At 39.1% G+C, this 57,671-nt stretch carries 49 protein-coding genes and 1 tRNA gene (1 of these 50 running past the window's edge); 26 read left to right on the top strand and 24 right to left on the bottom strand.

All coding sequences use genetic code 11. The features are described 5' to 3' along the window. Positions 1-768, bottom strand: partial view of a glycine-rich domain-containing protein gene (locus FL972_RS19700; RefSeq protein ID WP_144607237.1) — the start only. Its footprint begins 1,491 nt before the window's first position; only the first 768 of its 2,259 coding nucleotides appear in the window; the start codon lies at positions 766-768; its stop codon lies beyond the left edge, outside the window. A gap of 340 nt (positions 769-1,108) precedes the next feature. Between FL972_RS19700 and FL972_RS17220 the strand changes: the two genes are divergently transcribed. Further along, positions 1,109-2,341, top strand: a complete 1,233-nt coding sequence (locus FL972_RS17220; protein WP_144607236.1) for a hypothetical protein — start codon at positions 1,109-1,111, stop codon at positions 2,339-2,341. A 75-nt stretch (positions 2,342-2,416) separates the two neighbouring features. Here FL972_RS17220 and FL972_RS17215 read toward each other — a convergent pair whose 3' ends face one another. Both FL972_RS17215 and FL972_RS17210 read right to left on the bottom strand, forming a co-directional pair. Beyond that, on the bottom strand, positions 2,417-3,490 hold the full coding sequence (locus tag FL972_RS17215) for an agmatine deiminase family protein (RefSeq protein WP_144607235.1): 1,074 nt from the start codon (positions 3,488-3,490) through the stop codon (positions 2,417-2,419). 2 nt (positions 3,491-3,492) lie between these two features. Continuing rightward, positions 3,493-4,368, bottom strand: coding sequence for a carbon-nitrogen hydrolase (locus FL972_RS17210; RefSeq protein ID WP_144607234.1), 876 nt, complete (start codon positions 4,366-4,368; stop codon positions 3,493-3,495). Positions 4,369-4,553: 185 nt separating this feature from the next. Between FL972_RS17210 and FL972_RS17205 the strand changes: the two genes are divergently transcribed. The 7 genes from FL972_RS17205 to FL972_RS17175 all read left to right on the top strand — a co-directional run bounded on the left by FL972_RS17205 (position 4,554) and on the right by FL972_RS17175 (position 9,904). Continuing rightward, positions 4,554-5,237 carry a hypothetical protein gene (locus FL972_RS17205; protein WP_144607233.1) on the top strand — a complete coding sequence of 228 codons (684 nt, stop codon included), beginning with the start codon at positions 4,554-4,556 and terminating at the stop codon, positions 5,235-5,237. A 64-nt stretch (positions 5,238-5,301) separates the two neighbouring features. Beyond that, on the top strand, positions 5,302-6,240 hold the full coding sequence (locus FL972_RS17200; protein WP_144607232.1) for a nucleoside hydrolase: 939 nt from the start codon (positions 5,302-5,304) through the stop codon (positions 6,238-6,240). An 83-nt stretch (positions 6,241-6,323) separates the two neighbouring features. After that, positions 6,324-6,938 (top strand): hypothetical protein, encoded by a 615-nt coding sequence (locus FL972_RS17195; protein WP_144607231.1) that lies wholly within the window; start codon positions 6,324-6,326, stop codon positions 6,936-6,938. Position 6,939: 1 nt separating this feature from the next. Continuing rightward, the gene (locus FL972_RS17190) at positions 6,940-7,233 is read left to right on the top strand and encodes a winged helix-turn-helix domain-containing protein (RefSeq protein ID WP_186300143.1); all 294 of its coding nucleotides are present in this window, start codon (positions 6,940-6,942) and stop codon (positions 7,231-7,233) included. A 51-nt stretch (positions 7,234-7,284) separates the two neighbouring features. Continuing rightward, on the top strand, positions 7,285-7,599 hold the full coding sequence (locus FL972_RS17185) for a hypothetical protein (protein WP_144607230.1): 315 nt from the start codon (positions 7,285-7,287) through the stop codon (positions 7,597-7,599). Between the two features lie 32 nt (positions 7,600-7,631). Next, positions 7,632-8,876, top strand: a complete 1,245-nt coding sequence (locus FL972_RS17180; protein WP_144607229.1) for a DUF4153 domain-containing protein — start codon at positions 7,632-7,634, stop codon at positions 8,874-8,876. 119 nt (positions 8,877-8,995) lie between these two features. Further along, positions 8,996-9,904 (top strand): sugar phosphate isomerase/epimerase family protein, encoded by a 909-nt coding sequence (locus FL972_RS17175; RefSeq protein WP_144607228.1) that lies wholly within the window; start codon positions 8,996-8,998, stop codon positions 9,902-9,904. Between the two features lie 68 nt (positions 9,905-9,972). Here FL972_RS17175 and FL972_RS17170 read toward each other — a convergent pair whose 3' ends face one another. Then, a complete protein-coding gene (locus tag FL972_RS17170) occupies positions 9,973-10,638 on the bottom strand; it encodes an FAD-binding oxidoreductase (RefSeq protein WP_144607227.1) in 666 nt (221 codons plus the stop codon). Between the two features lie 224 nt (positions 10,639-10,862). On the opposite strand from FL972_RS17170, the gene FL972_RS17165 reads away from it, so the two are divergent. Together FL972_RS17165 and FL972_RS17160 are read left to right on the top strand one after the other, a co-directional pair. Continuing rightward, positions 10,863-11,111 (top strand): hypothetical protein, encoded by a 249-nt coding sequence (locus tag FL972_RS17165; RefSeq protein ID WP_144607226.1) that lies wholly within the window; start codon positions 10,863-10,865, stop codon positions 11,109-11,111. Positions 11,112-11,137: 26 nt separating this feature from the next. Continuing rightward, positions 11,138-12,553, top strand: coding sequence for an alanine/glycine:cation symporter family protein (locus FL972_RS17160; protein ID WP_144607225.1), 1,416 nt, complete (start codon positions 11,138-11,140; stop codon positions 12,551-12,553). Between the two features lie 58 nt (positions 12,554-12,611). Here FL972_RS17160 and fahA read toward each other — a convergent pair whose 3' ends face one another. Then, entirely contained in the window at positions 12,612-13,883 is a 1,272-nt protein-coding gene (gene fahA / locus FL972_RS17155) for a fumarylacetoacetase (RefSeq protein ID WP_144607224.1), read from the bottom strand. Positions 13,884-14,092: 209 nt separating this feature from the next. On the opposite strand from fahA, the gene FL972_RS17150 reads away from it, so the two are divergent. The 4 genes from FL972_RS17150 (at position 14,093) to FL972_RS17135 (ending at position 23,319) form a co-directional block, all read left to right on the top strand. Then, positions 14,093-15,976: a CocE/NonD family hydrolase gene (locus FL972_RS17150; RefSeq protein ID WP_144607223.1), complete on the top strand. Its 1,884-nt coding sequence runs from the start codon at positions 14,093-14,095 to the stop codon at positions 15,974-15,976. A 194-nt stretch (positions 15,977-16,170) separates the two neighbouring features. Beyond that, positions 16,171-19,149, top strand: coding sequence for a SusC/RagA family TonB-linked outer membrane protein (locus tag FL972_RS17145; RefSeq protein ID WP_144607222.1), 2,979 nt, complete (start codon positions 16,171-16,173; stop codon positions 19,147-19,149). 12 nt (positions 19,150-19,161) lie between these two features. Further along, entirely contained in the window at positions 19,162-20,541 is a 1,380-nt protein-coding gene (locus tag FL972_RS17140; RefSeq protein WP_144607221.1) for a RagB/SusD family nutrient uptake outer membrane protein, read from the top strand. A gap of 141 nt (positions 20,542-20,682) precedes the next feature. Further along, the gene (locus FL972_RS17135) at positions 20,683-23,319 is read left to right on the top strand and encodes a valine--tRNA ligase (protein WP_144607220.1); all 2,637 of its coding nucleotides are present in this window, start codon (positions 20,683-20,685) and stop codon (positions 23,317-23,319) included. Positions 23,320-23,410: 91 nt separating this feature from the next. On the opposite strand, the gene FL972_RS17130 is transcribed toward FL972_RS17135, so the two are convergent. From FL972_RS17130 to FL972_RS17115, 4 genes are all read right to left on the bottom strand, one after another. Then, positions 23,411-24,280 carry a diacylglycerol/lipid kinase family protein gene (locus FL972_RS17130; RefSeq protein WP_144607219.1) on the bottom strand — a complete coding sequence of 290 codons (870 nt, stop codon included), beginning with the start codon at positions 24,278-24,280 and terminating at the stop codon, positions 23,411-23,413. Between the two features lie 2 nt (positions 24,281-24,282). Beyond that, entirely contained in the window at positions 24,283-25,254 is a 972-nt protein-coding gene (locus FL972_RS17125; RefSeq protein ID WP_144607218.1) for an App1 family protein, read from the bottom strand. 61 nt (positions 25,255-25,315) lie between these two features. After that, positions 25,316-26,368 carry a M42 family metallopeptidase gene (locus FL972_RS17120; RefSeq protein ID WP_144607217.1) on the bottom strand — a complete coding sequence of 351 codons (1,053 nt, stop codon included), beginning with the start codon at positions 26,366-26,368 and terminating at the stop codon, positions 25,316-25,318. Positions 26,369-26,461: 93 nt separating this feature from the next. Further along, positions 26,462-28,345: an amidophosphoribosyltransferase gene (locus FL972_RS17115; protein ID WP_144607216.1), complete on the bottom strand. Its 1,884-nt coding sequence runs from the start codon at positions 28,343-28,345 to the stop codon at positions 26,462-26,464. Positions 28,346-28,754: 409 nt separating this feature from the next. Between FL972_RS17115 and FL972_RS17110 the strand changes: the two genes are divergently transcribed. Then, entirely contained in the window at positions 28,755-29,069 is a 315-nt protein-coding gene (locus FL972_RS17110) for a hypothetical protein (RefSeq protein WP_144607215.1), read from the top strand. A gap of 167 nt (positions 29,070-29,236) precedes the next feature. After that, positions 29,237-30,649, top strand: coding sequence for a sigma-54-dependent transcriptional regulator (locus tag FL972_RS17105; RefSeq protein WP_144607214.1), 1,413 nt, complete (start codon positions 29,237-29,239; stop codon positions 30,647-30,649). Here FL972_RS17105 and FL972_RS17100 read toward each other — a convergent pair. From FL972_RS17100 to lepA, 6 genes are all read right to left on the bottom strand, one after another. Further along, positions 30,646-33,183: a hybrid sensor histidine kinase/response regulator gene (locus FL972_RS17100; protein WP_144607213.1), complete on the bottom strand. Its 2,538-nt coding sequence runs from the start codon at positions 33,181-33,183 to the stop codon at positions 30,646-30,648. The genes FL972_RS17105 and FL972_RS17100 overlap by 4 nt on opposite strands. 37 nt (positions 33,184-33,220) lie before the next feature. Then, on the bottom strand, positions 33,221-33,763 hold the full coding sequence (locus FL972_RS17095) for a DsrE family protein (protein WP_144607212.1): 543 nt from the start codon (positions 33,761-33,763) through the stop codon (positions 33,221-33,223). Between the two features lie 89 nt (positions 33,764-33,852). Beyond that, a tRNA-Leu gene (locus FL972_RS17090) sits at positions 33,853-33,935 on the bottom strand. Positions 33,936-34,000: 65 nt separating this feature from the next. Beyond that, positions 34,001-34,885 (bottom strand): bifunctional 5,10-methylenetetrahydrofolate dehydrogenase/5,10-methenyltetrahydrofolate cyclohydrolase, encoded by an 885-nt coding sequence (locus FL972_RS17085; protein WP_144607211.1) that lies wholly within the window; start codon positions 34,883-34,885, stop codon positions 34,001-34,003. A gap of 62 nt (positions 34,886-34,947) precedes the next feature. Continuing rightward, positions 34,948-35,310 carry a four helix bundle protein gene (locus tag FL972_RS17080; protein ID WP_144607210.1) on the bottom strand — a complete coding sequence of 121 codons (363 nt, stop codon included), beginning with the start codon at positions 35,308-35,310 and terminating at the stop codon, positions 34,948-34,950. A gap of 127 nt (positions 35,311-35,437) precedes the next feature. Next, on the bottom strand, positions 35,438-37,225 hold the full coding sequence (gene lepA / locus FL972_RS17075) for a translation elongation factor 4 (protein ID WP_286936546.1): 1,788 nt from the start codon (positions 37,223-37,225) through the stop codon (positions 35,438-35,440). A gap of 275 nt (positions 37,226-37,500) precedes the next feature. Between lepA and FL972_RS17070 the strand changes: the two genes are divergently transcribed. After that, the gene (locus FL972_RS17070) at positions 37,501-38,037 is read left to right on the top strand and encodes a DUF4924 family protein (protein WP_144607208.1); all 537 of its coding nucleotides are present in this window, start codon (positions 37,501-37,503) and stop codon (positions 38,035-38,037) included. A gap of 17 nt (positions 38,038-38,054) precedes the next feature. On the opposite strand, the gene FL972_RS17065 is transcribed toward FL972_RS17070, so the two are convergent. Further along, positions 38,055-39,983, bottom strand: coding sequence for an AAA domain-containing protein (locus tag FL972_RS17065; protein WP_144607207.1), 1,929 nt, complete (start codon positions 39,981-39,983; stop codon positions 38,055-38,057). A gap of 60 nt (positions 39,984-40,043) precedes the next feature. Between FL972_RS17065 and FL972_RS17060 the strand changes: the two genes are divergently transcribed. Then, on the top strand, positions 40,044-40,649 hold the full coding sequence (locus FL972_RS17060) for an acyl carrier protein phosphodiesterase (RefSeq protein WP_144607206.1): 606 nt from the start codon (positions 40,044-40,046) through the stop codon (positions 40,647-40,649). After that, positions 40,636-41,094 (top strand): hypothetical protein, encoded by a 459-nt coding sequence (locus FL972_RS17055; protein WP_144607205.1) that lies wholly within the window; start codon positions 40,636-40,638, stop codon positions 41,092-41,094. Before FL972_RS17060 ends, FL972_RS17055 begins: the two co-directional genes overlap by 14 nt. Positions 41,095-41,110: 16 nt before the next feature. On the opposite strand, the gene FL972_RS17050 is transcribed toward FL972_RS17055, so the two are convergent. The 5 genes from FL972_RS17050 to FL972_RS17030 form a co-directional block, all read right to left on the bottom strand. Continuing rightward, on the bottom strand, positions 41,111-41,650 hold the full coding sequence (locus FL972_RS17050; RefSeq protein WP_091654693.1) for an inorganic diphosphatase: 540 nt from the start codon (positions 41,648-41,650) through the stop codon (positions 41,111-41,113). A 74-nt stretch (positions 41,651-41,724) separates the two neighbouring features. Continuing rightward, positions 41,725-42,810, bottom strand: a complete 1,086-nt coding sequence (locus FL972_RS17045) for a hybrid sensor histidine kinase/response regulator (RefSeq protein WP_144607204.1) — start codon at positions 42,808-42,810, stop codon at positions 41,725-41,727. Beyond that, positions 42,803-44,914 (bottom strand): sensor histidine kinase, encoded by a 2,112-nt coding sequence (locus tag FL972_RS17040; protein ID WP_144607203.1) that lies wholly within the window; start codon positions 44,912-44,914, stop codon positions 42,803-42,805. The genes FL972_RS17045 and FL972_RS17040 overlap by 8 nt, the downstream gene beginning before the upstream one ends. Further along, the gene (locus tag FL972_RS17035) at positions 44,911-45,624 is read right to left on the bottom strand and encodes a hypothetical protein (RefSeq protein WP_144607202.1); all 714 of its coding nucleotides are present in this window, start codon (positions 45,622-45,624) and stop codon (positions 44,911-44,913) included. Before FL972_RS17035 ends, FL972_RS17040 begins: the two co-directional genes overlap by 4 nt. Continuing rightward, positions 45,624-47,894 (bottom strand): Rv1355c family protein, encoded by a 2,271-nt coding sequence (locus tag FL972_RS17030; RefSeq protein ID WP_144607201.1) that lies wholly within the window; start codon positions 47,892-47,894, stop codon positions 45,624-45,626. Before FL972_RS17030 ends, FL972_RS17035 begins: the two co-directional genes overlap by 1 nt. 203 nt (positions 47,895-48,097) lie before the next feature. Here FL972_RS17030 and FL972_RS17025 point away from each other — a divergent pair, with 203 nt between their 5' ends. Then, positions 48,098-48,571, top strand: a complete 474-nt coding sequence (locus FL972_RS17025) for a response regulator (protein ID WP_144607200.1) — start codon at positions 48,098-48,100, stop codon at positions 48,569-48,571. Here the strand turns inward: FL972_RS17025 and FL972_RS17020 are convergent, their stop codons facing one another. From FL972_RS17020 to porX, 3 genes are read right to left on the bottom strand one after another with little or no spacing between them, the layout of a single operon-like run. Next, complete coding sequence (locus tag FL972_RS17020; RefSeq protein ID WP_091654703.1) at positions 48,572-49,783, bottom strand: alanine dehydrogenase; 1,212 nt, start codon at positions 49,781-49,783, stop codon at positions 48,572-48,574. Next, positions 49,767-50,204 (bottom strand): tRNA (adenosine(37)-N6)-threonylcarbamoyltransferase complex ATPase subunit type 1 TsaE, encoded by a 438-nt coding sequence (gene tsaE, locus FL972_RS17015; protein ID WP_144607199.1) that lies wholly within the window; start codon positions 50,202-50,204, stop codon positions 49,767-49,769. Before tsaE ends, FL972_RS17020 begins: the two co-directional genes overlap by 17 nt. A 6-nt stretch (positions 50,205-50,210) precedes the next feature. Then, on the bottom strand, positions 50,211-51,767 hold the full coding sequence (porX, locus tag FL972_RS17010) for a T9SS response regulator signal transducer PorX (RefSeq protein ID WP_144607198.1): 1,557 nt from the start codon (positions 51,765-51,767) through the stop codon (positions 50,211-50,213). Positions 51,768-51,825: 58 nt separating this feature from the next. On the opposite strand from porX, the gene FL972_RS17005 reads away from it, so the two are divergent. From FL972_RS17005 to FL972_RS16980, 6 genes are all read left to right on the top strand, one after another. After that, the gene (locus tag FL972_RS17005) at positions 51,826-53,049 is read left to right on the top strand and encodes an HD domain-containing protein (protein WP_144607197.1); all 1,224 of its coding nucleotides are present in this window, start codon (positions 51,826-51,828) and stop codon (positions 53,047-53,049) included. 20 nt (positions 53,050-53,069) lie between these two features. After that, positions 53,070-54,092, top strand: a complete 1,023-nt coding sequence (lpxD, locus tag FL972_RS17000; RefSeq protein WP_144607196.1) for a UDP-3-O-(3-hydroxymyristoyl)glucosamine N-acyltransferase — start codon at positions 53,070-53,072, stop codon at positions 54,090-54,092. Positions 54,093-54,127: 35 nt separating this feature from the next. After that, positions 54,128-55,522: a bifunctional UDP-3-O-[3-hydroxymyristoyl] N-acetylglucosamine deacetylase/3-hydroxyacyl-ACP dehydratase gene (locus tag FL972_RS16995; RefSeq protein ID WP_091654710.1), complete on the top strand. Its 1,395-nt coding sequence runs from the start codon at positions 54,128-54,130 to the stop codon at positions 55,520-55,522. Further along, complete coding sequence (gene lpxA, locus FL972_RS16990; RefSeq protein ID WP_144607195.1) at positions 55,519-56,298, top strand: acyl-ACP--UDP-N-acetylglucosamine O-acyltransferase; 780 nt, start codon at positions 55,519-55,521, stop codon at positions 56,296-56,298. The genes FL972_RS16995 and lpxA overlap by 4 nt, the downstream gene beginning before the upstream one ends. A 1-nt stretch (position 56,299) precedes the next feature. Beyond that, positions 56,300-56,917 (top strand): ABC transporter ATP-binding protein, encoded by a 618-nt coding sequence (locus FL972_RS16985; protein WP_144607194.1) that lies wholly within the window; start codon positions 56,300-56,302, stop codon positions 56,915-56,917. Between the two features lie 166 nt (positions 56,918-57,083). After that, positions 57,084-57,566, top strand: a complete 483-nt coding sequence (locus FL972_RS16980; RefSeq protein WP_144607193.1) for a hypothetical protein — start codon at positions 57,084-57,086, stop codon at positions 57,564-57,566. The last annotated feature ends 105 nt before the right edge of the window (positions 57,567-57,671 follow it).

The raw sequence follows: 57,671 nt of genomic DNA, 5'->3' as shown, positions 1-57,671 counted from the left end.
AGACAACCCGTTACCGACAGGTTCCTTATTTACGAAAAGAGGTGAATTGGGACTTGATAAACCACTACCAGAAATAATACCTGAACTGCTAATTGTTCCTCCAACATTTAAGCTATTGCAAACATTATTATTTAAGGAGATAATTTGACTATTGGAGTTAAGTTGGAGATTTCCTGAAATTGCTAAATTCCCAGCTATTTCAACAATTGTATTGGAGTTCAAAATAACTGAGCCTGAAAAATTAGACATGCCAATCAGTTTGATGGTGGAGTTACTGTTAAATGTAGTGAGGCCTGAAAAATTCACAGTTCCGTTTGAAACTAGTGTCGCAGCTGAGCTCACAACAAGTCCACTCCCAAAATTCAATTCTCCATAGTTGTAAATAGATTTATTTGAAGATATAGTTGAATTCCAATTCAATACGCCATAATTGAATATGCTCCAGTTACCATTTGGGGAATTTGAAATTGACAAATTCCCATAGTTAGAAAGAGAGGCTAATCCTGAAAGTTGGCTGTAAGCGCCATTCCAAGAAGCACCATCTTCAATACAGATTGAAATATTATTTCTATTATTAAAACTTATATTGGATGTTCTGTCACCCCTAATACAAACCAAAGATCCATTTTGAATAGTACCAGAAGGAGCATTATTTCCATCTATTATCACATCACAAGAATTGCACTGAGCATAAATACTATTTGAAATAAAAACGATTAATAGCAGTATTATAAGTGCAGATATAAATTTATCTGGTTTAAACAGCATCTCAAGTTTTATTGAAAAACGAGGTAATTTATATTAGATCATTTATATATCAAAATTACAACATTAGATTATTTTAATTTTAGAAAATCTAAATCTTATCGTAAAAATAAAATTCATAAAAGCACATAATTAATACGATTTTATTAATATGAAATTTTTCATAAGTATAAAAAACTGATCTAGTTGAATATAGCAGGGTATTTTTTATTTATAAACTTCAATTTCATAACACTAAAATACAGGAAATTTTAGACCTGAAAATCTTATTAAATTTTAAAAACCTTTGAATTGCTTTTTCCGTGATGTTCTCGATTCGCATCTGGATCTATTTAAATTCCAGATGAGGATCCCATCTATCAACCAGCTGATCATCCCCATGAAGAAATTCAATTCCCTTGTAATTCTGGCTCTTCTAGCCTTTTCACAAATAAGTTTTGCCCAAACAGAAATCTCTGAACAAATCAAAACTGATAGAGACAACCAACTGAAAGAGCTCAATGAAAAACTCAAAACAAACGAAGAGCTTGTCAACAAGTTGACTGAAAAAATTGCTGCGGCAGATAGCAAAAATGCTTCAGATAAGGACAAAATTGTCGATTTGGAAAAACTTCAATTAGCCCTTGATAACAGATTGAAAATATTGGAAGAGGCTCCCAAAACCAAAATCAACCTCAATGGACAGTTAGCGTTTACCGAGCTCTTGAGTATTCAGAGGGATATACAGCCTGTAGAGCTATTTTTAACTTCCCAGTCTTTTTTTGATCAATTGGGAAATATTGGGAAAATCCAGCAATACAAATCCTTTACTAGCTGGAAAAATGAATTCGATAAATGGTATGCCAAAGAAGGTCAAAATGATGCCATGGTGGGAGTCCTTCAAAATTCCATTAGTTTGATTTCAACGGCTTCTGCAGCAGTTCCTCTTTACGGAACCATGGTCAATACTGCGATTTCGGGTGTCACCAGCTTAGTAGGAAACTTGAGCAAAAAAGAAAAAGAATTGTATGAAAGATCTCCTGAGATGCTAAGAATTTTAACAGTGACCAGTCAATTTGAACAGCAAAAATCCATCATTGATCATGAATGGGTGTTGATCAATAAGGAATTAGAGCAACTTCAAAAGGAAAATACACAGCTTTTAGAGGAGCAGATGGCCTATTTTGGCATTGATAAAAACAGATACCAGAACAGATATCTCAATGCAACTTTGGATGCTGATCGGGAATTTTTCAAAAATGAATGCAGAAAAGCTATTTCCGAGAAAATTGCTTTGTTGGAAAAATCACAGGAGACCCGAGGTAAATGGTTGGGTCAAGTCGAGACTTATATGTACAAAGTGCAATCCCTAAGATTGAGATTTGGTCAACTCACCACCAGAATGCAAGCTAATATTGAGCAGTATGAACATTTGATAAGACTGTACTCAGACGCTACCAAATTCCCGGTTGAATTCACTACTAAAATTTCAGCCTTGAATAATCCATTAAATAATCTCAAAAATAAGTTTTACTCTTCCTTTAATCCTGCCAAATACATAGAAGATTCAGCGGTGATGTACATAGAAAGGCAATAAAAAAGAGGCTGTCTCAAAAGTGCAATTTGTCACATTAGAGCTATTTATAGGACAGCCTCTTTTTAATATAGATCTTTAAACCTCGGGTTCTTGCTGACTCAGGCAGTGAAAGGAGCCCAAGCCCCAAATGATATCAGTAGAATCTATTCCGATGACTTTTCTATCCGGAAAGCAGTCCTTCAGGATATCCAATGCTTTCTGATCATTCTTATCTTTGAAAGTAGGAACCACTACGGCCACATTTCCAATGAAGAAGTTGGCATAAGATGCCGGTAAACGCTGTCCTTCCCAAATCACAGCTTTAGGCATTGGAAGCTCAATAATGTTCAGTTGTTTATCATTTTCCAGGCGCATTTTTTTCAGCAAATGCAAATTCTCCTGTAAAATGTCATAGTTGTCATCTCCCTTATGCTCCTCAACCACTGTCACAACGGTGTCTTCATTGACGAATCTGGTTATGTCATCGATATGGCCGTCCGTGTCATCTCCAACGATCCCATCTCCTACCCAAAGGATATGATTAACACCATAATAATCGCAAAGGTACTTTTCGATCTGAGCCTGATTGAGATGAGGGTTTCGATTTTTATTCAGAAGGCAGGCTTTGGATGTTAACAAAGTTCCTTTCCCATTAAACTCTACAGAACCACCTTCCATGACAATTCCGGGCTGGAAACAAGGAATATTCAAATACTCAGCAATTCGAAAAGGAATTTGATTATCCAAGTCATGAGGAGGATACTTTTCTCCCCAAGCATTGTAATCCCATTTCACCAACACCTTCTTTTGCTCAGCATTGGGATTGATCAAAAATGCCGGCCCATGATCTCTGCACCAAGCATCATTCGTAGGGAATAAGTGGAAATTAATTTGGTCCATATCCACTCCAGCCTGGTTTAATTGATCGATGGCAAATTGCCTCATCCCATCATCCAGCACATTGATATGAACTTTTTCTCCCTTAGCTACCTCTTTGATAAATTGGGCATACTTAGGATATATCGTATGAATTTTTCCTGGCCAAGAATCCTCCTTATGGGGCCAACTCAACCACATAGCTCGATGAGGGGCAAACTCTGCGGGGAAATAATATCCCAGTTCTGCAGGAGTGGCTCCTCCAGTTCGGGCAAGTTCAAAAATATCTGCCATGTTTATTCTTCGTCTATGTAGCGCTTGGTAATTTGCTGGTAACTGTCAATTCTACGATCTCTCAAGAAAGGCCAGTGGGTTCTATATCTATCAGAACCGGTCAAATCCAATTCCTCTACATGTACTTCCTCTTCCAAATGAGGGGCTTTGTAAGTCACTCGCCCAAAAGCATTGGATACAAAGGATCCTCCCCAGAACTGCATATCCCCTTCTACTCCTGTTCTATTCACAGATACAACCGGGATACCATTTGCCACAGCGTGAGAACGTTGTATAGTTTGCCAAGCGCCATATTGTTCATCATTAGTCAAGCCATCCTGATCTTTGTGCCAACCAATAGCTGTAGGATAAACTAAGAAATCGGCTCCCTTCAAAGCTGTAATTCTTGCTGCTTCAGGATACCACTGATCCCAGCAGATCAATACACCAATCTTTCCAAACTTGGTTGGGAATACCTTATAGCCCAAATCACCTGGAGTGAAATAAAACTTTTCAAAATATCCAGGATCATCTGGAATATGCATTTTTCTATATTTCCCTAGATAAGTTCCATCTGCATCCAATACAGCGGTTGTATTGTGATAAAGTCCCTCGGCTCTTTTTTCAAAAAGAGAAGCAACTATCACTACGCCTAATTCCTGGGCTAAGGAACCTAGAGTTTCAGTGGAAGGGCCTGGAATAGCCTCGGCCAGTTTAAAATTTTCATAATCCTCCACATCACAGAAGTAGAGCGATCTAAAAAGTTCTTGAAGCACCACTACCTCAGCTCCTTTTTGAGCTGCCTCACGGACTCCTTTGATGGTTTTATTCATGTTTTCGGTCACGTCCCCTGAGCAACTCAGCTGAACCAGACCTACCTTTACTTTTTTATCAGACACGTCTATATGAGTTTGATTGAATCAATAAGCAAAGGTACGGGAGATGGAAGGGAATGACAAATTGTAAAGATAGATTGAAGGAAAGTCCCTGAATTTGAAAAATCCATAGAACTACCTTATTATTTTCAAAAAAATCTAAGTAAATCGAAGTCAATAAAAATATCATTTAAAAACCTTACTAACGTATGAATAACAAATTTTTATTGGGAGCAAGTACTTTATTGCTGCTGATTTTCAACTTCCCCTTTAGTACTTTCTCTCAAATAAAAGCTGTGACTGAGAAAGGGGATACTATATATGTTTACAATAATGGGACCTGGTCATATGAACCGAAAGAATTTAATGAATCAAAATCCCAATTCGATTATTTTTCATATGAATTAAAAGTTGATACTGCTAGGACATCTTTTATAAAGCCAGAACTATCAAAAAAAGAAGTTCAGAATCAAAATGGTCAGTTTTCAATTTATTACGATGAAAGCAAATGGAAAAGAGTTCCTGCAGCCACTTTGAATGAGGATGCAGAGTTTGCTTTTCAAGCTAAAGAAAGTGATGTATGGTGCGTGGTAATTTCAGAAGAAACAGCTATTGCAAAAGATGCTCTAATAAAGATCGCAAAAAAAACGATGGAGGGAAATACCGGATCTCCAGTAACAATCAATCAGGTAGAATACAGAGTTGTTAATGGGAAGCCAGTATTAAGAGGATTATTGGCAGCAAATTTTTCTGGAATATCATTCATGTTTGATACTTACTATTATTCAGATGAGCGAGGTTCTGTACAGTTTGTAACTTGGTCAAGTGATCAGATTTGGAGGAAAAATCAAGATTTAATTGAAAACTTACTCAATGGCTTTCAAGTACTTTGATGCTTATTGAAGTTCATCAAACATTAATTAAATCCAAAGAATATTTTCTTTACGTTTGTATACTATGATTTTACAATTCCTTATCCCCTTTTTCCTGCTTTTTCAGGGCTTACATTCAACTACGAGCCAGGCAGATAAAAAGGTAGCTGTCATCATTGACGCAGATACTGCCAATGAAATCGATGATCTCTATGCCTTAGTTCAGGCTATGGCTTCTGACAAACTAGACATCAGAGCGATCACATCGGCACAATTTCACACTTCCCCCATTGCAACAGATACCTCTGTGATGGAAAGTCAGATTATCAATGAGCGGTTGGCTCAATTATCCAATCGAACTGACATTCCCCTTCCTGTAGGCGCCAATTTCCCAATGACCTCTCCTACCGAACCCCAGGTATCCCCAGCTTCCAATTTTATTATTCAGGAAGCCAAAAAAATGAAAAATGGGCAAAAGCTAGATTTGGTCATTTTAGGCCCTTGTACCAATGTGGCATCTGCTATTGTTCAGGATCCAAGTATCATTCCTTTGATCAGAGTTCACTACCTGGGAATCTGGCATGACCCGGAAGCCAATACTTTCGATAAAAATGAGTTTAATTCCAGAAATGACAAGGTTGCTGTTGACGTATTATTTGACACACCCAACCTTGACTTGACCATCATGTCAGCTACTAGTAGCCAACATCTCAAGCTGGCTAAGACCAAAGCCGATGAAGAATTAAAAGGCAAATCTGAATTGGGAGATTACTTAATCGCCAGATGGGACAATCACAAAAGATGGTGGACCAGAAATGACCCCGAGAAAAAAACCTGGATCATGTGGGACTTGGCAATAATTCAAGCTTTGATCAATCCTGAATGGTCAAAAGTTGAAGAGTTTATGACTCCTCCAGAAAACACTCAGCGTATCGTGAAGGTCCACACTTCTATTGACGCCCAAGCCATGGAGAATGATTTTTGGAAAACCATGAAGACTACCTTCCATCAAAAATCTGAATAAGCCCCATTGATAAAAATAACTCCTGCTAATCGTAGGAGTTATTTATTTTTTTATTTTACTTTGTATTTCAAAGTACTTTTAAAATGAAAAAAGCACAAGATGAATTAGCTGAAATAAAATCCATCATGGAAAGAAGCAGTCGTTTTCTTTCCTTGAGTGGATTGTCGGGGATTTTAGCAGGTGTGTATGCCCTGATAGGCTCTGGCATTGCTTACAGCCTAATTTATTACCCCAACCCTCCTTATGGAAAAGACATTTCCCTGACAAATCCCGAATATGTCATCAGCAATGTGATGATCACGGGACTTTCCGTCTTATTACTTTCCGTGTTCACAACTTGGCTGCTAAGCAGAAAAAAAAGTAAGAAGACTAAAGTAAGTCTTTGGTCTCCAGCAAGCAGAAGGTTCATGAGGGCTTTATTTATTCCAGTAATCATAGGAGGCCTTCTTTGTATAGGTCTATATGCACAAGGACAAGAGCATTTAGTCGCAGCAATAACTTTAATTTTTTATGGATTGGGACTTTTCAATGCCTCAAACTTCACCCTAAATGAGATCAAATATTTGAGTTATTGTCAATTGGTTTTGGGATTGATAGCCACATTCTTTCCAGAATATGGTCTTGTGCTGTGGGCAATGGGATTTGGGGTTTTGCACATCATTTACGGTGCGATCATGTATGTAAAATACGACGGTTGAGGTGAAAGGGAAATACGATAAAGCATTTGAAAATGTGATCCGGCTGAGGATCATGTCCATCCTGATGGCCAATGAAGAATTTGATTTCAATTCCTTCAAAGAACTATTGGATGTGACTGATGGAAACTTAGCAACACATCTCAAACAATTGGAGAAAAATGATTTTATCGAAGTGAAAAAATCCTTTGTTGGAAGAAAGCCTTTGACTACTTATGCCGCAACCGAAGAGGGAAAAAAAGCCTTTCAGTTTCATTTAACGTTCCTTGAAAATTTAATCAAAGAAAATAAAAGCTAAAAAAATTTATTTATCTACTTTGAATTACAAAGTACTTTCAACTCAAATAATATGGTACGTTTATCGCAGATTAATAGCAAACTAATTGCTCTTGCAGCCGGAATCGGAGCCAGTATTCCATTTTCTATTCTTTTGTTCATTATTCTGACGAAGGAGGATGTTTTTGAAACTTGGATGTTCCTTCCTCTTTCAATCATCCCAATGGGCGCCGCATTGGGCGGAATTTTCTTTTATTTATGCAGTTTCATTTGGTTCTCAGAAGGTTGGAAAAAATTTGCCGCTGTAGTTTTTAGCACCATCATCTATTTTGTATCTATTTGGATTAGCTCAGTCATTGCCTTCAATTTCACCGGTCATTGGAATTAAAAATACTTCTTTACCCCTTACCTCAATTCACTATGAAAGAACAAATTCTAAAAAACAGTCAAAATGCCCTGGAACTTGAAAAACTGTACCGGGCCAACAAATCCCAATTCAAACGGGATTTCAATGAATTGTATCCCCAAAATTTACAAACAGAACTGGGAGAGTTTTGGAACCAGCGATTGAATTATGAAACAGAATCCATTTCCTGGGGAAGCAAAGATGAAATCAAATTTATCATGATTTGTATACTCTTGGCCGGATTGATCGCAAAATTCCCCGCTCTTTTCAATATCTCTGAAGACTTTTTTTTCCCAAGAAATATTGGCTTTATCATTTTTCCCTTCCTGACTGCTTTCTTTGTTTGGAAGAACGAAATGAGCAATGCAAGCAAAGGGATTCTTATTTCCATTTCAGTGCTATTAGCTGTTTACATCAACTTCCTTCCAAATTCGAATTCCAGTGATACTTTAATTTTAGCCTGTTTACATCTTCCTTTTATTTTATGGGGAATGTTAGGCTATGCTTTTACCGGAAACAGTCTTCATCCTAACCTCCAAAAGTTGGCTTTTTTAAGATTTAATGGAGATGTGGCGGTTCTCAGTGTATTATTAGGAATAGCAGGGATGCTGATGACTGGAATGACTTTAGGCTTATTCAGCTTGATCGGTATCAGTATTGAAAAATTTTACTTCGAATACATCGCTGTTTTTGGCTTACCGGCCATTCCACTTTTGGCTACTCTGATTAATAAAAATAATCCTCAATTAGTAGATAAGGTCTCCCCTATCATAGCAAAGCTATTTAGTCCATTGGTTTTATTGATGTTAATAGCCTATTTAAGTGCCATTCTTATTTCGGGAAAAGACCCTTATAACGATCGGGAATTCCTGTTGACATTCAACTTGCTCCTCATTGGTGTGATGGCTTTGATTTTCTTTTCTGTTGCCGAACATTTTCATCAAAAGGAAAGAAATTGGACCACCTGGATCTTATTCTTATTGGCTATAGCCACTATTCTAGTGAACGGAATTGCTCTTTCTGCCATTATTTTCAGAATTTCAGAATGGGGATTTACTCCCAACCGAACCGCAGTTTTAGGTGGAAATATTTTGATACTCGGGCATCTTATGTGGGTCACAGCTCTTCTATTTCAGTCAGTCAATAGAAAAACTACGCTTCAAAAAGTAGGAATAGCAATAGTCCAGTACCTTCCCATATATGTCGTTTGGGCCTTTATCGTTGTCTTCTTATTTCCTTTGATGTTCGGCTTTGAATAATCCACATTTAAGCCATTCAAGGAATTGATTTCAGGGAATGATTTAGAATTTAACTCAAATAGGTATCTTAACAGCTTCAAAACCCAAAGAAAAGCTCTAACCTTTTAACAAAAAAACAGATGAAAAAACAATCCATTTTCCACATGGCAATGCTTATCCTATTGAGTATAGGAGTAATTTCCTGTGGATCAAATAGCAATGAAGAAAGCACTGAAATGAGTGAGGAAAACACGAGCGAAACAGAAAGATTTGGAGGTTTAGCACTTTACACGGTCCGTGACTCGATGGCCAGTGATCCCGAGGCCACACTTCAGGCTGTAGCTGATGCAGGATATGCATATATCGAGGCAGCTGGATATGCTGATGGCAAATTCTATGGAATGGACCCAGCAGATTTTAAAGCTTATGTAGAATCTTTAGGCTTAACCCCTAAAAGTACACACATGGGCGGAGTTACTTTAGAAAATGCTGATGAACAAATAGCCGCCAGTAAAGCAGCAGGATTCGAGTATTTCGTCATCCCTGTTCCACCTATGGGTATGTTTACCTTTGGTCCTGAAGGAATGGGAATGAAAGGCACTAAAGAAGAGTTGGTATCCATCTTGAAAACTATCGGCGAAAAATGCTCTAATGCAGGCTTAAAACTTTTATACCACAACCACGACTTTGAGTTTAAGCCTATGGCTGATGGCACTATCCTCACTGAATATATTTTGGAAAATACAGATCCTGCTCATGTCAATTATCAAATGGACCTTTTCTGGGTTACGAAAGCTGGAGCAGATCCTCTGGCGTATTTTGAAAAATATCCAGGCCGTTTCAAGGCTTGGCATGTTAAGGACATGAACGCAGAAGGACAGTTTGCGCCAGTTGGAACTGGATCAATTGACTTCGGAAAAATATTGGCTGAAAAAGACAAGTCCGGCATGGTTTATTACCTAGTGGAACAAGATCAAACCTTCGGTTTGGATCCAATGGAAGCTATTAAAATTAGCCACGGCGGATTGAAAGAAATAGGCTTTCAATAATTTCTAAAAACCATAAAAAAAACGCCAACTTTTTCGAGTTGGCGTTTTTTTTTGATCACTACCTGTTTCTACTCTTCAAAAGTAATTCCATCCGGATTTGCACCCAATTGCTTCAAATTTGTGCTGACAGACTCAATCATGGGAGGTGGTCCGCAGACATAAAATTCCTGAGAAAAATCCACTAAATGCTTTTTCAAAAACTCCATATCAATTCTCCCATGTTCATGTCCATCAAGTTTTTCTTTATCCAAAATGGAAACAAAGTCCTCTCCTAATATTTCATGAAAATAGCTTTCCAAAATCACATCCTTTCTGGTTTTGTTTGCAAAAAAGAGCTTGTTTCCTACCAGTTCCCCCTTACTTTTCAAATCCTTCAAAATGGCAATGAAAGGAGTGACTCCAGCTCCTCCAGCAATGAAAACTCCTTTTCCTTTGTATTGAATTGCACCCCATGAATCATCAATAATCAACTCATCCCCGGGGATAACTCCATCCAGATGATTGGTTACCCCGTCATGGTCTCTGTATGATTTGATTACAAATTCAAGATGATCATCCTCAGGTAAAGAGGTAAAAGTGAAGGGTCTTTTTTCTTGTTTCCATCCTTCCTTGTTTATTGCTACCTCGGTAGCTTGACCAGGAATGAATGAATAACCCTCGGGTTTCTCAACTTTAAACTGTTTGACATCATGGGTGAGGGATAATAAATCTAAAATCTTAACAATGTGTGCCATAAAATGATGATTAAATAGACCGCTATTGTTCCCGAACTTATTAGAAGTTAAACTGAGTCGTAAACTTCAATGAGAGGATTTCTCGATCCAAAATTGATCCGGAGTAGCAGCTAGATTAAAATAAATAATTTACTCTTAAGTATATAAACGGAAATTCAGCTCTTTGTTTCCCGAATTGACTTTTCTTATTGCAGAAACATGAAAGAAATATCCTAAGAACGCCAATGTCAATTCCTGTAAAATTCAATTTATCCAAACGATTCTTCCTGTCTTGGGTTAATTATAGAGGAGTAATTGAGAGATCTAAGCATCTCATTTCCAATAATCTTCAAGGATGCATTTTGGAAATAAATTACTTTCCGGAATCTAATGCGATTTCCCGTTTATCTGAAATTAATGGGCATCCTATGCCAAAGGCCTTATCTTTGGCTTTTATGGATATGAATCAAGCCTTTCTGGCTAGTCATTATTAGACTTTATTTTCACCAAAAAACCATCAATGGAACAAATTATATACACCTTAAATGATCTAATCTGGAGTAATGCACTCATTGTTCTCTGCCTAGGAGCAGGTATTTACTTTTCCGTCCGAACAGGTTTTGTACAAATCAGATATTTCCGGGAAATGATTCATTTGCTTTTCTCTGGAAAATCCTCCCAAAAAGGCGTTTCCTCCTTCCAGGCCTTTGCGCTAGCTCTTTCCGGTAGAATTGGTACTGGAAACATCGCGGGGGTAGCTACGGCCATTGGGCTTGGAGGACCAGGAGCAATATTTTGGATGTGGATTATCGCATTTTTAGGTTCTGCATCAGCTTACATTGAGGCCACATTAGGGCAGATTTTCAAAGAAGTAAAAGGAGGTGAATACAGAGGTGGACCTGCTTATTATATTGAAAAAGGACTTGGCGTCAAGTGGTATGCCATGGTCTTCGCCTTTGTGACTATTATCAGTATGTCATTTCTGTTGCCAGGAGTTCAGAGTAATAGTATTGCACTCAGCGTCAATAATGCCTTTGATGTTCCAGTAGAATATACAGGAGGAGTTGTTTGCCTTTTTCTTGCGATGGTAATTTTCGGAGGTATCAAAAGAATTGGTAAGGTTGCTGAAATTCTTGTCCCTTTCATGGCAATGGGCTACGTTTTGTTGGCAATTATCATCATTGGTATCAATATCACTGAAGTTCCAACCGTACTGAAATTGATCGTAAGCTCTGCTTTTAACCAAGAAGCAGCTTATTCAGCGGTTTTTGGTTCGGCAATCGCTTGGGGAGTAAAAAGAGGAATTTATTCAAACGAAGCTGGTCAAGGTACTGCACCCCACGCTGCTTCGGCTGCGGAAGTTAGTCATCCGGCAAAGCAAGGTTTGGTACAAGCCTTTTCGGTTTACATTGACACTTTATTTGTTTGTACTGCTACAGCCTGTATGATCTTATTCACTGGTCAGTTTAATGTACTGCACCCTGATGGAGGCTTCTTGGTAGAAAACCTTCCCGGGATTGCGATAGGACCTGAGTTTACCCAAAATGCGATTGCTGTTCACTTCCCCACCATTGGAGCAGGTTTCGTAGCGGTTGCTTTGATGTTTTTCTCCTTTACTACCATCATGGCCTATTACTATATCGCTGAAACGAATTTGAGCTATCTGCAAAAGAATGATACTCAAAAATGGCCGATTCATGTTTTGAGAATATTAATCATTATCGCTACTTTTTACGGCGCTATACGTACAGCACAAGTAGCTTGGACATTTGGAGATATCGGTGTAGGATTAATGGCATGGTTGAATATTATTGCCATTCTACTATTGAGAAAACCTGCTTTGGAAGCCTTAAAAGATTATAAGAAAAAGAAAGATGCCGGGGAAGATCCGGATTATGATTTCGAAGGAATGAAAAAACATTATAGCAAAAACTAAAAGTAAAAAGGGGAGCAAATCGAAATCTGCTCCCCTTATTTATTTACATCAATCAAAACTATTTCGCAGGCAATACGCTGGCTCTAACTTCACCGAAGCCAACACGAATTCCATCTTTTTCAGCAAAGCCCTTCATGATAACGGTATCCCCGTCTTCTATGAATTTTCTCTCCTCGCCGGAATCTAATTTCACGGGCTTGGTTCCTTTCCAGCTCAACTCCAACATAGAACCAAATGAATCCTCTGTGGGGCCTGAAATCGTTCCAGACGCCATCATATCTCCAACATTGATATTACATCCGTTTACAGTATGATGCGCTAACTGCTGAGCTACATTCCAATACATATATTTGAAATTGGAAGTACAAACCTTAGTAGCTTGCTTCACATTTTCAGGCTGAATATATGCTTCCAATTGCAAATCAAAACTGTGATTATTGCTGCACTGCAAATAAGGTAAAACCTCGGGCTCTTGTTTTGGACCAGCTGTTCTAAAATGCTCCAATGCCTCCAAGGTAACTACCCAAGGAGATATGGAAGAAGCAAAACTTTTCCCTAAAAAGGGTCCCAAAGGAACGTATTCCCATGCCTGTATATCTCTTGCAGACCAATCATTAAATAGGACAAATCCAAATATGTAATCCTCAGCTTCCTCAGTACCGATAGAATCCCCTAGTTTGGTAGATTTTCCTGTGATAAAAGCCAATTCTAATTCGAAGTCCAATCTTCTGGATGGCCCAAAGCCCGGCACATCCATGTCTGGGTCTTTGAACTGTCCTTTGGGTCTGATGATAGGCACTCCGGAAGGAATAATGGAAGAAGCCCTTCCATGGTATCCTACTGGCAAATGCTTCCAATTTGGTAATAAAGCATTCTCAGGATCTCGGAACATTTTTCCCACATTGGTAGCATGCTCCATGGAGCTGTAAAAATCTGTATAATCACCGATTTTGACAGGAAGAAGCATTTCAGCCTCTTTTCTATTCACCATTACTTTTCCTCGGATCGAATGATCACGAAGCTTCTCATTGTCAGCAAGCAGCAGTTCCTGTACTCTTTCTCTAATTTTCTTAGTTTGAGTTTTCCCTAATGAAATCAACTCATTCAACGCCTCATTGAGGAAAATACCTTCAGGAAGGAACATGTCTGAGAAAAAACCCTCCTGATCCAGCACACTCAAATCAACTATTTTGTCTCCGATTGCAATTCCAATCCTAGGAGACAATCTTTTATTTTTAAAAACTCCAAAAGGAAGATTGTAAATAGTAAAATCAGAATTTTTCGGCACCTCAACCCAAGTACTAAGGGGATTCATCGTTGTATCGCTCATGACAAAATCTTTGAAACGCAAATTTACTCTTTAATGAGGAAATGAAAAGGAATAATAAAGAAGAGGATTTGACTTAGCTCATAAAATCCATCATATCAAGCCTCTGAGCAGAAAATAAAATTTGAAATAATTTCCTACTTCTGCCATTTATCACTTTCCTATTGAAAAATGAGAGCCTATCCTTAAATTCCGCATAAAATGCTTTTATCATGATAAAAAACCTCACAAAAACTCTTTTTGTTTCCCTTTTACTCCTGCTGTCTCTAAGGCTGGCTGCTCAGGAGAAATCCATCCTTGATCAGCTTGAAGAAATTGCAATAGTGGATCAAAAGGTAATGATGCCCATGCGGGATGGAAATCGATTAGCGACGGATATTTATCGTCCAAAGGTGGATTACAAGGTACCCATCATTTTTTCAAGAACACCCTACAATTTCAATACTTATGGGGATGGTGAATTGAGAGAAAGAACCATGCAGTCTGCTTTGGAGTGGGTGAAAAAAGGCTACGCTTATGTGGTTCAGAACGAACGAGGAAGATTTTTCTCTGAAGGTGAGTGGGATATACTCGGTACACCCTTGACAGATAGTTATGATGCTTTTGATTGGATGGCCAAGCAGGGATGGAGCAATGGGAAAATCGGAACCTTAGGCTGCTCCTCCACCGCCGAATGGCAGATGGCAGCAGCATCCTTGAATCACCCTGCACATGCAGCATTGGTTCCTCAAGGATTTGGTGCTGGCGTTGGAAGAATAGGAGAATATTTTGAGCAGGGAAATTGGTACAGAGGTGGCGCCGGTCAAATGCTTTTCACTGCTTGGCTTTATGGAACCCAGCATGATCCTTTGGCTCCTAGGCTTCAAAAAGGCATTGCTCAGGAAGATTTATTACGCTTGCAGCGCTTTTATGATATGGCCCCTGAGTACCCAAGAGTAAATTGGAAGGAAGGGCTTTCCCATCTTCCGATTCAAGACATTATTAATAGTGTTAATGGTCCAAATGGGATTTATGAAGAAATGATCACCCGAAAGCCCAATGATGCTAGGTGGTATCAGGGTGGATTATATCATGATGATATGCCGTTTGACAAACCGAGTTTCTGGTTTGTATCCTGGTATGATGTCTCTACCAGCCCCAATTTGGCATTATACAATCATGTTAGAAAAAATGCAGTTTCCCCGAAAGCCAGAGATAATCAATACTTAATCATTGCTCCTGTACTGCATTGCGCCTATACAAGAGCTACAGAAAACACGGTAGTTGGTGAAAGAAGTGTGGGTGATGCTCGATTGAATTACGATGAAATAATTACAGCTTGGTTTGATCTATGGCTGAAAAATGAGGACAAAGGAAAGATTGATTCCATGCCAAAAGTGACTTATTATACCATGGGTTCAAACAAGTGGCAGACTTCGGAGGTATGGCCTCCTGCAAATGCAAAAATGACCACCTATTATTTAGACTCTAAAGGGAGCGCCAATACTAGAAATGGAGATGGTTCATTGTCAGCCAAACTACCCAAAACCCAAAATAAAGACACCTTTCAATATGACCCGATGAACCCAGTGAATTCCTACGGGGGAAATGTTTGCTGCACCGGAAATGCTGTTCAGGGTGGTTCCTTCGATCAATCCGAAATGGAATTGAGAGATGATATTTTGGTATATACCTCAGAACCATTGGCAGAAGGCGTAGAAATCTCCGGCTTTATCGAGAGCTTCCTTTACTTATCTTCTGATGTAAAAGATACAGATGTTACCATCAAATTAATCGATGTGTATCCAGATGGAAAAGCTTACAATCTGGATGAAACAATTCAGCGTGTAAGATATAGAGAAGGCTATGACAAAGAGGTAATGATGGAAAAAGGGAAAGTTTATGAAATTAAAATGACTCCTATGAGCACTTCCAATTATTTTGAAAAAGGCCATAGAATCAGAATTGAAGTGAGTAGCTCAAACTTCCCTAGATTCGACAGAAACCTAAATACAGGAGGCAATAATTATGATGAAAGTGAAGGGCTCATCGCCACAAACTCAATCCATCACGGCGGGGTTTATCCAAGTAGGATAGTATTGCCGATGATTAGATAAACCCAACTTTTCATGAAATAACTAAAGGAACCTTAACCGGTTCCTTTTTTTATTAGAATTATTCAAGTAATAAATAAAATATTTACAATTTATATATGATTATATCCTTCTGTAATAATTTTTAAACTTTTACGAATACAGGGATTGATTTAACTTAAAAATTAATGATATTTCATTAATTAAAAATCAACCATATGTTTAAATCTTACAAACTTTTAATGATCCTACTTTTCCTATGGGGGCCAGTGGGATGGGCAAATGCTCAGTATACGATTTCAGGGACTGTCATTGATGACAGGACGGAAGAACCCTTAATTGGAGCAAATGTGCTAATCAAGGGAACTACAAGTGGAGCAATCACTGATTTAGATGGGAATTTTTCTCTCAATGTGCCGACAAGTCAGGATGCCAGGTTGGTAGTCTCCTCGATTGGCTACTTAAGTCAAGAAATCAGTGTTAACCCTAACATGGCAAGTCTTACCATCAGACTGAAACAGGATGCGACAAATTTGGAAGAAGTAGTCGTGACAGGACTTGCATCTTCTGTTAAAAGGAGTAATCTGGCGAATGCAGTTTCGACGGTTTCATCCCGAGACTTGACAGGTACTACAACCATACAAACCACTGATGGGGCTTTGTACGGTAAGGTAGCAGGTGCAACCATTAGATCTAATGGTGGTGCTCCAGGAGGAGGCCTCTCCATTCAGCTGAGAGGAATTTCCAGTCTTTCAGGAGCATCCCAACCTCTAATTATTGTAGATGGAGTATATATCAGCAATGCAAGCCAGCGAACTGGTAGAGCTACAGTTTCCGGTGCAGGAGGCAGCAATCAGGATGATGGGGCGAATAGGCTCGCAGATATTAACCCAGCGGATATAGAAACCATTGAGGTACTTAAAGGACCTTCTGCTGCCGCTATTTATGGAACCCGGGCTAATGCTGGAGTAATCATTATCACTACCAAAAGAGGTGCTGAAGGGAGAACCACAGTTTCATTATCACAAGACATTGGTTTTGCAGAACCACTTCGACTTCTCGGGGTTGATAATTGGAGCGAGGAAAAAATTAATTTTTTCTTCCCTGAGGCAAGAAGACCTCTTGAATTGGAAAGATTCATGGCAGCGCAATCCACAGGCACATTTATCGATTATGAAGACTTCTTTTATAATAATAGAGCCACGCTTTTAAACACCAGAATAAACGTGACTGGTGGAAATGAGAAGACTAAGTTTTTTGTTTCTGGCAACATCGTGGATGAAGAGGGGACTGTTAGAAATACAGGATTCAATAGATACTCAATCCGGGCAAACATAGACCACAAAATTTCAAATTCAATCCGATTAGGTGTTTCGTCCAATTACATTCAGTCGAATACAGATAGAGGATTTACTGGAAATCAAAATAACACAGGTGCAAGTATAGGGTATAGCATAGCTTATGTTCCGAATTATTTTGACCTAAGAAGAAATGAAAACGGAACTTATCCTGTTAACCCTTATTTCTCTGAGAACCCTGTTGCAGTTACAGACCATGCAGTCAATAATTCTCTAGTAAATAGATTTATTCAATCTTTCACATTGGATATAGATCTTTTGAAAACCGAAAATAGTTTTTTGAAAGCCCAAATTGCTGGTGGATTGGATTATTTACAAAATACCACGATGATTTATCTTCCTGAGTTCCTCCAATTTCAAAGAGCACAGGCAAATCCGGGAGATTTATTAAAAGGAAAACAGGAAAGTTTCAACACAAATTTTCAGGCAGCTTTAGTTTATAACTGGAACTTGGGTCGGGTTAACATGAACTCACAAGCAGGATTAGTACGGTTAGACTTCAACGATAATGCTTTATTTAACCGAGGAAGAGGCCTAGTCCCTGGTCAAACCAATTTATTGCAGGCAGCGATTCAACAGATAAATCAGGAATTCACTCAGGAAGTCCAAGAAGCTGGTATTTTCCTTCAGCAAGAAGCAAATTTTGAGGATAAACTAATTGGAACTGTAGGTATTCGGTGGGATAAATCAACTTTAAATGGAAATCCCAACCAATTCTACGCATTTCCAAGAGCTTCATTGGCAATAAACTTAGCAAACTTCGACTTCTATAACAGCTCCATTGTCAATTCATTAAAACCAAGAATTGCATACGGAGAAACAGCTGGCCCTGTAGCTTTCGGAGCAACTTTCACTCCGTTGGGCGGGACAAATATTGGTGGTTTATTGGGATCTGTTGTATCTACACAAATTGGAAATACACAAATCCGACCTGAAACTGCAACTGAATTAGAGTTTGGAGTAGATGCTGGTTTCTTCAATAATCGATTGAGTCTTGAAGCCACATATTATATCAAAAACACTCAAAACAACATCCAAAATCTAAATCTTTCTCCATCAACTGGAGTGACCACAACACCGAGTAATGAGGCAGAACTACAGAACAAAGGAATTGAATTAGGTCTATCAGGTAACGTTGTTGAAAATGCCAGTTTCAGATGGTTCTCCAGAGTTTTATTCTGGAAGAATGAAATTGAAATGACTCGTTTAGGTATCCCTACCTATATAGCAGGTGCCTTTGGTTCCGGCTTGGGGACATTCCTTTATGCTGAAGGTTTCTCACCAACCACTATTGTAGGTACTCCAGCAGACCCTAGCGTACCGGGTGGCTTTACCATTTGGGGTAATTCCCAGCCAGACTTCAACTTGTCTTTCTTTAATTCCATGACTATTTATAAAGGCCTTGAGTTTTCATTTTTGGTGGACTGGAGACAAGGTGGAGATAATATCAACTTGACGTCGTTTTTAACTGATGGTGGCGGAACTACAAATGGATGGTTTGGGGATGACAATAATGACGGTATTCCAAATGGTCGTCAAAGAGAACCAGAACCTTACAATAATGCCGGAAGGTGGGTACAGGATGCGTCTTTCGTGAAAGTCAGAGAAATAGGCCTTTACTATACTATCCCAAGAACTACCTTAAACCAGTGGTTTGGAAATACAGTACAAAATCTAAAGGTCGGTGGATCTGTAAACAACGCTTTCCTATTCACTAAATACGAGGGTTATGATCCGGAAACTTCAACTTTTGGAGCACAGGCAGTTGCAAACAATGTTGATATAGCTCCCTACCCAACTCCTAGAAGAGTATTTTTCCACATAACCATTGATTTCTAAATCGATATCATCATGAAAAAAAATATTATAAAAATAAGTAAAACGGTTGCATTGGCCTTTGCAATAGGAGCATGTAATCCTTTGCAACTGGATGAGATTCAGGATCCAAACAATCCTTCTGTAGGTTCAGTGTCGAATAATGCATCCAGAGAACAAATTCAATTCTTGGTTACAGGTCTTGAGTCCAGACATAGAGGCTATGTGACCAATATTTCTCAAGCTTGGAACACCTTTGGAAGAGAAATTTGGTATTTAAATGCCTCCGACCCTAGATTTCAAACTGATTGGCTAGGACAGAACGGAAGAGTTCCAGATAGGTCTTATTTCGGGTTTGGAAATACAGGTGGAGGTTCGTGGGCCGTTCCTTATCAAGCTATCAAACAAGCCGACGTTTTGATCACAGCTGCAGAAAATACTTCAAATATTCCTGCAACCTCCAAAAGTGCGGTCAATGGTTTTGCTAAAACCATACAAGGATTTCAATTTATGATTCCCGCAAACTTTGTTTATCAAAACGGGATTCGGATTGATGTGAAAGACCCTCTTAATCCAGGGCCGTTTGTTTCATACACAGAAGCATTGGATGCTATTAAAGCTATCTTGGATCAAGGAGAGCAAGACTTGATTGCGGCGGGTTCTGGCAACTTCCCTTTTACCTTAACAAGAGGTTTTGACGGTTTTAATACTATTGATGGTTTACGCAGAGTCAATAGAGCCATTACCGCAAGATTGAATGCCTACAGAAAAGATTGGCAAGGGGTTTTAACTGCTTTAGAAGGTTCATTTATGAATCTCAATGGAAATTTAAACTCAGGCCCTTCCCACCCATATGGCGCATCCCCTGATATATTTAATCCATTGTTTTACGTACCTAATGCAGCAATCAATACCATCATCGTTGTCCATCCCTCTGTGTTGAGAGATGCAACTCCTGGAGATTTACGAGTAGCCAATAAATTCTTACAAAGAACAAACCCCGTAACTGTAACAACCGATGCCGGAGCATTGGTTGGAACTCATCAAGATGCCAGATGGGCTTCAAACACATCTCCAATACCATTTATCAAAAATGAGGAACTGATTCTTCTTAAAGCCGAAGCACATGCAAATTTGAATCAAAGTGCTCAAGCTATTGAAGCTATTAATATCATCAGAAATGCCGCTGGAATTGGAAACTATTCAGGGGCATCAACTCAAGCTGCTTTGATTGATGAAATATTATATCAGAGAAGGTATTCACTTTGGGCTGAACCTTGGGGACACAGATGGATTGATGCTAGACGCTATGAAAAGCTAAGTGAAATTCCAACTAGCTTTGATGGTGGCACTATCTTCACTCAATTCCCTCACCCACAAGCTGAATTGAGCTGGGATCAATATGTGGGAAATTAATTTATTCAAAATTTCAACTAAAGATCGGCACACAAATGCCGATCTTTTTTCTTTTAAAGTGTAGCTGATTTAAACCAATTTCTCCTGACCATATCCCCAAAATCCCCTATTTTTGCCCTTTCATAAAAATCACCAGAGTTCATGTCTACGATTGCCAGCAAATACGATCCTGCATCAGCTGAATCCAAATGGTATTCCTACTGGATGGAGCACAAACTTTTCTCCTCCCAAATAGATCCCAACAAAGAGCCTTACACGATTGTGATCCCTCCACCCAATGTGACTGGGGTGCTACACATGGGCCATATGTTGAATAATACCATCCAGGATGTCTTGATTAGACGTGCTCGTATGCAGGGGAAAAATGCTTGCTGGGTTCCTGGAACTGACCATGCTTCCATCGCAACAGAAGCAAAAGTGGTTAACATGCTCAAAGAAAAAGGAATTGATAAAAAGTCTTTGACCCGAGAGGAGTTTTTGAAGTACGCCTGGGAATGGAAAGAAAAATACGGAGGCATTATCCTGGAGCAACTCAAAAAACTAGGGGCTTCCTGTGATTGGGACAGAACTGCCTTCACTATGGACCCAGGTTTAAGTGACGCAGTTATTTCTGTTTTTGTAGACCTTTATAGAAAAGGTAAAATATATAGAGGAGTCCGAATGGTAAATTGGGACCCCAAGGGAAAGACAGCGCTTTCTGATGATGAGGTAATTACCAAAGAGATTGCTTCTAAACTTTACTACATCAATTATCAAATCGAAGGGAGCGCGGATGAATTTTTGACCATAGCGACTACCCGGCCTGAAACCATCATGGCGGATGTGGCTATTTGCATCAACCCTAACGATCCGAGATTCACCCATCTCAAAGGGAAAAAAGCCATCATCCCTCTAATCAATAGAGCTATTCCTATCATCGAAGATGAATATGTGGACATGGAATTTGGTACTGGATGTCTGAAAGTAACCCCAGCTCACGATATCAATGACTATGAATTGGGAATCAAACATAAATTGGAAGTAATCGATATCCTCAATGATGATGGTACCCTCAACGAAAAAGCCCAAATTCTTGTAGGAGAAGATCGATTTATTGCCAGAAAGAAAATCGGGAAGATGCTGGAGGAAATCAACCAACTGAAAAAAGTTGAAGATTACAAATCCAACGTTGGTCATTCCGAAAGAACAGATGCTGTCATTGAGCCGAAGCTTTCCTTGCAGTGGTTTTTGAAAATGGAGGAAATCACTCAGCCTGCCCTGAAATCAGTAATGGATGACGTGATCCAGCTTCATCCTCCCAAATTCAAAAACATGTATCGTGTTTGGATGGAGAATGTAAGGGATTGGTGTATTTCCCGGCAACTATGGTGGGGACATCAGATTCCAGCCTTTTACCTTCCAAATGGGGAATTTGTGGTGGCTAAAACCAAAGAGGAAGCACTGGAAATTGCTCAGAAAGAACATGACTCCAAGTACACTTTAGAAGATTTAAAGCAAGATGAAGATGTATTGGATACCTGGTTCAGTTCATGGCTATGGCCCATTTCAGTATTTGATACGGATGTCTTTACGACGGGCAAGCCAAATGAAGAACTGAAATATTATTATCCAACCAACGATTTGGTTACTGCTCCTGAGATTTTGTTCTTCTGGGTGGCTAGAATGATCATTGCAGGATATGAGTATTTGGGGGAAAAACCATTTAAAAATGTATACCTAACAGGTATAGTTAGAGATAAATTGGGTAGAAAAATGTCCAAATCAATGGGTAATTCTCCTGATCCTCTGGAGCTCATAGCTCAGTATGGTGCAGATGGGGTTCGAACAGGAATGTTGTTTTCTTCTCCAGCAGGCAATGATTTGCCTTACGATGACAAGTTAGTGGAGCAGGGAAGAAACTTTGCCAACAAAATCTGGAACGCCTTCAGGTTAGTTAAAGGATGGGAAATCGATCCCAAATTGGATGGTTCAGCGAATTCATCTTCCATTGAATGGTTTGAGAACCGATTCAATCAGGCCTTGGCCGAAATCAATGACCATTTCGAGAAATTCAGAATATCCGATGCCTTGATGACTACCTACAAATTGGTTTGGGGAGACTTCTGCTCATGGTATTTGGAGATGATCAAACCGGAATATCAAAAACCAATCGATCAGGCTACCTACAATAAGACCATAGAATTATTTGAAGATATCTTAAAAATCCTTCATCCATTTATGCCATTTATCTCAGAGGAAATTTGGCATCAAATAGAAGAAAGAAAGGTCGAGGACTCCTTGATTTTAGCCAATTGGCCCGAAGTGAAACCCTTTGATACTAAAATCACAGAAGAAGCAGCACAAGTTTTTGAGGTAGTTTCCCAAATCAGAAATTTAAGGGCCTCCAAAGGCATGTCTCCGAAAGAAGCATTGGACCTGAGTATTAATACTCAAAGACCTGAACTTTATACCAGATTTCAGGCTGTATTAGAAAAGTTAGCCAATCTATCTTCGCTTAACTTCGCATCCAAAGTGGAAAATGCCATGAGTTTTGTGGTGAAGGCAGATGAGTGCTTTATTCCTATGGGTGACAGCATTGATATAGAAGAGGAAAAGGCCGCGATTCAAAAAGAATTGGAATACACCAAAGGATTTTTGAATTCGGTGATGAAGAAGCTGAGCAATGAACGCTTTGTAGCCGGGGCTCCTGCCCAAGTAGTGGAAAATGAAAAGAAAAAACAGGCCGATGCTGAGGCAAAAATCAAAGCTTTGGAGGAAAGTCTAGAAAAATTAGGCTGATTGATCCTGATCAGATAGTAAATGTAAATGCTCTCGGAAACATTAAATTCCGGGAGCATTTTTTTATTATTCCAAAAGCCGAACAGTAAGTTTATTTCACTACAAATTGAAATCGAGCTGTTTGAATATGCACCGATACCTCTTCTGGCTGACCTTTTAGCTCTCCATCAATTTGAAAATTGACTTGGTCCAAATTTTCGATTTTACAGGAATCCAACTTCCATATTTTCATGGATTCCCCGATTGGTGTTTCACCTGAAACCAAGCTTTTGCCAACTTCAAAAAGATGCTCTAAACGCTCCACATCCAGCGTAATCAATTCAAACTTCCCATCATCCAAACTTCCTCCAGGATTGACAATCGCGCCTGTTCCAAATCTATCTCCATTGGCTATCAGAAGCATCCTCGTAGAAACCTCCCAATTTCTATCTGTCGTTTTAATCAAATAGCGATGAGGCTCAGTTTCAAATACCTGCGAAAAAGAGCTTTTGATATAGCCCATCATCCCCCTTGTTCCCTGCTCTTCAAACTTCTCAATCAGATTGGCATTAAATCCAAAATCTGCCAAGTGTAAGCAAAGCTCTCCATTGATATCGATGCCATCCACATTTTTTATCTTTAATTGACGTAGTGCCTCCAAGCCATCTTCCAATAAATCGATTCCCAAGCATTTGGCCAAGCCATTCGCTGAGCCTAATGGTAAAATTGCGATGGGAAATTGAGCTTGAAGAGATTCTGCTACCAACTTGACTGTTCCATCACCTCCTGCAACTAACAATAAATTTGGATTATGCTTATTGATCTCTTTCCGGATTTTGTCGGCATCATTTTCACCTGTTGTCTGAAAAATTGATAATTCAGTTTGTTTCAAATGCATTGCAATCCTTTCTGTCAATTCTTCCAAACTGATAGAATCACTTCCGGATTTTGGATTAAAAATTAATAATGCCTTTTGGTCCATTTTTAAATAATTTGAAGCTTCTCAGCCAATGAAATCGCCTCTTGAGTAGATTGTATAAAATGAAAGTCAAGCTCCTCTTCCATTTCCTTCCTTTCTGGAGACTCAGAATGTTTAGGGTGAATTTCACGAATAAAAACCGCCATGACTCTTTGAGGATATTCATGACAAATTTCTGCATAAATTTCCGGATCATGCTGTCCCGAATCTCCAATCAAAATGAATTTCATCTCCGGAAAAAATCTTAAGAGGAAATGAATTTTCTCCAACTTATGCTGATGACTACCACCACCGGATTTCCAGATGTTTTTCAAATTGATATGCTTGTCTTTCAGTAAAATAGGGCCTAATGGAATATTCCTAAATTGAAGAAAATCCCGTATCAAATCAAATAAGGACCAGTCACTGCTGGATACATAAAACATTTCATACCCTTTGTCCCTGACCATTTTTTGATAAAATTCAGAGACCCCGGGAAAAGGTCTTCGGGTATAGGCATTTTTGGAAACCGACAACCAAAACTTCTTCCCAATAGCTGTGGCATGAGATATCAAAATGGTATCATCTATATCTGAAATTAGTCCCAGCTTTTTCTCAATTTTTTGAATCTCCATTTCAGAATCATCACAATTCCATTCAGGATCTTCTGGCTGCACGGACATAGTGACTGTTCCCTCTTCATGAAAAGGTAAAAAGCATTCGAAAACACCCTCATCATCGGTACGGACCCTTTCCATTTTCTCCCCTACCTTCACTTCAACCCAAACTCCGGGAAGACTGCTAACAGAATACCTTCTAATGCTTGCTAAAATATTCTTGAGAGGATTGTTTTTAGCTCTTGGCCTACTTTGCTTATACGCAGAGATGACTCTTCCTTTTACAAAAAGTTCCTGACCATTACTTACTGCCAAAAAAGGTTCAACTTGAATTTTATCCAGTTTCCCGATCCACCGGGTAATTACATTCCAAAAAGCCATGTCAATAAGTTAGTCGAAAGAGGGGAAAAGAAAAAGCCGGGAGAATTTTCCCGGCCTCAATTTAATGTTTCCAATCGTAACTATCCATTTGTTCCAAACAGGCCACCAAGAGTGATATAGAATCAGCTATATCTTTCTTGTGAGCCATTTCTATCACTTGATGTAAGTGTCTTGTAGGAATGGAAATCGCTCCGGCAATTGCCCCTTGTTTCCCCATTCTTTGTACTCCGGCAGTATCCGTACCCCCGGCTGTTAAAATTTCCGGCTGCCAGGTAATCTTCTCTTTATCAGCAGTCTGCTTCATAAACTCCACCATTCTGTAATCACAAATAGTCATGGCGTCCATAATTTTAATCGCAGTTCCTTTTCCTAATTCGGTAACCTTTTCATGCGCCTGCGCTCCAGGCACATCAAATGCAATGGTAGTATCTAAGGCTATTCCAAAATCAGGATTGATTCCATGAGCAGCAACATTAGCACCTCGGATACCCACCTCCTCTTGTACGGTAAAAGTGGCATACACATCATAAGCTGGATTTTTCAACTTTTTCAGTGCTTCGATAAGGATAAACACAGCCACCCGATTGTCTATAGACTTACAATTGACGCAGTCCCCCATCTCAATAAGTTCTCTGTCTCTTGTCACTGGATCCCCAATGGAGATGTATTTTTCAACCTCCTTTTTCGGCATTCCCAGATCAATGAAAAAATCTGTGGTTTTAGGAAGCTTATTTCGCTCCTCTTGACTCATCACATGAATCGGCTTACTTCCCATCACACCAATCAGGTCTTTTTTCCCATGTACAATTACCCGCTGAGCAGTCAAGGTTTTTGGATCAAAACCGCCAAGGGTATGGAATCTCAAAAATCCATTATCATCTATATGCGTAACAATAAAACCAATCTCATCCATGTGCGCAGCCACCATCACTCTTTTACCGTCAGGATTTTTCTTACCCTTTTTAACCGCTATGACATTGCCCAGGTTATCGACTTTGACTTCATCAGCTAAAGGTGTCACCAACTCAATCACTAAATCCCTCACACGCTTCTCAAAACCGGGTGCACCGGCGATTTCGCAGATTTGTTTTAAAAGTTTAACGTTTACGTCCATTTCTCTTGATTAAATAGTCTTTTAAATACTCATTATATAAAACACAAAAGGCGCAAAGTGTTAGCTCTGCGCCTAGGTAAATATTTCTTTGGTTTAATACGCTCTGACAGTCTTTCCTTCCATGAAATTAACAAAAGCTCTGTTCACCACTCTTGTTCCTCCTGTAGTAGGATAATCTCCGGTGAAGTACCAGTCTCCAATATGGTTTGGAGTGCACTTGTGAAGATTTTCTACTGTTTGGTAAATCACCTTAACCTCCGCCTTGATTTCTGGAGTGGTGACGATCTCAGCGATTTTATCAGATACTTCCTGATCGTCGAATGATTCATAGATGCGCTTCACAAAATTCTCTGGTCCAAGAGGGTTGGCGATGCAAGCCTCATATGTCTCATCTAGGATATTCTCCAATTTTCTCTCTTTCAGCAATGCCAAGGCAGCTCTGAATGCGATAAATTCCTTCATTCTTGACATATCAATTCCATAACAATCCGGGAATCTGATCTGAGGAGCGGAGGAGACAATGATAATACGCTTTGGACTTAATTTATCGAGGGTGGTCAGAATACTTTTTTCCAAAGTTGTACCTCTTACTATACTATCATCAATAACCACCAATGTATCAACCCCAGGCTTGATCACTTCATAAGTAGTATCATATACCGAGGAGACCATCACATCCCTTTCGTCATCATTGGTGATGAAGGTTCTCAGTTTAACATCTTTGGAAACCAGTTTCTCAACCCTCGGACGGAAGTTCAATAATTCTTCCAGGTCACCCATATGAGGCTTCCCTTCCAAAAATACTTCTTTCCTTTTGGCAACCAGATAATCTTCCAAGCCTTCAATCATCCCCAAGAAGGCAGTTTCTGCAGTATTGGGAATGTAAGAGAAAACAGTGTTTTTCAGGTCAAAATCAATAGCCTTCAATATCTGAGGAATCAAAGCTTTCCCTAAGCTCTTTCTTTCCTGATAGATATCGGGATCAGTGCCTCTTGAAAAATAAATCCGCTCAAAGGAGCAGGATTTTTTCTCTCTGGCAGGCATAACCTCTGATTCTGCATAAGACCCGTCTTTATTGATAACCAAGGCATGACCCGGTTGAATTTCTTTGATCGCATTGAAGTCGATGTCAAATGCTGATTTGATTGCAGGCTTTTCAGAAGCCACTACGATCACTTCATCATCTGCATAATAATAAGCAGGTCGAATTCCTGAAGGATCTCGTACAACGAAGGATGAACCGTTCCCAATTAAGCCAGCCATTGCGTATCCTCCATCGAAATCTCTGCAGGAACGTCGAAGAATTCTCGCAACATCCAATTCATTTTCAATCACATGTGTGATTTGCTCATTGGAGTATTGATGCTTGTATTTGTCGAAAATTCTTTGATTTTCCTCATCCAAAAAGTGACCGATTTTCTCCATGACAGTAACGGTATCAGTCTTCTCTTTCGGGTGCTGTCCTAGCTGAACCAATTTCCCGAAAAGCTCCTCTACATTTGTCATGTTGAAGTTACCGGCCATTACCAAGTTTCGGCTTCTCCAGTTATTTTGCTTCAAAAATGGGTGGCAAGTTTCAATTGAATTCTCGCCATGTGTTCCGTATCGAAGATGGCCTAACCAAACTTCCCCGGTAAAGGCAATATTTTCTTTCAGCCATTCTCCATCACTAAGTGCATCATGACCTCCTATCTTTTTGGCCTTTTTATATTTCTTGTTGATTTTGTCAAAAATAAAATTGACAGCTGAGGGCTCCACAGACCTATATCTCGAAATGTATCGAGTACCTGGCTGCGTGTCAATTTTAACATTGGCTACTCCGGCACCGTCTTGTCCTCTGTTGATCTGTTTTTGCATCAGCACATACATCCTGTTGGATGCGTAGGCTGCAGTCCCATATTTATCGATGTAATATTGGGGAGACTTGCGGAGCCTGATCATTGCTATGCCGCACTCGTGTTTGATAGCGTCGCTCATTACCTGGGCTTGAGTTTATTTTGACAATTCAAAGTTACAGGTTTTTAGAAGATAATTTGGATTAAAAAAGTTCGGTTTTAATAAAACCGGTTTTTCTTTTTGACTTGTAATAAATACTTACTTTTTTGAATTTGTTTTAAGAGGTTTTTAGGTCATTTTGTCCTTGAATTCCCCAAGAAAAATTGTGGAATCTAAACCAAAAACAGCCTTAAGACTATTTTTTTGGTGCATGGCATAGTAATCGCACATCTTGAATCAAGCTGATATAGATTCAGCCTTCGGATCCGGAAACCGATTTTATAATTATTCAAACCAACATATGAGGTTTATCTCAAGGAAATAAACATCTCTGATCAGGATTTTTATTCTCCAGTTGAGATAACTCATAACCACTTAAACTATCACAATTATGAAAAAGTCAATTTTAATCGCCGCAGCTTTAATGTCTGGAGTTGCAATGGCGGCACCAGTTGCAAACACTAACTTCAGCCCAATAGCTACCGAAATTCAGGAAGCTAAAGTTAAAATAGAACCAGAAGCTCTGCCTGAACCTGTAAAAACAGCAATAGCAACTGATCCTTCTGTCAGCGGCCTAACTATTTGGGAAGCTTGGCAGTGGGCAACTCCTGAAGGAACTTATCAATTCAAAGTTGTCTTCGAAAATGGAACCGAAGACAAACTTTCAAAGAAATATGACCAAGATGGGAATGAAATAAAAGTATAAATTGCTTTTCCCGATTAATTTAAAAGCATCAGATTTATATCTGGTGCTTTTTTTGTTTTAGCTATGCCAACTAGTTGGACTACAAAAAACTATACTGTAAAAAACTATTTTCGGGTTCTTGCCTCTTTTGCAAAATCCATTTGGTCATCCAAAACGTAATAAAAAAAATGAAAAAGATACTCTTGGTAGAAGACGATTTGACCTACTCCAGAATCGTCAAGACATTTTTGGAAAAAAACGGATTTGCTGTAGAAGCATCCACCAAAGTAAAGGATGCTCAGAATATCCTGAACTCAGGAAAATTTGATTTGATTATAGCTGATTTCAGACTTCCTGATGGAACCGGAATGGAGCTGCTTCAATGGTCGAAAAAAGTATTCCCGCAAACCCAAGTAATTCTGATTACACATTATTCTGACATCAGGATTGCAATCAAAGCTATGAAACTGGGGGCATTTGAATACATTACGAAGCCAATAAATCCTGATGAACTTTTAGCCACTGTCAATGAATCTTTGTCTAGTAAATCCAAGACCCCAGAAGCTATAAGTGATGACGCTTCCCCTTCCAAGCCTAATCAAAAATCTGGAAATTCACCTTCTACCAATTTTTATGTCGCTGGAACATCTCCAGAATCTGAAAAACTGGAAAAGCATATCCAATTGGTGGCTCCAACGGATTTGAGCGTATTGATTTTGGGTGAAACGGGAACAGGAAAGGAATTTATCTCTCGTAGAATTCACGAACAGTCCGAAAGAAAAAACGGACCATTTATAGCAATTGATTGTGGAGCTCTTCCCAAAGATTTGGCAGGAAGCGAGCTTTTTGGACATGTAAAAGGAGCATTTACAGGCGCACTAGATAATAAAACGGGGCATTTCGAAGCTGCTCATGGAGGTACTATTTTTCTGGACGAAGTGGGTAATTTAAGTTATGAGGTTCAGATTCAATTATTGAGAGCTATCCAAGAAAGAACCATCCGAAAAATCGGAGGCAATAAGGAAATCAATATCAATGTCAGAATCATTGCAGCCACTAATGAGAACTTATTATTACAAGCCGGAGAAGGTCAATTCCGGGAGGATTTATATCATAGGCTCAACGAGTTTACCCTTCATGCAATTCCTCTAAGAAGAAGAAAAGAAGACTTGGAAATTTTCGCTGAGCATTTCCTGAAAGAAAGCAATCAGCGCATGAATAAATCCATCAAAGGGTTTACTTCTGAAGTTTGGGAAACCTTTTTGGGCTATGACTGGCCTGGAAACCTGAGAGAATTTAAAAATATTATCCAAAGAGCTGTCTTATTAACTACTGGACCTTTGGTGGAAAAAGAGGCATTGCCTGCCGATTTGAATAATCCTGAATTTGCCTTCAGTTCCAATAGACCAAGTAATCCCATGAATCAGGCTCAGGATTTACCTTCTCCAAGAGATTATAAAAGCCAGTGGATTGAGCAGGAAAAAGAATTGATCCAGCAAGTGCTGCAGGATACGAAATACAATAAATCAAAGACTGCCCGAATTCTCAAAATGGATAGAAAAACCCTTTACAGCAAAATGGAAAAATATGGGCTGAATTAAGAAGTAACGGGGGCTTTGGATTCGATCACTTTGGAAAGTTCTTCCAAAAGCTCCCTAATTTTCTCTTCAAGTTCAACCAACTGATTATTTATACCCTGCTGATTTCCAAGCTTCAGTTTATTTTCAATTTTTCTAGCCAAGTCCCCGGACTCAGATTTAATCTGACCCAGTCTGCTTCCCAATTGATGGCAAATTTCCAAAATAACCTCATAGCGCTCATTGAGTCTAGCTTTCTGAAGCTGTTCTAGGTTTTTTCTGGACTCCTGAATCAGGTCTTTTAAAATATCTTTTAGCAATGCATCATCCCCCATACAAAACTTATTGAGATCTCTCAAATCAAAAAGGGAGGTTTCGACAGGCTTTTCTTGCTGATTTTCATTTTTGATCTCGTGTACTGCTTCAGGAAACAATCTTCCTAAAACCAAAACCAAAGCTTTCTCCTGAAATGGTTTGAACAAAATATCACTAAACCCCCGCTTAAACATCTTCTCCTTCTCTTCTACAAATACATTTGCCGTCATTGCCAAAACTGGCTGACCTTTATAGCTAGTGTGATTTTTTAGCATATCGATCACATCAAAACCTGAAAATTCAGGCATTTGAATATCCAAAATTGCCAAATCGAAATCCAAACCTTTAAAAGTATCTCGGAATGAAGCCCCTCCTTCATAGAGGACAGTTGAAGCCCCAAAATAGCTGAGAATCTGTGATAAATATTGAATACCAACTGGATCATCATCCACCAGTAATACTTTTTTGCCTGTCAAATCCAGTCCAAACTTCTGATCATAAATAGGTTTATTCTGAGGAGCTTCCACAGCTTTCATGGGAAGAATTACCTTCATACAGGTTCCTTTATTCTCCTCGCTCTGTGCCTCTATACTTCCGCCCATTAAAGTGGTCAATCTATGCACAATAGCCAATCCTAGACCCGTACCTCCATATTTTCTGGAAATGGAAGTATCGGCTTGATCAAATTCTCTAAAAACCTTGGAAAGTACTTCCTCACTCATTCCAATTCCACTGTCCTCCACCTCCACAGTTAGGGTACCCTCTCCCCAATGCACCCGAACCTCAATCCAGCCTTTGGAAGTGAATTTAAATGCATTGCTCAATAAATTATTGGCAATCTGCTTCAATCTCAATTGATCCCCCAACAGCCATTGATTGGAAGGCAATTGAATACTCCATCTGAAATCCAAGTTTTTCTCCTGGGCTTTTAGGTCAAAAAAGTCCTGAAGGGAAGAAAAAAGTGATTCAGGATCAAAAGCTTCTTTTTCCAATTTCAACTTACCTGCCTCCAGCTTTGAAAAATCGAGGACCTCATCTACAATCTCCATCAAAGTCTCGGAAGCAAAGCCAATCATTTTCAATTGTGATTTTTGCCTCTCATCCAATTGACTCTTCTCCAAAACAGATCTATACCCCTGAATTACATGAAGTGGGTTGCGGATTTCATGACTCATATTTGCCAAAAACTCCTGTTTTGACCTTGCCAGTTGTTCTGACTTTTGTCGGGACGCTTCCAGGTTTTCCTGATATTGACGGTTGATTTTTATCTCCTTCAAAATAGAGTAAACCATAAAGCCACTGCCAATTACGGCCAGAACCACAATCACAATTAAGAAAAATGTCACATCGTAGGCTAAACTGTAGGCTTCAGAGTTTTTTTCCTCAGACTCTTCTAAAATTCTTTTTTGCAAAACTCCCAACAGTCCCTGAATAGTGGAAATCACTTCACTTTGCTTGATAGAAAGATCAGTTTCCATCTGTGCCAAGTTCTGTCTTTGCCTGCTTTCTTCCCGGTAAATCTGATTGATCACCGCTCGGATGTTGTATAAAATACTATCCAAAGTACTGGAACCTGGAGCAGCACTTCCCTTCGAATTCTGATTAATGAACCCTAGGAGTTTATCAATTTCCGGCGATTTGGCGATCTGTGGAGAAGTAGGATTGATTTTACCCACGCTATTTTTTCCCGCACTAATAGGCGCCACTGAGGAGGTCTGCCTTAATTCATTGATAATGGCATCTCTGGGGTTTAATTGTTGGAGAGGTTGATTTTCCAGAATCTCCGCTCTTCTTCTAATACCAATCTCTACTTTTTTGAGTGCCTCTCTTGAAAAATTCCTGTTGGCTAGATTACTTTTTACTTCGTAAAGGTTTTCATACCCTTGAATCAATGAAACTAAATTAGCTCGGATCAATTGAACCTCTGTTAGTTCAGAGGTATCAGCCGCCAATGATTCCAAAATGTCCAGTTTGGATTCCAGAAAATTCAAGGTGGAGTCTTTGATTCTAAAATCTCCTTCAGGTCCTAACCGCTCAATTTGAGTGATTTGGATAATTTCTGCCTGAAGTTCATTGAGTGTATTGAGCTTTTGGTTGGGTTCGGAGAGTTGCCCCATTGTCGCCAAAAGACGATTCAGAGTATAATAAGTCAACCCTGCTACTCCAATCAGAAAAATGGCAGCTAAAAAGAAGCCGATAATTACTTTCCCGGCTGTTATAACATTGGGCGTTTTTTTAGTCATAGCTCGCCCTTAAAGACCAAGAACTATTCCAGACTGTTTAAAACTTCAGCAAAATATATCCCTGAGGCACATAGGTAGTGATGGTCGTTAAAGCAGAATGGGCAATCTGCACTCCTTGCCACAAATCTTCTTTCTTGATATTCCTAGCTACCATAGATTGTCCGCAAACGTAAAACTCTGCTCCTGCTTCTTTCAAAGCCTCATAAACCGCTAAATTCGGATTAGTGGACTCATATCTCACTTGATGCTTATCATCGTTCAATAAGGTAAAAATAGCTCCTCCGTGTACCACTACCTTGACATGGAGTCTATCCTTTGTTACTCCAGCCAAGCCATGCAAATTCATCATTCTAGCTATATTATCTACCCATCTGGATATCTCTGCAGGATTATCAGCTCCTGCAGTCAAATCGACTAAGATCTTATATTCCAGGGATCCATCCGGCCTTTCTGTGGCTTCCGGTATCTCATAGATTCCTCCAAAACCTTTGACAATAGGAAACTGGGCAGTTTGAGCCAAGATTGTATTAATTCCTAATAAGAGGAAAAGGATAGCGGCAGATAAAATGTGCTTTTTCATAGTCGATCAATTGAGCCGAAATTAACCAAAAATAAAACTCATTGAGTGCCATTAATCAAAAAAGCCTCTCCAAAATTGGAAAGGCTTTGTGCGCACGAGAAGATTCGAACTTCCACACCCGTAGGGCACCACCCCCTCAAGATGGCGTGTCTACCAATTTCACCACGTGCGCGGTTAGGGTCTGCAAAAGTAGAAAGCCAGCCTATTCAAAGCAAATGCTTTCTTCTGCAATTTGATTTATCCGTAAACTTTTTTCTCAGCTGCCAAGAGCGTATTATAAAGCAAAGATGCAATGGTCATAGGACCTACACCTCCCGGAACAGGAGTAATAGCGGAAGCTTTTTCGGCCACTTCATCAAACTTCACATCTCCAATTAATCTAAAACCGGACTTTTTGCTAGCATCTTCCACTCGATGAATCCCCACATCGATTACCACAGCGCCAGGCTTTACCATGTCAGCAGTTACAAACTCTGGCTTCCCTAGAGCAACAATTAAAATATCAGCAGTTTGAGCTATTTCTTTTAGATTTTGAGTTCGGCTATGGGTCAAGGTGACGGTGGCATTTCCTGGATATCCATTTCTTGCCATCAAAATACTCATCGGGCTTCCCACAATATGGCTTCTGCCAATAACCACACAATGCTTACCGGAAGTCTCTATATTATATCTTTTCAAAAGCTCCACAATTCCATAGGGAGTTGCAGCTACATAAGCTGGCCAATTCAAGGCCATCCTTCCTACATTGGAAGGAGTAAAACCATCCACATCTTTCTCTGGCTTAATCTTATCAGTAACTTTTTCCACAGAAATATGCTTAGGTAAAGGAAGCTGTACAATCAATCCATCAATGTCGGGATTTGCATTGATCTCTTCTACTTTGGCCAAAAGTTCCTCTTCAGAAATAGTTTCGTCCAATCGCACCAAAGTGGATTCAAAACCAATCTCATGACAAGCCTTTACTTTGGCTCCCACATAGGTTTGACTTGCTCCGTCATTTCCTACCAGAATAGCTGCCAAGTGAGGAATTTTCCCTCCTTCAGTTTTGATCTCAGCCACACGTGTTGCGATTTCATTTTTGATGTCTTGGGAGGTCTTTTTTCCGTCTATGATTGTAGCCATTATCTTTTAGGTTAGGTTCGAGAACTTCGAAATTCATCATTCGAAATTCGATGTTCGCTATTTTATATATTATTTCTTTCAGCAGTTTCAATACTTTTTACAAAGATTGAAATCAGCTGATTACTCTCGCTAATTAATGATTCAATTCTTTTTGAATCTGAATGCAGATTTGATTTTGCAATAATTTTTAGGGCAACTCTGCTTTCTCGAAGTTCCTTTAATACAATTTTCAACTTATGAATAAAGTCTTTTCTTGATTCCCCAGACTGAGCTTCGCCGTAATTTAATGCGGGTGATGTTCCACTTCTCAAAAGCTGATTTGCCATATGGTTACCAGCTTTTGAATTAATCATAGAATCTGTAAATGAAATTACAGCAGATGCAAATTCAATCAAGCGAGACTCAAGATCATATTTTCTTTCCATGTTCGATTCACCATTTTGATTGCTCAAAATTCATTATCTGACTGAGAATTCTAAATATCGAATGATGAACATCGAATGTCGAATATCGAAGTTTTGAATTGCCTCGTAAATCATAAATCGTAAATCCCTAGTCCAGCTTGAGCACTGCCATAAACGCCTCCTGAGGAACCTCGACATTACCGACTTGCCTCATGCGTTTCTTCCCTTTTTTCTGCTTTTCAAGAAGTTTACGCTTTCGGGAAATATCACCACCATAACACTTCGCCAACACGTTTTTACGTAGGGCTTTTACAGTTTCTCGAGCGATGATTTTAGTTCCGATCGCTGCCTGAATAGCAATTTCAAACATCTGACGAGGAACCAATTCTTTCAATTTTTCGCAGAGTCTTTTGCCCCATTCGTAAGCTTTATCACGGTGCACGATCGCAGAAAGCGCATCAACTGCTTCTCCATTAAGCATCACATCCAGTCTAACCATGTGAGAAGGCTGATATCCTTTCAATTCATAATCCAAGGATGCATATCCTCTGGAAATGGTTTTCAGCTTGTCGAAGAAGTCAAATACAATCTCTGCCAAAGGCATATCGAAGGTCAGTTCAACCCGGTCTGCAGTCAAATAAACCTGGTTTTTGATTTGACCTCTTTTCTCCATACAAAGCGTAATCACAGCCCCTACATATTCAGAAGCAGTGATGATGGAAGCCTTAACAAATGGCTCTTCAATATGCTTCATCTTGGTAGGATCAGGCATATCTGAAGGAGCATTGATTAGCTTGTAGGTATCATTGGTCATCAATGCCTTGAATTGCACCGAAGGAACCGTAGTGATCACGGTCATATCAAATTCCCGCTCTAATCGCTCCTGAATGATTTCCATGTGCAGCATTCCCAAGAATCCACAGCGGAAACCAAATCCCAAAGCCGCTGATGTTTCCGGTTCCCAAACCAGGGAAGCATCGTTGAGTTGCAGCTTTTCCATGGATGCTCTCAACTCTTCATAATCTGTGGTATCTACAGGATAGATCCCGGCAAAAACCATAGGCTTCACATTCTCAAAACCCTGAATAGCTTTCTCGCAAGGGCGTTTGATATGGGTGATGGTATCCCCTACTTTGATTTCTTTTGCCACCTTGACCCCAGAAATAAGGTACCCTACATTTCCGGCACTCATGGTTTGCTGAGGAATCTGATTCAGTCCTAAAATACCGATTTCATCTGCCTCATATTCCCTTCCGGTATTGACAAACTTAATTTTATCGCCTTTGCTGAAGGTTCCGTTGAAAATCCGGAAAATCACTTCCACACCTCTGAAAGGATTGTAAACCGAGTCAAAAATCATCGCTTGTAGCGGTGCATCAGGATCTCCTTTAGGCGCTGGAATTCGAGTGACAACAGCCTTCAAAATATCATCTATCCCGATTCCTGTCTTTCCAGAGGCCAAAATAATATCCTCTCTATCACAGCCAATCAGGTCAATTACCTCGTCTGCCACAGATTCAGGATCTGCTCCTGGAAGGTCAATTTTATTTAAAACAGGAATAATTTCCAGGTCATGACCCAATGCCAAATACAAATTGGATATGGTCTGAGCCTCAATTCCTTGAGAAGCATCCACAATCAGCAAAGCACCTTCACAAGCTGCAATCGATCTGGAAACTTCGTAAGAAAAATCCACGTGTCCCGGAGTATCGATGAGGTTGAGTATATATTCCTCTCCTTCATGTGTGTATTTCATCTGGATGGCGTGGGACTTAATGGTGATTCCCCGCTCTCTCTCCAGATCCATGTTATCCAACAACTGGTCCTGCATATCCCGATCAGACACTGTCTGGGTTTCTTGCAGCAACCTATCCGCCAATGTACTCTTCCCATGGTCAATATGGGCGATGATACAGAAATTTCTTATTTTTTGCATGTTCATTCTGCGCGCAAAATTAGGGAAAAAGAAGGAGAAAATTAGAGGATTATACCTGAAATACGGATTTGTCGAAACAGAAAAGAAATATGGTTGAAATACACTTCGCAACACCAAGTGAAATATGCCTTCGACGAAATAACCCTAACAGTTCAGGACTCCTTGATTAGATAAATATTTCATTCACCGAAGGTGAATATATTTTAATAGTATTTCTACTGTATTTCGACCTCTGAGATTTAGCTTTTAATTTTACCCCGAAAATACTTTAATCCATGAAATCTATAGCCGAGAACAAAAAATCCCAAAACATAGCTGAATACATCATCTATCTCTATCAACAAGAGGACTTGATTCGGTCTTTTCAGGGTAATTTGGAGGAAATCCGGCAATATGTAGTTTCTCACTTTCCTGTCGAAGAAAAGGAAAAGAACATCATTTTTAATTGGTATCAGGACTTCCGAAATCAAATGGAGAAAGAAGGAATTATAGAGAAAGGCCATTTAGAGGAAGGTAAAAAGTTGGTTGCTGAGCTTTCACAACTACACTGGCAATTACTCAAATCGGATCAAACCTATTTCCAAACTTATCAAAAAGCGAAGCCTTATATTCTACAAGCTGTAATGGAGGCAGATGGCAAAGACCTGGGAAATGAAATCCAAATCTGCCTTAACGGGGTCTATGGACTTTTGCTTTGCAGACTACTGGGCAAGAAAGTATCGGATGAGCAATTGAAATCCGCAGAAGCTTTTGGTGAAGTTCTAAGCTTATTGAATTTGGTCTATCAGCAGGAAAAGGTTTCTAGAAATTGATTTGAAAAAGGATTGGTTCATACGTTAATAAACTCCCAAACACTCCTATACCCCCCTTTTTCTTCAAAATACCCTAGCAGAGAATCAAAAAAAGGATTAATAGCCAAGGTACTGCTATCTCCAATTAAAACTAGCTTCCTTTTGGCTCGGGTAATAGCTACGTTCATCCTTCGTTCATCTGCCAAAAAACCAATCTCCCCTCTGTCATTGGACCGGGTCAGTGAAATGAGCATCAAGTCACGCTCCTGCCCCTGAAATCCATCCACAGTATCAATGGTAATCAAATCGGCAAAAGCCTTCAAATTTGGGTAGTCATAGGTTTCAAAGACCAATGTTCGTAAGTATCGTACCTGAGCAGAATACGGAGCGATCAAACCTATGGTCCAGCCATTTTCCTTAAATTTTGAAATACCGATCCGCTTGATCAGTTCATTTAAATACTTGCAAGTAAAGCTGGCTTCCTCAGGATTGAATGTGCTGAGGCTTTCCTCCTCTTGCCGGTCTGTATACCCAGCTCCGGCTGTGTCTACCCATTCCAAGACTGCTTCATTTTCGAATACATGAGAGTCGGTGTTTTCAGCAGCTTTCAATTTTCCCCCATAAAAATACTCATTGGAAAAACCCATGATTTCGGCTTTCATTCTATACTGAACCTGTAAGAGCTCCGCCACTTGAGGCTTCCTGTGGATGACCTTTTCCATCAAAGTAATCGATAAACCTTCTTTTGCAGCCTCGAAGGATTTAATTGTCGGCGGAAGTTGTAAATGATCTCCCGCAAAGACTATCTTTTTAGCTTTCAGGATAGGAATCCAAGTTGCTGCTTCCAATCCCTGAGCTGCCTCATCAATAAATACCACATCAAAGGTCATCCCTTTCAAGTGATAGGACGAGGCGCCAACTAGCGTACAGGCAAAAACCTGCGTTTTTTGAAAAATGTCAAAGGAAATATATTCTTCAAGATGCTTTGCGGCTTCCCGGATTCTTCCCACTTCATCAAACAACAACTTTCGCTGTCTGCGCTCTTCAGGGCCAAAATTTCGCTTGTATTGTTTGGCTAACTTTAGATACTGATCAATTTCCTTTCGAAGTTTTTTCAAGTCTCTATAACTTTCATGAAAAGTTGTTTTTGCATCCAAAGTTTGGTTCAAAATCTTTTCTTCCACTCTTGCAGGATGCCCCAATCGGAGAGTAGAGATTCCTGAATCTGTCAACTTTTCTACCAATAAATCCACTGCAGCATTACTAGGGGCGCAAACCAAAACGGATAATCCTTTTTCTGTAGCCTCCGAAATAGCCCTGATCAAAGTAGTGGTTTTTCCTGTTCCGGGAGGTCCATGAATTATCGCCACATCCTTTGCATTGGCGATTTTTTGGCAAGCTTGGTTTTGGGAAAAGTTTAAGCCTTCCGATTCACTTCTTGTGTTTTCTGAGAATACTGGGGCTCGTTCTCCCAATAGAGTTTCTTTCAACTCTTTGAGCCGAAGATTATCTGCTTCAATAACTCTTTTCAAGGCAAATTCCATCTCACGATAGCTGGCCTCATCAAACAATAAGTCCACACCCAAACGACTGCTATCCATCCATTCCGGGAGTTCATCAGCCTGAAGCGTGACAATCATCGTGTCTTTTTTCACTTGATTGATCACGCCATTCACTCGGTTTTCAGAAGAGGCATAGCCATCTTGGGTAGAAAAAAACGCAACAGATTTTCCGGATTGGAAAACAGAGTTTTGGCTTTGATCCAACTTTTCTATTTCTACCAAAAGTCTCTCTCCCATTCCTATTTTAGCCTTTTTCACTTGTATAGGATGCCAAGTAATCCCCTCTTTTTTCTTATCCGCCAAAGAAGTATTCAAAAACTTTTTCTTGTATTGAGCCAGATCTTCTTGCCATTCCTGCTTCAAAAGTTTCAGACCTTTTTTTAATTCCTCCGTGACTTTGTCCATCAATCCGTATTTTAGGCGAAACTAATCAAAAGGCAAAGAGTTTCTAAGTCTAAACATTCTATGAATTTCCTCGCACATGCATTTCTGTCTTTTAATGAAGAAAAGATTCTCGTCGGGAATTTCATAGCTGATTTTGTAAAAGGGAAACAGATCAAAGATTTTGAAGAGGACATTATCTCCGGAATCTTGCTACATCGGGAGATAGATTACTTTACCGACTCACATCCTTTGGTCAAAGCAGGGCAATCCTATCTTAGACCAAAATTTGGACACTATTCCACCGTGATTACGGATATCTATTTTGATTATTTTTTGATTAAAAACTGGAAAAACTATTCCTCAATCCCTGTGGAAGATTTTATCCAGAGGACCTATTCAATATTGGATGGTTACGAAGATATCTTTCCGGAGCGCTTTGCCAAGATGTATTATTGGATGAGAAATGATAATTGGCTCTTGCACTATGGAACTGTGGAAGGAATCAGAAGATCTCTGACAGGAATGTCCAAAAGAACCACCTTTAATTCAAAAATGGAAGAAGCTCATTTGGCCTTGTTAGAGCGGGAAACTGAATTTGAAGTGATTTTCTTCGCTTTTTTCAAGGATTTAGAGACTTTTGCCTACGGAAAACTACTGGAATTACATAAAGCTCATGATCGTCATTAAACCGAAAGGATCCACTTACTTTTCATTGGGAATTATTGTTGTCGCTCTTTTAGCAGGTCTGATTCTGATCCTTAGAGATTTTGCTTACAAGGGTTCTTTTGGACTTTGGTTTTATCTTATTGCTGCATCTTTGATCACTTTAGTGCTATTGATGCTGTTGGTTAAAATCCTTGCGGGTTTTCGTTTTATCACTGCCGGAAGGGATCAAATTATCGTCAAACTTCCTTTAAGAGGATTTCAAAAAGCCTACCCCATTGCTGAAATTTTAGCTTGGGAAGAAGAAGTAGTAATCGCCAATAAAAAGGAATTCAAACAATTGACTATAGCATTTTCAGACCGGCAGTCAATTTCTGTCTCCAACCATGAGCATCATTCTTATCCTGACCTAGTCAACTATCTTGCAAAAAAAGCTCCTAAGAAAAAGGTGAAAAACAAAAAAGCCTGATTGCTCAGGCTTTATCTTATCGTTGGTTTCTGAAATTCTTGTCGTATAGTTCGATACTTTCCCGAATAATTCTCAAAGCATCTTCCTTACCTAGGAAATCCTCCACTTTTACTTCTTTATTCTCTAGCTTCTTATAATCTTCGAAGAATCTATGGACTTCCTTCATCAAATGCGGAGGAAGCTCATCGATATCATTGATATAATTCACAGACTGATCTCCGGCAGCTACAGCAATGATTTTATCATCTGCCTCTCCTCCATCCACCATGCGCATCACACCGATGACCTTAGCCTCAACTAAGCACATGGAAGGAATATCTATTTGAGAAATAATCAAAATATCCAAAGGGTCATGATCCTCACAGAATGTTTGGGGAATGAATCCATAATTAGCAGGATAGTGCACGGCAGAGAATAGAACTCTGTCCAGCATCAGCATTCCTGACTTTTTGTGAAGTTCGTATTTACCTTTACTTCCTTTGGGAATTTCCACCACTCCCATCACATATTCGGGAGCATCTTTCCCGATATTGACGTCATGCCAAGGGTTAATCATAATTTTTCTTTTTGTTTATAAAAAGTGAGGGTGCAAAGATACGCTTTCCTCCTAAAAACCCCAGAAAAGTATTCTTAATTCAAGCTCGGTAGTGCTACTCTGACGGTAGTTCCTTCATTTAATATAGATCTCAACTCGATTTTTCCACCCAACTGTTCGACAGCTTCTTTGACCATATAAAGTCCCAAGCCTGTTCCTACATTCTTTTGGGTAGCTCGTGTAAACAAGTTGAACACTTCCGGATGATGTCGGTCGTCTATTCCAATCCCATTATCTTCCAGCATGATGATGGCTTGCCCATCTTTGACATCTATGGTAATAGAGATCTTCTTTTCCCCCTGTTCATTCTTCTGGAATTGCACTGAGTTGCTGAATAGGTTATTCAAGATTACTCTGATTTTTGCATCATCGGAGTAAAAAAGCTCATCTTGGTTAACCTGGGTCACAACATTGAATTCAGAGAGATTGAATTTTGCTTTGTAGGCCTCCATTTGCTGACCAAGTACATCTCTGAATTTGATCTCAGTTACTTTATGGTCAATTTTGGTAGACCTATAGAAGTCCAGCATTTTGTATATAAAATCGTCCAGCTTGGTGGTGGCGGAATCAATCATTTCAAAATATTCCAAAATATTAGGGTCGGAAACTTCCAATTTCGCCAATTTCGAGACACCTGAAATACTCATCAAAGGTCCACGGAGTTCATGCGAAAGACTGTACACGAACTGATTCATTTCGGTATGCAGCTTTTTAAGACGGATATTTTTCTCTTTTAACTCCTGCCTCATGAAATAAATGTCCGCTGCATTTTTGATGGAGTTCTTAATCTGCTCGATATTCCATGGTTTATCGATAAATCGATAAACTTCGCCCTTATTGATCGCATCGATTACACTGGCGATGTCAGAATACCCGGTAAGCAGGATACGAATTGGGTCGGGGTTGATTTGAATGAGCTTTTCAAAAAATTCTGTACCTGTCATTCCAGGCATGCGCTGATCCGCAATCACTACATGCACTTCCTCAGTCTGGGCAACTTGCAAACCTTCTTCTGCATCTATGGCAGTAAAAACCTTGAAATCTTTCCTTAGCGAGGCTCTAAATGATTTGAGGTTGTTATCCTCATCATCAATATAAAGCACATGTATATGGTTATTCATACTTGGATGAGCTTTGATAAATAGGTAGTGTAATTATAAAAGTTGTCCCTTGACCCACTTCAGAGTTGACTTCTAAAGTTCCTTTATGATTTTCAATAATAGAATAAACAATTGAAAGCCCCAAACCTGTGCCTTTCCCAACTGCTTTGGTAGTAAAGAAGGGTTCAAAAATCCTCTGTCTTACATGATCCGGCATTCCTGGGCCGTTATCCTCAATTTCCACCACCACATGATCTCCCAAAGATCTGGTGCGAATTTCAATTTTTGGATCTTTGACTGTATCAATATGATCGCTTAATGCATGTACTGCATTATTGATAATATTCATGAATACCTGATTGATTTTTCCAGCCAGACATTCCACCATTGGAAGTTCAGCAAAATCCCTAACAATCCTGATTTTTCCAGGAATTGAGCTATTCAAGAGAATAATTGTACTATTAATCCCATCGTGGATATCCACTTTCTTGACATCCTGTTCGTCAACTCTGGAGAATAAACGGAGACCTTTGACAATTTCCACTGTTCGCTTTGCTCCTTCTTCCATTCCCTTGAGAAGTTGATCTACTTCGTCCAGTACATAATCCAATTCCAATTCTTCCTCTAGGTCTTTTGCTTTTTTCTTGGACTCCTCCTTGAATTCGTTCATACCAGTTTCACGGTAGAACTCGATCACTTCCATGATATCTGCAATATCCCTTTTGAGTGGGGTAATATTAGAACTTACAAAGTTGATTGGGTTATTTATCTCATGCGCAATACCTGCGGTTAACTGACCCAGTGAGGCCATCTTTTCCTGACTGACTAATTGACTTTGGGTATTTTGAAGATTTCTCAGGGCCTGTTCCAATTCATCCGTTCTGATTCTTACTTTTTCTTCGAGCATAGTATTCTGCTCACGGATCAATTGCTCATTTTCTTTCAATACTCTGAGGCGTTCTAACTGTTCTTTCTCCTTCTCTTTCTTTAAAATATTGATCTTATCAGCAAGTGCGAAGGAGAGTAACACAACTTCCAATGCAGAGCCTAAAGGCATAATGTATGCAGTCAAATCATTAGTTGGTATGATTCCCATTTCGCTCAAAACGAAAAGGAAAATACCTAACATAAACACAGACCAAGCTAGCAAATAATATCTAGCAGGTCGATAGCCTTGCTTCTGAACTGCAAAAGCTGCCAATAGAACATATAAAACGACTATACTTTGAGTAACCAGCAAGGTCTGATAACTCACTGTTATGGAAAAGAAAAAGGCGTTAACTAAGATAAAAGCATAGATGAAATAGATAAAGTAAAAGCCCTTATCTAATTTGGGTATGAATTTATCCGTTGACAAGAACACTCGTAAAAACCAAATCCCAACTACGCTAACCAAGGATGAAAAAATAACTCCGGATCTCAAGTTTAACCAAACAACATTTGGCCAGAAAATTTCCTGAGTAAAGCCTAGAATTGAAGATTGTGCAAACCACACCAATACAGTGTGTATCACATATATGAGATACAATTTATCTCTTACAGAGAAGAATAAGAATAAATTATAAAAGAATAGTCCAACAATTACACCGGTAAATATCCCAAATAGTATATTCTCTCTATTAATCAGATTCTCCAGATAATTTCTATTCGTTATCGTGGATGTAATAATCTTTTTGTTGACACTTTTAACTTTTAAGAAAATCTCAGAAGTTTTTCCTATCGGGAGATTTATATCAAAAATTATAGATTTGGATAAAATCGGTTTTGAATAAAAATCTACTAATCTACCTCCTACATAGGATTCCAAAATCTCATTTTCGCTTACAACAAATAATTCTAAGCTATCCAATGAAGAGTTGTTGATGTAAAAATATTTTCCTTCGTTTTCAGAATTATTCTCTACAACATATTTCAACCAGACTACATCATTGTTGATTCCGAAATTTTTGCTTTGTTGATCTATTTTAGTGAAATCATTTCTTTCAATGATTTCCTGAAAATTTATGTCTTTATTCTCTTCTAAAATCAAGTATTCATACCTATTAAGAAGAACTGTTTCTCCATTTAAGATGACAGGGTTTAAAGCTTGAAAAAAAGCCCAAATAAAAGTAATTATCGAAATCATGGTTTAACTCTCCAGTCAGTATTTTTAATTTTCAATTGATAGGTAATTTCTACTGGCCCTTTCAAGGTTTCTTCAACCCTGGTACATTCAAGATTTTTCCTTAAATCAAGAATAAACTCCCTTTCAACTGGGAGAGCTAAAGGTAAATTTTCTACATCCTTCAAAACTGCCAAAGTTGCTACTAAATCCAGTTTCGGGTAAAAAAAAGTACCATTATTACCAATGTTTTCCTCAATTTCAAAACCCTTCTGAAGGGTAGGTTTTAAGGTATATTCCGCACAGAGAGCAAATAAAGTTGGAACATTTAATTGCTCTGCAATTACTAAAGATGTCCTCGAAAGAAATATGGCACCTATACCATAACCTGAAATCATTCTACTATTCCATAATCCTCCGATTTCCCCCGTCCCTCCTCTTTCTCTATATTCTCCGACTAATTCAAAGATTTTAGAATCAACTGGTGCAATAGCACCTTCAAGCGGAAGAGGAAATTCTGTATCGGCTACGTGTATTCTTAACCCGCTTACTACTTGTCCAGTAGAATTCTCATGAACAGTTACCACGAAAACGAATGGGTTGTATTTCCAATCGTTATTGGAGGAGGTTACCTTGGTGACACCATACTCTTTAAGAACATTTGCATGTCCTTCAATAAACATATCACATATTTCAGGCTCATCAACTGCCCTAAATGCTTTAAAGGTAAACATCAGTCAATGGTAATTAATGTATCTTCGACTTCCCTTCTGTAGGACCTCATACTTGGCTCTCCTCCGAAATTAAGTCTAAACATAAATAATTCTTCATTACTTTTTTCCCTGTTGAACAAAGTATTGAATTCTGCCTTGTATTTTTTGATCATAGTCACCTCTTCTTCTGTGAAGCCATGATCTTTTTCCCTAAGAGTTTGGTGAAAAATAAACATTGCCGCTGTCACTGGCTGAAAACTGATCTCCATCATGTTAGCCTTGATCCAAATGCGTTGAAGAACCTTTCCTGCTTTTAGATATTCTTGAGGAGTAAATTCTTTGCCTTGCAGCAAAAACATGGCAGAACTTGACATGATGGTATCATGGGAAATTTTGGTAAGGCCATATCCCATCAGAAACTTCCTAAAAAAACGAACTGTCCTCGGATCTTTCAACAAACCCATTGCAGCTCTTTCCGCCCCACTCAATTCCAATGTTGCTATATCTATTCCATCCCGACTTTCGCGTGCTTCTTTATCATTCCATCTCACTTCATTGATAAAGTCTTTGAGTCCCTGATCATGGAAAAGGCGCATTCTATCCATCCCGCCAATAATGCCGGATAATTTTTCCAAGTCGGACTTTGCGGAGATATGTTCCATCGGCATATCTTCTGCGAGCGCATAGCCATGAAAAAGCTGGATCTGCTCAGGTGTCAAATCCACCTTGGATGCATTCTTTCGATTGGTACATCGGATTGCCACTCCATCTACCAATTCTCCATTATGAACTTTGATTTTTTGATTATGCTTAACTATAAAGCGTATGCTAGCAATCAGATCTTCCTCAAAATCCTGTATGTGTTCAATGATTTCGATTTCAATTCCAGATTTTGCACAGTGGAGTCTGATATTTTCAAGAGCTGCGCCAAAAGCAATCAAGGAACCCGTGCCTCTGTAATCCAGCATGGAGTGGCTTCTTTCCTTGTCATGGAAAAGGTGCAAAACTCCATTTTGATCGAATACCCATATCCAAGGCTGAATATTTCCCCCAGAAGGTGCCAAATTGGCAAATTCAACCAACCCTTGTAACTCTGCTTTACTTAAGAAATAACCAGAAGGGATTATATTTTTGGGAATACTGCCTAAAAAATCTCCATTCTTAACTGGAACCACCTCTCGCTCTTCTTGAATTTCAGGTAGATCTAATTTGATGATTTCGTCAAGATCCACGAAAAATCTTCCCGAATCGACCGGTTCACCCACCAATAACTTTCTAGCAACATGAGCCACTGAAGCCCCTCCTAGAAAGACTGCAGAAGCTAATTGTGGCCAACTACTAATGGTCTGCCCTACTTCTAATAATGAAGCTTTCATCCTCGGAGAAAGAGTATCAACGCCCGTCATCTTCAATCCAATGGCAACCTTCTGTTTATTGGTTAAATTTTTTAGCGTATCTAAGTTAATATCTCCCAGGTACCCATGAAAAATTGGCCTCTCCGGCTCCAAATCAAATCTTTCTATATCTAACATTCCCCGATCAGAGGTATCCATCATTAGAGGAATCTGATATTTTTGGGCTGTTTTTCGGAGTAGAATTTTTATATCCAAACTATCACACTCATCGATAATCAAATCCAATCCACCCTGATCTGAAAAAAATGAGTCAATATTTTCTTCAGTAATTCCATCTCGATAGAGAGTCAATTTCAGATAGGGATCGATCTCTGCAATTTCCCTTGCCGCGATTACAATTTTTTCTATACCCAAGCTTGTAACTCCAGCCTTCAGCCTATTGAGATTACTCAATTCCAAATGATCAAAGTCAGCCAAACGCATTTCTCCGCAACTTCTTTCCAAAGCCATGGCTAAAGCGATGCTTTGCCCAACCGAAAGACCAACTATCCCAACCTTTTTCTCTGCAAGCTCTTTTTGCTCTTGAGGAGTGATTTTATAATTGTTTCTAAGTGTTCTAACACGAATAAATTCTTCTTCAGGCAAAAGATGAACTAGCGCATACTTCCAGGGATAATAAACCCAATTCCCATAAGATTCCTTGGGATTTTCTTCAAAAAAATTCTCAATCTCTGCTATTAATTCTTCCTTGGAAAAGCTTTTGGCGGGAAACTGAGATTTGATCAAATCGCCAACCTGACTATTGATTTGATTGATTACCTGAATCTGAGGGTTGTTTTTCAAATCAACTATTTTCTCCTGATCATCACGATTTCTGGGATTTAAAATTACCGGGTAAACTTGATCGGACAATGAATAGCTTGGAGTAGTTAACATCTAATTTATTGTGCAGATTGGGTGATATGCATTGTAAAGTTAGTTTTTGATTTCATTTCTCAAATGAAAATGAAAATTATTTTCATAGGAATAACCTATTTTATTCATATCAAGTTTAAGGCCACAATAGAATTTGTTTGTTTTTAAACAAAAAAAGCAATTATTTAGAATTACGATTAACTTGTATTCAAGTCAAGAATTGAATGGAAACCAAGGCAGAGGAAAAAATTAAGATTTTATATGTAGATGATGAAGAGAATAATCTTCAGGCATTTAAAGCTACATTCCGAAGAGACTATAAGATTTTTCTCGCTATTTCTGCCAAAGAAGGACGGGAAATTTTAGACAAGGAAGAAATTGACATCATCATTACCGACCAAAGAATGCCAGAGGAAACTGGCGTTGAATTTTTAGAGTCAATCATCCCCATTCATCCTAGCCCAATAAGAGTTTTATTAACCGGATATACTGATATTCAAGCTGTAATTGATGCAATCAACAAAGGCCAAGTATATCATTATCTAACCAAGCCTTGGGAAGAAGATTACCTCAGAACAGTCATCAAAAACGCTTTTGAAATCTACACATTACGAAGAGAAAACGAGCGCTTGACTCAGGCTTTGATCAAAGCAAATGATCAATTAGAATTTTTATTGAGACAGAACCTTCTTTCCTAATCAATACCTCGCTGCTAAAAGCAATTGTAACTCTTTGTGGGTCAAATCAAATTTCCTTGCCAAATAAGCATTTGTCAAACTTCCTCTGTAAGTATAAACCCCTCGCAGAAACCATCTGTAATTAAAAATCATTTCCTCAGCACCACCCAAATCCGCCATTTGTAAAACAATTGGGGTAAAAATATTACTCAAAGAATAGGATGCAGTACGGGAAACTCTGGAAGCAATATTAGGCACACAGTAGTGGATAATATCATGCTTCAAATACACCGGATCACTATGGGTCGTCATCTGTGCAGTTTCAATGCATCCTCCCTGATCGATTCCCACATCAATGATGATACTTCCATGCATCATATTGGCAACCATTTCTTCACTGACCACCACCTTATTTCTTCCTTTCTCAGCTCTCAGGGCACCAATCACCACATCAGCTTCGGCAAGAGCCTGGGTTAGGGTCAAATTATCAATAGTCGAGGTATAAACTTGCTGACCCAACAATTGCTTCAACCTACGAAGCTTATATATATGGTTATCAAAAATTTTGATATTAGCTCCAAGTCCTAATGCAGTTCTGGCCGCATACTCTGCCACCGTGCCTGCACCTATAATCACAACCTGAGTAGGTGGCACACCCGTAACACCTCCCATAATCAGTCCTTTACCATCGTTGACGGAGGATAAATATTCCGAAGCTATCAGCATCACAGTACTGCCTGCGATCTCCGACATGGCTCTTACCACCGGCATCCCACCTACTTTATCCTCTAGGTATTCAAAAGCAACCGAAGTGATCTTTTTGGCATTCAAAGCCTCAATAAACTCTTTATTCTGCTTTCCAATTTGCAGAGCTGAAATCAGACATGCTCCCTGATTCATGGATTCTATTTCCGTTAAGCTTGGCGCATCAACTTTCAGTACTACTTCAGATTGAAAAGCCTCCTTTGAAGAGTAAACCACCTTCGCTCCTGCATCTGAAAAATCTTGATCTGAAAACTTGGAAGCCAGTCCTGCTCCACTTTCCACAATCACATTCAGCCCGTTGTTGGTCAGTAATCCTACTGCTTCCGGAGTCAATACGATTCTTTTTTCTTCGTCAGATTGCTCTTTGGGTATACCAATAGTCAGTCCGCCCTTCCCTCTTTTTACTTTGGCAGGAGATTCTTTTGGAATTAGTCCAACAGCGGTGAGTTCATTAATCTGAGTCGACATCCCGATAATGTTGTAGTGTGATATTTCTACTTGAAGTAGAATTATACTCAATTTTAATCAATAAAAAATGATCTGGAATAAATCCTCCCAATTTTTCAGCCCATTCCATCCAACAATAATTCCCGCTTTCGAAATATTCCTCCACTCCTATATCCAAAGCCTCCTCAGGTTTTTCCAGTCTATAAAAATCAAAATGATAAATAGGAGCTTTTCCAGAAAGCTCATAATGATTGACTATCCCGAAAGTAGGACTGCTTACCTGAGATGCAACTCCAAACTTTTCACCCAATGCTTTGATCAAAGTGGTTTTTCCAGCACCCATATCACCCTGAAACACCCAAAGCTTCTCGTTTTGGGCAAAATCAATAATCCATTGGGCTATTTGGTCCAGCTCTTTTAACTCGTAAATCTTACTATTCAAAACTCTCTATTTTGCTGTGAGATAAACGATCGGAACGATCATTTCCTCCAAAGATACGCCACCGTGTTGAAAAGTATCCTTATAATAGTTCACATAATAGTTGTAATTGTTTGGATACGCGAAAAAATAGTCCTCCACAGCGAACACATAACTTGAGGAAACATTAAGCTTGGGTAGCTTGGCATCTTCCGGTTTCCTTATTTCGAAAACCTTACCTGCTTCAAAATTCAGGTTTTTCCCTTGTTTATATCTTAAGTTGGTAGTCACATTTTTATCCCCTATAATTCGGTAAGGCTTATTGACTCTCTTGGTTCCATGATCAGTAGTGATGATTACATCTGCTCCAGCCAATTGAATCTTTTTCAACAGTTCGAATAAACTACTATGCTCAAACCAACTTTTTGTCAAGGATCTATAGGCTGATTCATCCGGAGCAAGCTCTCTGATCATTTTCATATCTGTTCTTGCATGAGATACCATGTCCACAAAATTATAAACTAGGACATTTAACTCATTTTGAACCAAAGAGTGAAACTGATCCAAAACAGCCTTTCCTTGATTGGCCTGAATTATTTTGTGGTAGGAATGCTTCGCCTGAACCCTGCTTTTTTCTAAGTTAATCTTCAACCAATCTTCCTCGAAATTATTTTTCCCCTCATCAGAATCCTCATCTTCCCATAGGTTGGGATAAAATCTAGCCATATCCATGGGCATCATCCCGCTGAAAAGCGCATTTCTGGCAAAAGCCGTGGTAGTAGGAAGGATACTAAAATAGGTTTCCTTTTCCTGAATATTGAAATACGGAGAAACCAAGGACTCGATCTCTTCCCATTGGTCCAATCTTAAATTGTCAATCACAATAAAGAACAGAGGCTTCCCTTCTTTGACCTTAGGGAACACTTTCTTTTTCATCACTTGATGCGAAAGCAAAGGTTTATCTGTGTTTTTTTCTTCCAGCCAGTCTAGGTAGTTGTCTTTGATGAATCGGGCAAAAGATGCATTTGCTTCGGTTTTTTGTGACTCCAAAACTTCCTGCATGCTCTTATTTTCAGTATCGTCAATCTGAAGCTCCCAGTAGGTCAATTTCTTATAAATATTAGCCCAATCTTCATGATCCTCAGCATCTCCAAAGGCCATGCTGATATTCATAAAATCCTGCTGATAACTCAAAGTGGTTTTCTCTTCTATCAACTGTCTGTTTTGAAGAATCTTTTTCACTGAAAGCCAAATTTGGCTTGGATTCAAAGGCTTAATCAAGTAATCAGCTATTTTACCTCCAATAGCATCATCCATGATATGCTCCTCCTCACTTTTGGTGATCATGACAACCGGAATCTGAGGCTTAATCTGTTTGATTTGCTGTAAAGTTTCCAGGCCAGTCATCCCTGGCATATTTTCATCTAGAAAAATGACATCAAAATTTCGTTTTTCGACTTCCTCTATCGCATCTATGCCAGAATTGACGGTAGTGATAGCATAGCCTTTTTGTTCCAAAAAAAGGATATGTGGCTTCAAAAGGTCAATTTCATCATCGGCCCATAGAATATTGGATTTTTGCGACATAGCGGATTCCGTTTCTTTTAAAATTATAATTACTTTTGGGTAAACAAAACAGGCCTCCTTGAAAAGCCAGAAAATACTCAACGATCCCGTTTATGGTTTCATCACCATTCCGAGCGAGTTGATTTTTACAATCATTGATCATCCATATTTCCAAAGATTACGCCGGATCAAGCAATTGGGTTTGACAGATTTTGTCTACCCCGGTGCTTTACATACGCGGTTTCACCATGCTTTGGGTGCAATGCACTTGATGAGCATCACTTTGGATAATCTCAGGAATAAAGGTACCGAAATCTCAGACCCTGAGTATGAGGCAGCTTTAATTGCAATTCTGCTTCATGACATAGGACATGGTCCGTTTTCCCATGCTTTGGAATATAGTCTTTTAAAATCAGTTCCACATGAGGAACTGTCATTACTGATTATAGAACTCTTAAATCAAGAATTAAGTGGCAAACTTGATCTGACTTTAAGAATCTTTAAGAATCAATATGAAAGGAAATTTTTCCATCAGCTGGTTTCCAGTCAGTTGGATATTGATAGGCTAGACTATCTTCAAAGAGATTGTTTCTTCACCGGCGTCTCTGAAGGCACAATTGGGGCAGACCGTATCATCAAGATGATGGATGTGAAAGACGATCAGGTAGTCATTGAAGAAAAAGGGATTTACTCAATAGAAAACTTTCTGAGCGCTAGAAGACTGATGTATTGGCAGGTTTACTTGCACAAGACTACCGTAAGTGCAGAGAAAATGCTGATTAACCTGATCCAAAGAGCAAAAGACTTAAAAATCAGGGGTGCCAATTTCCCAATTTCCGAGGAGTTTGATTATCTATTGGGCCATGAACACACCTTACAGGATTTTCAAAGCAATCCTGATTTACTGAAGATTTTCTTGGAGTTAGATGATTTAGATCTATGGGGAGCTATCAAACTTTGGAAAAAATCCGATGATTATGTTCTCAGAAGTATTTCGAGGATGTTTTTAACGAGGAATCTTTTCAAAATAAGTCTGAAAAATGACCCTTTTACAAATAAGGAAATTGAAAGCTCAAAAAGAAAAGCGATTCAAAAATTAGGGATTCCTGAAGAGGATTTGGATTATTTCTTTTCTCATGGAACTGTGAGCAACTATGGATATTTGATCAAAGACCGGATTAATATTCTTACCAAGAAAGGAAAAGTAATTGACGTGGCTCAAGCGGCAGACTTGCCTAATATCAAAGTGATGAGCAAAATCGTCGAAAAACACTATATATGTAAAGCCAAAAGTCTAATTTAGACAATCAATACATTTGCTGTATGGAATTTACTTTAAGGCAGTTAGCCGAATTATTGAATGGAAAAGTAGAAGGTGATGAAAGCTTGAAAGTGAGTCGTCTTGACAAAATTCAAGAAGGCCAAGCAGGCGGAATTAGCTTTCTTTCCAATGAAAAATACGAACCCTACCTTTATCAAACTCAAGCTACTGCAGTTATTGTTTCAGAAGGGTTCAAACCCTCAAAAACCTACAAGACCAATCTAATTCGGGTAAAAGATGCCTATTTGGGATTTACGGCTCTCCTTGAAGCTTACTCCCAATTTTCAAAAGCGTCTTTTTCTGGAGTAGAGGAGCCAAGCTTCTTGGACGCCAGTTCCAGTATTGGAGAAAATCACTTCAGAGGTGCATTTTCCTATATCGGAAAAAACTGCAAAATCGGAAATCAGGTTAAAATTCATCCTCATGCCTACATTGGAAACAATGTAGAGATTGGAGATAATACCATTATTCATTCTGGCGCTAGAATTTGTACCGACACCAAAATCGGTAAAAATTGTGAAATCCATCCTGGCGCTGTGATAGGCTCGGATGGTTTTGGCTTTGCTCCTCAAGAAGATGAAACATATAAACCTATCCCGCAAATTGGAAACGTAATCATAGAGGACAATGTAAGTATTGGAGCTAATTCGACTATCGATTGCGCAACTATGGGCTCAACCCTAATCAAAAAGGGAGCGAAAATCGATAATCAGGTACAAATTGCCCACAACGTTATAATAGGTGAAAACACTGTTATTGCTGCCCAAACAGGAATTTCAGGATCCACAGAAATTGGAAAAAACTGTGTTATCGCCGGAAAAGCAGGTATTGTAGGTCACATTAAAATTGCGGACAACACAACTGTTGGAGCCAACACGGGTGTAAGTAAGTCCATCAAATCACCCGGGCAGACATTATTTGGTTATATAGGATTTGACATGAAGCAGTTTTTAAAGTCATATTCTATATTCAAAAATTTGGACGACCTAGAGAACAGAATCAAAGAACTCGAAAAAAAGCCTTAATTTTGCGGCCCTAGCATTTAAATGGCTAAGAAATAATGAAAGTAAAACAGCACACTATAAAGAAACAGGTTGAATTGTCAGGAGTTGGCCTTCACACAGGTGTCATTTCCAACATGACTTTTTTACCTGCTCCACCCAATCACGGTATTAAGTTTCAGCGAATAGATTTAGAAGGAATGCCTACCGTGGATGCAGACTGCGATTTAGTCGTAGACGTATCCAGAGGCACTACGCTTGAGCAAAACGGAGCACGCGTATACACTGTAGAACATGTCCTAGCTGCATTGGTAGGCATGGAAATAGACAATGTGCTGATTCAGCTGGATGGTCCTGAACCTCCTATCATGGACGGTTCATCTATTCAGTTTATCGAAGTCCTAGAAGACGCCGGGCTTGAAGAACAAAATGCATTAAGGAGATTTTTTGAAGTTCAGGAAAGTATCCAATACAAGGATTCTTCCAGAGAAGTAGAAATGGTTGCTCTTCCAACAGACAATTATAGAGTGACCGTCATGGTTGACTACAATTCCCCTGTTTTGGGAAGTCAGCATGCTTCCATTACAGATATCGGACAATTTAAAACTGAGATCGCATCATGCAGAACTTTCTGTTTTTTGCATGAATTAGAAATGCTTTACAACTCCAACTTAATTAAAGGAGGAGACTTGAATAATGCTATCGTCGTCGTAGACAGAGTAGTTGAGGAAAAAGAACTGGCACATTTAGCCAAAATGTTCAATAAGCAAAGAGTTGAGGTCAAAAAGGAAGGCATCCTTAATAATGTTGATCTTCGCTACAGAAATGAGCCTGCTAGACATAAGCTTCTGGATGTAGTAGGAGATTTGGCATTGGTTGGAAGACCATTGAAGGCTCAAATTTTAGCCGCAAGACCAGGGCATGCTGCTAATGTGGCTTTTGCAAAAAAGCTAAAAAGAGCTATGGAAAAGGCAGGAGCTTCGCACATTCCACACTACGATCCAAAACTTCCACCAGTGATGGATATCAATCAGATCTCTAATATTCTTCCTCACAGATATCCTTTCCAATTATTGGATAAAATTATCTACTTGGATGATACGGTAGTTGCTGGAGTGAAAAATGTAACGATGAATGAACCGTTTTTCTTGGGTCATTTTCCAGGCAACCCAGTGATGCCAGGTGTGCTCCAAGTGGAGGCAATGGCGCAGACGGGTGGTATTTTGGTACTAAGCACAGTAGATGATCCTGAAAATTATTGGACTTACTTCTTGGGAATCGAGAATTGTAAGTTCAGAAAAATGGTACTTCCTGGAGATACACTGATTTTCAAATGTGAACTTTTAGCTCCTATCAGAAGAGGAATTGCAAAAATGAGAGGTGAGGCCTATGTGGGTAACACTTTGGTGTGTGAGGCAGTTATGACAGCCAGTATAACTAGAAAAGAATCATGATCAGCCCATTAGCTCATGTAAGCCCAAAAGCTCAACTTGGAGAAAATGTCCATGTTGATCCCTTCACCATGATTCATGAAGATGTAATCATAGGGGATAATTCTTGGATTGGCCCTAATGTGACGATTTTCCCAGGAGCAAGAATTGGTAAAAACTGTAAGATTTTTCCAGGTGCTGTGATCGCAGGTATTCCTCAAGACTTAAAATTCCAAGGCGAAGATTCTACCGTAGTGATTGGTGACAATACTACCATTAGGGAGTGTGTTACTATAAGCCGGGGAACAGTTGACAAGCAGACCACAGTAATAGGAAGCAATTGCCTTTTAATGGCTTATGTACACGTTGCACATGACTGTGTGATCGGAAGCCATGTAATCATCGCCAACTCCGTACAAATTGCTGGTCACGTATCCATCGACGACTGGGCAATTGTGGGTGGATCTAGTGCCATTCACCAATTTGTCAAGGTAGGAATGCATTCCATGATTTCCGGCGGTTCATTGGTGAGAAAGGACGTTCCTCCATTCACAAAAGCTGCAAGGGAACCACTTTCCTATGCCGGTGTAAACTCGTTGGGCCTGAGAAGAAGAGGTTTCAGCTCTGAAACCATTGCACATATACAGGAAGTATATAGATATCTTTTCTTAAACAGCCTCAATAACAGTAAGGCTTTGGAAGAAATTGAAGTAAACCTTCCTGCTACCAAAGAAAGAGATGAAATTCTGAATTTTATACGATCTTCAGAAAGAGGAGTAATGAAAGGCTACATCAATTAAAATGCTGAAAATCCAACTCGAAGAGGCTTCAAAACGCTTTCAATACGAATGGATTTTTAAAAATCTGGATTTATCGCTTCAATCCGGTGATTCACTGGCAATCACTGGAAGTAATGGCTCGGGAAAATCTACACTTCTCAAATGTATTGCAGGGTCCATCCCATTGAGTTCTGGAAAAATATCTTTTCTAAAAGATAAACCTATTCCTGATTCTGACTGGTTTAGATTACTCACTATTGCCGCCCCATATCTGGAGCTTCCAGAGGAATTTAGCCTCAGAGAGGTATTGCAGTTTCATTTCAAATTCAAAAAACCTAAAAGCAATTTGAGCTTGGAAGAAATGTTGCAGATTTTATACTTGGAGCAACATATGAATAAACCCATATCCCAGTTTTCTTCAGGAATGAAACAAAGGTTAAAGCTTGGATTGGCACTTTTTTCAGATGTTGACTTAGTCCTTTTGGATGAACCCACTTCTAATCTTGATAAAAAAGGAATAAGCTGGTATTTGGAGATGGTAGAAAAATTTGCTCAAAACCAGATCTTAATTATTTGCTCCAATGAATCCAGAGAGTACGAATTTTGTCAACAAAAACTGGTATTGGAAGATTATAAATAAGGCTATTCTTTGAACTTCAAATGATATAGTTAATTTTAGAGGATTAATTCTAATTTCAATTTAATTTAGAGTTTACCTTAGGGAAGGTAGATTCAGAAATCTAATTATAGCCTCTGGAAGAAAAGCCTCTGATAGTTGAAATTTTAGCTTAAGAAATAAAAAGTATATGAAAAAATCATTGTTTAGTTTAAGTCTGATTTCATTGTTTACAGTGATCTTGTTTGCATGTGGTGACAAGCCAGCTCCAACACCACAGAAGACGCCAGAACAGTTGGCTGTAGAAGCTTTGACTGGTTCAGGTTCTCAGACTTGGGGGATTGCTGGAGGGGGTTCTGTTACCAGAAGTGGTTCTACCGTTACAGATCAATATCAAAACTTCGAGCTGATTTTAAATTCAGGTTCAGCAAAAACCTATACCACAAGAAATAATAATGACTTGTTTGACAATTCAGGGAACTGGTCATTTGCGGGAACCAACTTTGACAAATTCAGTCTAACCGGAGCCAAACCAGCTGCTGGTCGGGAGATTTCATTTACCCGCACAGGCGATAATTTGCGATTGGAATTCAATATTCCTGCGCCAGGAGCCAGAATCAACGGTACTTTTGCAGTGGCAGGAAGCTATGTATTCAATTTGGTAAAAAAATAAGCTAGATTTAAACCCTAAAATTAAAGGGGCTTCGAGCCCCTTTTTTTTTTCTGAAAGAGAAAAACCAGAAAGTGGCCTATTTAGCCATTTTCAGAACTGATAGGG

The sequence above is a fragment of the Algoriphagus algorifonticola genome, assembly GCF_007655305.1.
GTDB lineage: Bacteria > Bacteroidota > Bacteroidia > Cytophagales > Cyclobacteriaceae > Algoriphagus > Algoriphagus algorifonticola.
Note: the sequence above shows the minus strand (reverse complement) of the source record. Positions and strands in the feature narration are given on the sequence as shown.

Excerpts from the sequence above, each read along its gene's own strand:
- FL972_RS17220 (WP_144607236.1), top strand. The coding sequence starts at position 1,109 with ATGAGGATCCCATCTATCAACCAGCTGATCATCCCCATGAAGAAATTC.
- FL972_RS17215 (WP_144607235.1), bottom strand. The coding sequence starts at position 3,490 with ATGGCAGATATTTTTGAACTTGCCCGAACTGGAGGAGCCACTCCTGCA.
- FL972_RS17205 (WP_144607233.1), top strand. The coding sequence starts at position 4,554 with ATGAATAACAAATTTTTATTGGGAGCAAGTACTTTATTGCTGCTGATT.
- FL972_RS17200 (WP_144607232.1), top strand. The coding sequence starts at position 5,302 with ATGATTTTACAATTCCTTATCCCCTTTTTCCTGCTTTTTCAGGGCTTA.
- FL972_RS17195 (WP_144607231.1), top strand. The coding sequence starts at position 6,324 with ATGAAAAAAGCACAAGATGAATTAGCTGAAATAAAATCCATCATGGAA.
- FL972_RS17185 (WP_144607230.1), top strand. The coding sequence starts at position 7,285 with ATGGTACGTTTATCGCAGATTAATAGCAAACTAATTGCTCTTGCAGCC.
- FL972_RS17180 (WP_144607229.1), top strand. The coding sequence starts at position 7,632 with ATGAAAGAACAAATTCTAAAAAACAGTCAAAATGCCCTGGAACTTGAA.
- FL972_RS17175 (WP_144607228.1), top strand. The coding sequence starts at position 8,996 with ATGAAAAAACAATCCATTTTCCACATGGCAATGCTTATCCTATTGAGT.
- FL972_RS17170 (WP_144607227.1), bottom strand. The coding sequence starts at position 10,638 with ATGGCACACATTGTTAAGATTTTAGATTTATTATCCCTCACCCATGAT.
- FL972_RS17165 (WP_144607226.1), top strand. The coding sequence starts at position 10,863 with ATGTCAATTCCTGTAAAATTCAATTTATCCAAACGATTCTTCCTGTCT.
- FL972_RS17160 (WP_144607225.1), top strand. The coding sequence starts at position 11,138 with ATGGAACAAATTATATACACCTTAAATGATCTAATCTGGAGTAATGCA.
- fahA (WP_144607224.1), bottom strand. The coding sequence starts at position 13,883 with ATGAGCGATACAACGATGAATCCCCTTAGTACTTGGGTTGAGGTGCCG.
- FL972_RS17150 (WP_144607223.1), top strand. The coding sequence starts at position 14,093 with ATGATAAAAAACCTCACAAAAACTCTTTTTGTTTCCCTTTTACTCCTG.
- FL972_RS17145 (WP_144607222.1), top strand. The coding sequence starts at position 16,171 with ATGTTTAAATCTTACAAACTTTTAATGATCCTACTTTTCCTATGGGGG.
- FL972_RS17140 (WP_144607221.1), top strand. The coding sequence starts at position 19,162 with ATGAAAAAAAATATTATAAAAATAAGTAAAACGGTTGCATTGGCCTTT.
- FL972_RS17135 (WP_144607220.1), top strand. The coding sequence starts at position 20,683 with ATGTCTACGATTGCCAGCAAATACGATCCTGCATCAGCTGAATCCAAA.
- FL972_RS17130 (WP_144607219.1), bottom strand. The coding sequence starts at position 24,280 with ATGGACCAAAAGGCATTATTAATTTTTAATCCAAAATCCGGAAGTGAT.
- FL972_RS17125 (WP_144607218.1), bottom strand. The coding sequence starts at position 25,254 with ATGGCTTTTTGGAATGTAATTACCCGGTGGATCGGGAAACTGGATAAA.
- FL972_RS17120 (WP_144607217.1), bottom strand. The coding sequence starts at position 26,368 with ATGGACGTAAACGTTAAACTTTTAAAACAAATCTGCGAAATCGCCGGT.
- FL972_RS17115 (WP_144607216.1), bottom strand. The coding sequence starts at position 28,345 with ATGAGCGACGCTATCAAACACGAGTGCGGCATAGCAATGATCAGGCTC.
- FL972_RS17110 (WP_144607215.1), top strand. The coding sequence starts at position 28,755 with ATGAAAAAGTCAATTTTAATCGCCGCAGCTTTAATGTCTGGAGTTGCA.
- FL972_RS17105 (WP_144607214.1), top strand. The coding sequence starts at position 29,237 with ATGAAAAAGATACTCTTGGTAGAAGACGATTTGACCTACTCCAGAATC.
- FL972_RS17100 (WP_144607213.1), bottom strand. The coding sequence starts at position 33,183 with ATGACTAAAAAAACGCCCAATGTTATAACAGCCGGGAAAGTAATTATC.
- FL972_RS17095 (WP_144607212.1), bottom strand. The coding sequence starts at position 33,763 with ATGAAAAAGCACATTTTATCTGCCGCTATCCTTTTCCTCTTATTAGGA.
- FL972_RS17085 (WP_144607211.1), bottom strand. The coding sequence starts at position 34,885 with ATGGCTACAATCATAGACGGAAAAAAGACCTCCCAAGACATCAAAAAT.
- FL972_RS17080 (WP_144607210.1), bottom strand. The coding sequence starts at position 35,310 with ATGGAAAGAAAATATGATCTTGAGTCTCGCTTGATTGAATTTGCATCT.
- lepA (WP_286936546.1), bottom strand. The coding sequence starts at position 37,225 with ATGCAAAAAATAAGAAATTTCTGTATCATCGCCCATATTGACCATGGG.
- FL972_RS17070 (WP_144607208.1), top strand. The coding sequence starts at position 37,501 with ATGAAATCTATAGCCGAGAACAAAAAATCCCAAAACATAGCTGAATAC.
- FL972_RS17065 (WP_144607207.1), bottom strand. The coding sequence starts at position 39,983 with ATGGACAAAGTCACGGAGGAATTAAAAAAAGGTCTGAAACTTTTGAAG.
- FL972_RS17060 (WP_144607206.1), top strand. The coding sequence starts at position 40,044 with ATGAATTTCCTCGCACATGCATTTCTGTCTTTTAATGAAGAAAAGATT.
- FL972_RS17055 (WP_144607205.1), top strand. The coding sequence starts at position 40,636 with ATGATCGTCATTAAACCGAAAGGATCCACTTACTTTTCATTGGGAATT.
- FL972_RS17050 (WP_091654693.1), bottom strand. The coding sequence starts at position 41,650 with ATGATTAACCCTTGGCATGACGTCAATATCGGGAAAGATGCTCCCGAA.
- FL972_RS17045 (WP_144607204.1), bottom strand. The coding sequence starts at position 42,810 with ATGAATAACCATATACATGTGCTTTATATTGATGATGAGGATAACAAC.
- FL972_RS17040 (WP_144607203.1), bottom strand. The coding sequence starts at position 44,914 with ATGATTTCGATAATTACTTTTATTTGGGCTTTTTTTCAAGCTTTAAAC.
- FL972_RS17035 (WP_144607202.1), bottom strand. The coding sequence starts at position 45,624 with ATGTTTACCTTTAAAGCATTTAGGGCAGTTGATGAGCCTGAAATATGT.
- FL972_RS17030 (WP_144607201.1), bottom strand. The coding sequence starts at position 47,894 with ATGTTAACTACTCCAAGCTATTCATTGTCCGATCAAGTTTACCCGGTA.
- FL972_RS17025 (WP_144607200.1), top strand. The coding sequence starts at position 48,098 with ATGGAAACCAAGGCAGAGGAAAAAATTAAGATTTTATATGTAGATGAT.
- FL972_RS17020 (WP_091654703.1), bottom strand. The coding sequence starts at position 49,783 with ATGTCGACTCAGATTAATGAACTCACCGCTGTTGGACTAATTCCAAAA.
- porX (WP_144607198.1), bottom strand. The coding sequence starts at position 51,767 with ATGTCGCAAAAATCCAATATTCTATGGGCCGATGATGAAATTGACCTT.
- lpxD (WP_144607196.1), top strand. The coding sequence starts at position 53,070 with ATGGAATTTACTTTAAGGCAGTTAGCCGAATTATTGAATGGAAAAGTA.
- FL972_RS16995 (WP_091654710.1), top strand. The coding sequence starts at position 54,128 with ATGAAAGTAAAACAGCACACTATAAAGAAACAGGTTGAATTGTCAGGA.
- lpxA (WP_144607195.1), top strand. The coding sequence starts at position 55,519 with ATGATCAGCCCATTAGCTCATGTAAGCCCAAAAGCTCAACTTGGAGAA.
- FL972_RS16985 (WP_144607194.1), top strand. The coding sequence starts at position 56,300 with ATGCTGAAAATCCAACTCGAAGAGGCTTCAAAACGCTTTCAATACGAA.
- FL972_RS16980 (WP_144607193.1), top strand. The coding sequence starts at position 57,084 with ATGAAAAAATCATTGTTTAGTTTAAGTCTGATTTCATTGTTTACAGTG.